Genomic DNA, 52,884 nt, shown 5'->3' with positions numbered 1-52,884 from the left:
CCCCCACCCACCGCAACCCGGCCCCGAGCCCCACTCCCCCCAGAGAAGCAAGCTCAGCCAACGACGGAGAACAACCGCCGCCGCGCCCCCAGCAACGCGACGGAGGCCAGCACCAGACCGACCCCCATGGTGACCAGCAGCGGGCTGGGGCTGCCCGGCAGCAGCCCGACCACCGACCGCGCCGCGGTGCCCAGGGCCAGGTAGAGACCGGCCCAGGCGGCCGCGCCGAGCGTCGCGCAGCCGAGAAATCGACGGTACGACATCCGCAGCCCTCCGGCGGCCAGTGGCAGCAGCGCGTTGAAGACGGGCAGGAACGGCGCGACGACCATCATCCGACCGCCGCCGCGGCGCAGGATGCCTTCCGCCGCGGTCCAGCGGGGCTCGCCGATCCAACCGCCAAGGCGGCTGTGTCGCAGCCGGTCGGAGTAGCGACGGCCGATCAGGAAGCTCAGCGACCAGCCGGCCAGGCAGCCGACCAGCACCGCGGCGAAGGTGGCCAGCCCGGTGCTCGGGCGGCCGACCCCGACGGCGGCGAGGATCGCGACGTCGCCGGGGATGAGGACACCCAGCAGGGGTACGGCGTCGAAGAGCATGACGAGCCCGAGCGCGCCCATCAGCAGCAGAACCGGTAGTTCTCCGATCTGGGCCACCCATTGCGTCATGCGTCGACGCTATGGCCGCCGCGCCACTTCGGACATCGGGTCGTAGCCCCCAGTGACCCCTGGTATCCCACTCGGGGTCGTCCCTGAGTCCGGGGTTTCCGCCTCAGGCGGGGCGCAGCACCTGCACGTGACGCAGCGACGAGTCGACGGAGGGTTCGGTGGTGGGCACCGGGTAGTCGGCCAGCACGGCCAGGCGGTCCGCCGGTAGGTGTCCGCGGCCGGGGTCGCCGACCAGCACGTCGGCGCCGGCGGCGGCGGTCCGTTGCAGGAAGGGCAGCATCCGGTCGGCCATCGCGCGGTCGTAGAAGACGTCCCCGGCGACCACCAGGTCGGCCTTCGGCTCGGTGCTGTCGAGCAGATCGTCCCCGGTGGCGTCGACGGCGACGTGGTTGGCCCGCGCGTTGAGGGTGACGGCGGCGACGGCGTACGGGTCGATGTCGTTGGCGATGACCTCCGCGGCGCCGGCCAGCGCGGCGGCGATGGCCACCAGCCCGGACCCGGCGGCGAGGTCGAGCACCCGGCGACCGGCGACCAGCTCGGGGTGGTCCAGCAGGTGGCGGGCCAGGGCCTGTCCGCCGGCCCAGGCGGACGCCCAGTACGGCGCCGGCAGCGCGTGCCCGGCGGTGGCCTCCATCCGGGCCCACCAGACGATCGCGTCCTCGGCCAGGTGCAGCCGCACCTCGGGGACGAAGGGGGTGGGCATCAGCCGGAGTCTGTCCAGACCGGAACCGGGCGTGCCGACCTCGCGTTCCAGCTCGGTCAGCGCGTCGGCTTCGGCACTTCTCATCGGCGCAAGCATGCCCCAGCGGCGGTTGGTCGGGGCGACTTTCACATGCCGCCGCGCAGAGTTCACCCGAGTTCGCTCGAAGACCTACGGCACTTCGGCCAGCGGATCGGGGTTTTGCCCGTTACTGTCGAACAGGTACGGGCGATCATCGGCCAGAGGCCGGGGGTCAGCCGCTTTGAACAGGGAGAGATGCATGGCAACCGGCACGGTTAAGTGGTTCAACTCGGAAAAGGGCTTCGGCTTCATCGAGCAGGACGGTGGAGGGCCGGACGTGTTCGTCCACTACTCCGCCATCGCGACGAGCGGCTACCGGGAGCTCAACGAGGGCCAGAAGGTCGAGTTCGAGGTGACCCAGGGGCAGAAGGGTCCGCAGGCGGACAACGTCCGCCCGATGTAGCTCCGTGCCGGTGACGGCGGCCGGTCTCCGGCCGCCGTCGCAGCGCACTCAAGACGACGCCGGGGCGGCGGGCAGGTCCCGCCGCCTCCGGATCGGCCCCACCAACAGAATCAACGGGGTGAGCGCCAACCAGGCGGTCATTCCGACAATTGCCGTCTGGACGCCGTACCGTGCGCCGATGGCACCGGCCAGCACGGCCGCCAGCGGAATCGTGCCGTAGTTGAGCAGGTGCATGCTCACCGTCACCCGGCCCAGCAGGTGGTGCGGCGTGTAGGTCTGCCGGAAGGCGCCCTTGACCACGTTGCCGATGGCCACCCCGAGGCCGATCAGCAGGCCACCGAGTGCCGGCCAGGCCAGCCCGATGCCGGGTGCGGCGAGTGGGATGAGCAGCGCGGGTGGGCCGGTGAGCGCCGCCGCGACCAGCAGCGCCCGCGCGGTGCCGCAGCGGCGGGCCACCGTGGTGGCGAACAGCGCGCCGATGATCCCACCGGCGCTCATCACGGCGATCAGGACGCCCACCAGGCCCGGTTCGAGACGCAACTCACGGACCAGGAAGACCACCAGCACGGCCTGGTAACCGGTCAGCCCGATGTTGCTGGCCGCGCCGAAGACCGTCAGCACCCGCAGGTACGGGTCTCGGGCGACGAAACGCAGCCCCTCAGCGATGTCACGGCGCAGTGACCGGGACTGGTCCACTCGGCGAATGCGCGGTTCGACGGTGCGGATCCGCAGCAGGCACACCGCGGAGACCAGGAAGCTGATCGCATCCAGCAGCAGAGCGGCGACCGCACCGATGAGCTGGGAGATCAGACCTGCGACGCCGGGGCCAACGACATAGCTCGCGGTCTGGGCGGCGTGCAGCTTCGCGTTGCCCTCCGGCAGTTGCTCGGGTCGCAGCAGCACCGGCAGGTACACCTGGTCGGCTGTCTCGAAGAAGACCCGGGCCACGCCGGCGCTGAGTGCCACCAGCAGCAGGTGCCAGACGGTGAGCCGGTCGAGTGCGGCGGCGAGCGGCACGCTGAGGAAGAGCAGCGCGCGGAGCAGGTCGCACGCCACCATCACGGGTCGGCGGGGCAGCCGGTCGACCCACGCGCCGGCCGGCAGGCCGATCAGCAGCCAGGGCAGCCAGGCCGCGGCGGTGAGTACCGCCACCTGGAAGGTGTCGGCGTCCAGGACGGCGACCGCGACCAGCGGAAGCGCGACAGTGGTGACGTTGCTGCCGATGCTGCTGACCGTCTGGCCGGTCCAGAGCAGCCGGAAGTCGCGGTGCCGCAGCAGCCCGCCGGTCTTCCGGACGTCAGTGGGGTCGCTGCGGGTGGCGGCGGTCACGGTCGCGCCGGCACGCCGTGGACGAACACGAAGACCGGTCTGCGGTCGGCGTCGTCGTCGGGCAGGTCCCGGTTGGCCCAGCGCGTGAGGACGGCGATCATCTCGCGGCTCAGCTCGGCCAGTTCCTCGGGCGTGAGGCGCAGCCAGTGGTCGGTGGAGAACGCAGCGTCGTTCCAGGTGGCCTGCTCGGCCTCGTCGGCGGCGTGCCATGCGCGGGCCAGGGCGACGTGCCGGTCGAGGTTGAGCGAGGTGGCGGCGTCGGCGACCGCGCGGGAGGCCGGGTCGGTGTCGAAGTCGGTGTTGGACCAGCGCAGCCCTCGGGTGACCAGGCGCCACCACCGTTCGCGCCGGTCCCGGGCCAACTCGGGCGCCTCGGTGACCAGGTCGGCGGCGGCGAGGACCTTGAGGTGGTGGCTGACATTCGCGGGGGCCTGGTCGGTGCGCTCGGCGAGCAGGCCGACGGTGGAGGGTCCGTGGACCTTGAGCACGTCCATCAACCGGCGGCGCAGCGGGTGGGACATGGCGGCCAGCACCCGGGAGTCGGTGATCTGGCGTACGTCGGAGCGTTCCATGATGCCATCGTCACATCCGCAACACCTGTTGCGCAATGACTATTGCTCAATATTCGTTGCGGAATGTTGCCGGGAGGGGCGGCCCGGCGTCCCGGGCCACCCCCCGCTCAGGCGACCAGCCGGCGGGCCAGCTCGTCGGCGACCTGCTTGGCCATGTTCGGCGGGATGGCCGCGGCGATCTTCTCCGGCGTCAGCGAGGCGAGCACGCCCGCCACGATCGCCGGCTCGTCGGTGAAGTCCCGGTTGGACAGCGCGGTCAGCGCCGTCTGCAACGCGCTGAGCTGGGCGCCGATCGACCGCAGCGTGGGGTGCGCCGAGGTGAAGTTCGGAACCGTGGCATCCTCACCCATCGCCATTCGGGTGTAGATCTGCCCGACCGGGTTGCGGCCGTCCAGCACTGTGAGGTTCTTGTGGACGGTGGCCAGCCAGTTGTGTTCTTCGGGGGTCATGTCGTCCTCCAGGAGTCCGATGGAGCTGAGGTAGCGGCGGAACAGGGGCCGCTGGTCGCGGCCCGCCTTGATGGCGTCGCGGAAGAAGCTGAAGTGGGTGTGCCAGCGGTGCGAGCTGTCGCCGCTGGTGCGCTTGCCGAGGCGGTCCCACCGCTTCACCGTGCTGCCGTCGGGGCTGTAGATGATCTCCCGGATGTCCCGGGTGTCGGCGGCGTTCGCGGCGCACTGCGCGACGCACCAGACCGAGAAGCTGGCCAGGGTGTTCGTCCGACCGCCGGAGCGGACGTCGAACTGGCCGACGTCCAGCGCCGCCGCGTCGAGGGTCAGCCCGGCCCGGTCACGGGGTGACTCGACCACCGAGTAGTCGTTGACGACCACCCGGTCCGATCCGCAGTGGTAGCCGCCCCGGTGGGCCGAGTCGCCGACGATGCCGACCTCACCCGGTTCCAGATCGTCTGGCCCGGGGGCGTTGTCGAGGTGAGTGAGAAGCAGGCTTCGGACGGCCAGAAGGTTAGCCGGGGCCCGAGTCATGAGGTCCCCCTTTCGAGAGGCGAGGACCGGGCACGACGTCACACCGCGTACGCGGTGCTGGGCTTCGAGCGAGCCCGGCCTACTGGTGCACGGCGCCGGGCGTTGACTCCACCATAGCCCGCGTTTTCGGCAAACGACCAGCTCAGAGGTGGTCTGTTCAGATTGGAGGTTGCGGTGGAGCAGAGTGGACGATCGGCAGCAACACCGCCGAGGGGTGATCCGGGTCGTGCAGAATCTGCCGCCAGCCGGCACGCAGCGTCACCGCCGTGCCGAGGGATTCCCCGGTCCCGGGGTTGCGGGCCCACCGTGGATGGGCGCCACCGGAGACCTGCACCCGCAGTCGGTGCCCGGCGGCGAACCGGTACGCGGTCGGCCACAGCGGCACCGGAACCCGCAGCGCCCCGGCGGAATCGGCCGGGAAGCGCCCGGGGGTGACCCGCACCAGACCGTCGCACACGTTCCACGAACGACCCTTGCGGTCCACGTCGCACAGCCGAACGAAGACGTCCAGGTAGGGCAGGTCGCTGCGGACGTGGATCTCGGCGCGGACCGGGCCGATCACCTCGACCGGGTCGGTCAGCGGGGCGCTGGTGTAGGTGAGCACGTCGGGGCGGGCCTCGACGGGCCGGTTGTCCACCGGGCCGGCCCGCTGGGCGACGAGCAGTGGCCCGCCCAGCGACGGGGTGGGGTCGGCCGGGTCGTAGCGGAACCGGTCCGGCGTCGACGCGACCGGTGGGCGCGCCGCCAGCTCGCCGTCGGGTTGCAGGTGCCAGGCGGTCTCGACCGCCGGTGGTGGCCAGTCCGGCAGGTCCCGCCACCCGCCGCCGGCGCCGCTGACGTACAGCCGGACGGGCGCCACCTCGGGCCGCGCCCGTCCGCCCGGTCGAGGCGTTTGCGGCAGGTGCTCGTCGAGCCACGCCAACCCCTCGCGCAGCGCGGCCACGAACAGTCCGGGGCTGCCGTGCGTCCACGGGCCGATCACCAGGCGCGACGGTGTGCCGCCGGCGCGCAGCACGGCGTGGTCGTCGAGCTGGGCGGGCAGGAAGATGTCGTGCCAGCCGGTGACCATCACCACCGGCGCCCGCACCTTCGCGACCTGGTCGGCGAAGACCCGGGTCCGCCAGTACGCGGCCTGCGGGGTGTGGTGGCGCAGCCACTCCTGGAAGAACGGGATTCTCACCCCGGTGGCCACCCGGTCGGCATCGGCCAGGGGGAGGTGCGCCAGCGCGGCGGCCAGCCGGGGCTGCCCGCGTTTGAGCTCCCACTGCCGGGCCAGCCACGGCACGGTCTGCGCGTGCAGCAGCTCCGCCCAGGTCAGCACGGTGTCCAGGGCGAAGGACTCGCCCGCGTACGTCGAGTCCCGGGTGGCCGAGGCGGTCACCACCGCGACCATCGCGCGCAGTTCCTCGCCGGCATCGGCGGCCAGCGCCCACTGCGCGAAGCCCTGGTAGCTGACCCCGAACATGCCGAGGTGACCGGACCACCAGGGTTGGCGACGCAGCCAGTCCAGGGTGTCCGCGCCGTCGTCGCGCTCGTGCACCAGTGGGGCGAACGTCCCACCGGACCCGCCGGTGCCCCGGCACGACTGGATCACCGCGTGTCGGCCCCGTGCGGCGAGCAGCCGACCGAGCAGCCGCAGCGGTCCGCCCCGCCCGTAGGGGGTGCGGATCAGCACGGTCGGCGCGCCGTGGTGGCCCGGGGCGTAGTGGTCGGTGCGCAGCACCACGCCGTCGCGGGTGCGCACCGGAAGGTCACGGGTGACCCGCACCGGGCCGGGGCGGGTCGGTGGCAGCCGCAGCGCGGCGCTGGCGAGGCGGGTGACGAGCCGGTCCGGCACGGTCAGCCCGTCGGGCGGCGGGGCGACTCGGGCCGGGCGGCGCGCACCGCGTCGCGGTGCGTCCGCAGGGACTCGCTCATCTCCGCCATGAAGCGGTGCACCACCGCCAGCTCGTCCTCGCTGAAGCGGTCCATCACCGTGTCGGTGCGCTCGCCCAGCGGCCGGAAGAACTCCCTGGCCAGGGTCATGCCCTGGTGGGCGTAGTGCAGCAGGACCTTGCGCCGGTCGACGGTGTCGCGGTCGCGGCGGATGTGGCCGGCCCGCTCCAGCCGGTCGATCAGGGCGGTCACCGAGCCGGAGGAGAGGTTGAGCTGCTCACCGAGGCGTCCGGGCGTGATCGGGTCACCCAGCAGCTCCGCGTCCATCACCGCGAGCAGGGCGTTCAGGTCGGTCGGGTTGAGGCCGTGCAGATTGGCGAAGGCGTGGCTCACCTGCTGGGCGTCCACCGCGTACCGCCGCAGGTTGTTGGTGATCTCCGCGACCAGCTGTTCGCGGCGCGTCTCGCGCCGCCGGTACATGCCCTGAGTCGCCACCGCGTGCCGCTTCTCCCCGTCGTCGTCTCTCGGGTTGCAGCATAGAACAGCCGCCGATAATCTCGATAGTCAAGATACTTGGCACTCGAAATAATTTGGGGTCAGCTGATGTCCGTCTTCACCAGAGTCGCCCGCGGCCGGTTGGCCGCCTGGCTCACCGTGGCCGCCGCGATCGTCGTCGGCGCGGCCGTCTTCGGGCTACCCCAGCCGGACAACCCGGCGCCGGTCTCCGCCAGCGGCCTCTCCGCCCAGTGGCAGTCGACCCAGGTGGAGCGACTGCAGGACCAACTCCCGTCCAGCGAGGTCCAGCCGGCCATCGCGGTGGTCAGCCGCGACGACGGGGGCGCGCTGACCGAGGCCGACCGGGGCGCCGTCACCGCCCGCGCCGGCGACCTGGGCCGCCTCGCGGTGGGCGGGCAGATCAGCCCACCGCAGGTCTCCCCGGACGGCACCGTGGCGCTGGTCGCCGTGCCGCTCAGCATCGCCGGCGGCCAGGACGAGGTCGTCGAACAGGTCGACCAGGTACGCGACGCGCTGGCGAACCTGCCCGACGGGCTGACCGTCGAGGTGACCGGTTCACCGGCGTTCACCGCCGACCTGTCCTCGGTGTTCGACGGCGCCGACATCACCCTGCTCGCGGTGACCGCCGCCGTGGTCGCGGTGCTGCTGCTGATCACCTACCGCAGCCCGTTCCTGTGGATCGTGCCGCTGGTCGTGGTCGCCGCGACCGAGCAGCTCACCCTGCGCGCGGTGGACGTCATCGTGCCGGGTGTCGGCATCAACCTCCAGCAGGGTCAGGTCACCGGCATCGCCAGCGTGCTGGTCTTCGGCGCCGCCACCGACTACGCGCTGCTGCTCATCGCCCGCTACCGGGAGGAGTTGCGCCGCGAGGAGGACCGGTTCAGGGCGATGCGCGCCGCGCTGCGCCGCACCGCGGAGCCCATCCTCGCCAGCGGCGGCACCGTCGTGCTCGGCGTCCTCACCCTGCTGCTCAGCGAACAGGAGACCAACCGGGCCTTGGCGGTGGCCTGCGCCACCGGTGTGGTCTTCGCCATGCTCTCGGCCCTCTTCGTGCTCCCCGCCGTGCTGGTGCTCTTCGGTCGCGGGCTGTTCTGGCCGTTCGTCCCCCGCGTCGGCGGCCCGGCGCGCGAGGGTCGGCTCTGGGGTCGGCTCGGCGCGGCCGTGGAGCGCCGCCCGGTGGTGGTCGCCACCCTGGCCACCGTGCTGCTCGGCGCGCTGGCGCTGGGTGGGCTCGGCATCCGTACCGGCCTGTCCGAGACCGAACAGTTCCGGGCCGAACCGGAGGCGGTGACCGGGGCGCAGACCCTGGCGAGGGCGTTCCCCGCCGGCAGCACCCAACCCGTCGCCGTGATCACCACCCCGGCGGCGGTGCGGGCGGTCACCGACGCCGCCAGCGCGGTACCCGGTGTCGCCTCGGCACGCCCCGGCGACGCGGGCGACGCTGTCGCCCAGGTCGACGTGGTCCTCGACGCCGAACCCGGCACCACCGCCTCGGACCGGGCGATCGAGGCGCTGCGCGAGGCCGTCGCCGCCGTTCCCGGCTCCGCGCCGCCGGCCACCGCCGGCGGCGACACCCCGTCCGGGGCGATCGTCGGTGGCTCCGTGGCCGCCACCTACGACTCCGACGAGGCCAACGATCGGGACCTGCGGCTCATCCTGCCGATCATCCTGCTGCTGGTCGGCGGTGTGCTCGTGCTCCTGCTGCGCGGTCTGCTCGCGCCGCTGCTGCTGGTACTCACCGTGATCGCGTCGTTCTTCGCCAGCCTGGGCGCGGCCTGGCTGCTCTTCGACCACGTGCTGGGCTTCCCCGCCCTGGACAGCGGGGTGCTGCTGCTCGCCTTCGTGTTCCTGGTGGCGCTCGGGGTGGACTACAACATCTTCCTGGTCACCCGGGCCCGGGAGGACGCCCGCAGCGCCGGCACCCGCGCCGGGATGCTCTCCGCCCTGCGGGTCACCGGCGGTGTGATCACCAGCGCCGGAGTGCTGCTCGCCGCGGTCTTCGCCGTGCTCGGCGTGCTGCCGCTGATCACCCTGACCCAGATCGGCATCATCGTCTGCATCGGCGTCCTGCTCGACACCCTGCTGGTCCGCACGGTCCTGGTGCCGGCGCTGGCGTTCCTGCTCGGCGACCGCTTCTGGTGGCCGGGTCGGATCACGAAGGACCCGGCGCAGGGCACCGTGCCGTCGCCCGAGCCGGTCGCCGCACACGACTGACCGAAGCGTCGGGGCCGTGCCGGAACCGGCACGGCCCCGACGCCGTCAGTACGTCAGGCAGACACACTCGTTCATCAACGCCCGCACGTTGCGCACGTACGACGGGTTGGGGATGGCCAGTGGCTTGCCCTCCTGCGCCACCGCACCGTGCCCGAAGTTGTAGGCGGCGATGACCGCGTTGAGCAGGCAGGAGTTCAGCTCGCTGGTGCACAGCGCCGGGTCGAGGCGGAAGTCGGACTCGAAGTACATGTCGCCGATGTACTTCGTCGCCCAGGCCAGATAGGTGGCGCCGAGGTAGGCGTTGTCCCGGTAGGCGTCGATCTTGTAGCTCTTCTCGAACCGCTGGTTCATCCAGCTCGCGGTGTCCGGCATCACCTGCATCAGCCCGACCCCACCGTCGCAGGCGTAGATGTTGGACTGCCAGCCGCTCTCCTGCCACGCGGTGGCCTTGAGCAGGGTGAGCGGGACCTTGATGTCCGGCGCCGAGACCGGCCAGTAGGTGCGGTTGGCCGCGTCGGTCAGCGCCGCCTTCACCTCGGACCGCGACGCCTGGGTGCCCTTGTAGGTCGGCTTGCAGGACGTCGGTGCCGGCTTCGGTGGCGCCGGCGGCACCTCGGTCTCGGTGGGCGGCTTCGCCACCGGACGCGGCTTCGGCGCCGTACGGGTCGGCTTCTTCGACGGCTTCGGGGTCGGGGTAGGGCTGCGACTCGGCGCGGCGCCCATCGACTCCACCGCGCTCACCGACGGGCTCGGCTCCGCGCTGACCTCGTCGGACGGGGCGTCGGTCGGCTCGTCGCTGACGGCGACCGGCGCGGCAAGGGACTCGGGGCTCTGCTCGTTGCCGGCACAGCCCACCAACGCGCTCAGCAACAGCCCGGCGAGCGCCGCGCCGACCAGCCGATGTGTCTGTCGAACCATCCCGTTGCCTCCCCCGGTGTGACCGTCGCCGCACCCTAACAAGGCTCGACCGGGCGGCGGTGCCCCTGCGACGGCGACCGGGGCTGGTCAACCGGCGGCGGTCGCTCCCCCACCGCCCGGTCCCGGGTCGCCCAAGCGACCACGAACACCACGGTCCAGAGCACCCCGAGCAGCACCGCCGCCGCGGCCCCGCTCGCCGTGTCCAGGCCGAGGTAGAGCCGCGCGCCGCCGATCCCCAGCACCCCGGCCGCAGCGGCCGTCCAGGCGGCCACGGCCACCGGCCACCGGGCGCTGCGCGACACCAGCCAGGCCAGGGTGCAGAAGCTCGCCGCGACCACGGCGCTCTGGGTCGACAGCGGAGCCACCTCCCCGCCGCCCGGGGCGCCCCCGTCCGGGCCGGTCAGCTCGGCCACCACGGCCAGCACCACCAGCGGCACGAACGCGCCGACAGTGCCGACCACGCTGAGCAGATCCGCCCGCCAGAGCCGGTTGCGCCACGCCAGTCCCGCCGCCACCAGCGCCACCAAGAGGATCAGCACCGACCCGCGCACCACCGACACCACGATCAGCGTGGCCTCGGCGGCGTCCGGGGTACGTCGGGCGGCGAACCACCCGGCGATGGCGCCATCCAGTGCGGCAAGCCCGGAGTTGCGGACCGCCACCGCGAGCAGACCGGCGATGGCGAGCCCGGCGGCGAAGAGCAGCAGCAGGCCGGCAGCCAGATTGAGCAGCAGTGTCCAGGCCGGGCCGATCCGCATCGCCACCAGGAAGAACAGCACCCCGTAGCGGGCGGTGAGCCACCGCACCGGGGGCAACCCGCCCGCCCGGGACAGCAGCGCACGCACCGGATCGGGGTTACGACCCAGCCACCGGCCGACGAGCACCACGCCCAGCAGACCGGCCAGCAGCAGGAACGCCACCCCGGTGGCCCGGCCGAGCAGCCGGGAGACCGTGTCGTACGACTCACCGGCGAGATGGCCGAGCAGCACCGAGCCACCCACCCAGGTCACCACCCCGGCCAGGTTCCACAGGACGAACCGCCGGTACGGCATGCCGGCCGCACCTGCCAGCCGAGGCACCAGGGTGCGGGCGAAAGCCACCCACCGGGCGGCGAACACCCCCCGCCCACCGAGGCGGGCGAGCATGGCGTCGGCGCGGGCCCACCGGCCGGGTCCGACCCGGTGCCCCAGTCCGGCGCGCAGTCGGGGGCCGTACCGCCGTCCGGCGCGAAAGGCCAGCCCATCGCCGAGGACCGCCGCGACGATCATCGCGAGCAACGCCGGCCCGAGCCGCAAGGTACCGTTGTAGGTGAGGAAGCCGACCAGCAGCAGGGTAGCCTCACCCGGCACGAGCAGGCCGAAGATCACCGCGGTCTCGCCCGCCACGATCAGCGCGGCGACCAGGTAGATCCACAGGGTGGGCAGACCCTGCACCCAGGTCAGCAGGTCGTGCACTCAGGCCCCCGGGACACGGGAGTCAGCATGCCAGCCGGGGGAACCACCGGCACAGCGGTTTCACCATAGATCAGGGGCACCTGGGGGTGACCCCGACGCAGCCTGCGCGAGCGCAGGCGGAAGGATAGAGGGTATGCAGCTTCGCACCGACCTCCGCAACGTCGCCATCATCGCTCACGTCGACCACGGCAAGACCACCCTGGTCGATGCCATGTTGCGGCAGGCCGGCGCGTACGGCGCACGCGGCGAGAACACCGAGCGGGTGATGGACTCCGGGGACCTGGAGCGGGAAAAGGGCATCACGATCCTGGCCAAGAACACCGGCGTGCGGTACCTGCCGGCGGACGGCTCCGACCCGGTCACCATCAACATCATCGACACCCCCGGCCACGCCGACTTCGGTGGCGAGGTGGAGCGCGGCCTGACCATGGTCGACGGTGTGGTGCTGCTCGTCGACGCCAGCGAGGGCCCGCTGCCGCAGACCCGTTTCGTGCTGCGCAAGGCCCTGCGGGCCCGGATGCCGATCATCCTCGTGATCAACAAGGTGGACCGTCCGGACGCCCGGATCAAGGAGGTCGTGGACGACACCTACGAGCTCTTCCTCGATCTGGACGCCGACGAGGAGCAGATCGACTTCCCGATCGTCTACGCGTGCGCCCGCGACGGCATCGCCTCGCTGACCCAGCCGGCCGACGGCTCGGTGCCCGACGACAGCGACTCCCTGGAGCCGCTGTTCCGCACCCTGCTGGACACCATCCCGGCTCCCGCGTACGAGGACGGCGCCCCGCTGCAGGCGCACGTCACCAACCTCGACGCGTCGCCCTTCCTCGGCCGACTCGCGCTGTGCCGGGTCCGCCAGGGCACCATCAGCAAGGGCCAGACGGTGGCCTGGTGCCGCACCGACGGCAGCACCCAGCGGGTCCGCATCTCCGAGATGCTGATGACCGAGGGCCTGGAGCGCAAGCCGGCCGAGACCGCCGGGCCGGGTGACATCATCGCCGTCGCCGGCATCCCGGAGATCATGATCGGTGAGACCCTGGCCGACGTCGAGAACCCGGTCGCGCTGCCGCTGATCACCGTCGACGAGCCGGCCATCTCGATGACCATCGGCACCAACACCTCGCCGCTGGTCGGCCGGGTCAAGGGCTCCAAGGTCACCGCCCGGATGGTCAAGGACCGCCTGGACAAGGAACTGATCGGCAACGTGTCGCTGCGGGTGCTGCCCACCGAGCGACCGGACGCCTGGGAGGTGCAGGGCCGCGGCGAGCTGGCGCTGGCCATCCTGGTCGAGCAGATGCGCCGGGAGAGCTACGAGCTGACCGTCGGCAAGCCGCAGGTGGTCACCAAGGAGATCGACGGCAAGACCTGCGAGCCGGTCGAGCGCCTGACCATCGACGCCCCGGAGGAATACCTCGGCGCGATCACCCAGCTCCTCGCCGCCCGCAAGGGCCGGATGGAGCAGCTGGTCAACCACGGCACCGGCTGGATCCGGATGGAGTGGCTGGTTCCGGCGCGCGGCCTGATCGGCTTCCGCACCGAGTTCCTCACCGACACCCGGGGCACCGGCATCCTGCACCACGTCTTCGAGTCCTACGAGCCGTGGTTCGGCGAGCTGCGTACCCGCAACAACGGTTCGCTCGTCGCCGACCGGGCCGGCGCCGTCACCGCCTTCGCGATGATCAACCTGCAGGAGCGCGGCCAGCTGTTCGTCGAGCCCACCACCGAGGTGTACGAGGGCATGATCGTCGGGGAGAACTCCCGCTCCGACGACATGGACGTCAACATCACCAAGGAGAAGAAGCTCACCAACATGCGGGCGTCCACCTCCGACGAGACGGAGAAGCTGATCCCGCCGCGCAAGCTCTCCCTGGAGCAGGCCCTGGAGTTCTGCCGCGAGGACGAGTGCGTCGAGGTCACCCCGACCGCCGTGCGCATCCGCAAGGTGGTGCTCGACCAGCAGCAGCGGGGCCGCGCCGCCGCCCGCCGCAAGCACGCCAGCTGACCCACCCGCACCCGACACCGGGCGTGTCGGCCGCTTGCGGCCGGCGCGCCCGGTGCTTTTTCCCCCGACGGGTACGCGAGTCCGCCCACCCGTGATCCGCTACGGTCACCGGCATGACCTGGGATGATCTCGACGCCCACCTGGACCGGGTGCCCGGCACCGTCTCCGCGTACGTGGGGCGCCTCGACGCCCCGCCGAGCTGGACCCGCCACGCGAACGCCGCCCACTACGCCGCGAGCACCATGAAGGTGGCGGTGCTCGCCGCACTGCACCGGGCCGCCGAAGCCGGCACCCTGGACCTGGACGCCCCGGTCCCGGTCGTCAACGACTTCGACTCCGCCCAGCCCGGCGCACCCCGGTTCGCCTGCGCCCAGCCCTACGACAACGACGACGCGGTCTGGGACCGCATCGGCGCCACCGCGTCGCTGCGCTGGCTGGCCGACCGGATGATCGTGCGCTCCAGCAACCTCGCCACCAACCTCGTGCTCGGGCACGTCGGGCTGCCCGCGGTCGCCGAGGTCTGGGCGCTCGCCGGCGCCCGCACCAGCGTCACCGGACGCGGCATCGAGGACTTCGCCGCCCGCGACGCCGGCATCACCAACACGGTCACCGCCGCCGACCTGGCCGCCCTGCTCGGCGCGCTGGCCACCGGCGCCACCACCCCCGGCCCACTCGCCTCCCCGGCCGCGTGCGCCACCATGCTGGACGTCCTGCTCGCCCAGGAACACCGCGAGGACCTCGCCGCCGGCCTGCCCGAGGGCACCCGCATCGCGCACAAGAACGGTTGGGTACGCGGCGTCCGCCACGGCGCCGGCGTGGTCCTGCCCGACGACGCACCGCCGTACGTGATCGCCGTCTGCACCACCACCGACCTGGCCGACGGCGACGACCAGGTGGAGGATGACGCCTGCCTGCTGCTCGCCCACATCTCGGCGCAGGTCTGGGCCGAGCGCCACCACCTCTGACCCGGCACCCACCGCGCCGGCACCGACACCCGCCGACTGCGGCTAGGCTGCTCGCACCCCCCACCCCGGAGCCGCCGATGCCCCGCAGTCGCACCGCGCTGATCGCCTTCCTCGTCGTGACGGCAGCGAACCTGCTGGCCAACGCCACCGGCGGCGGCACAGCCCTCCTGCTCACCAAGCCGCTGCTGATGCCGCTGCTGGCCGCGTACCTGTGGCGGGCCAGCGCCGAACGCGGAGCCCGACCGGACCGGCTGCTGCTCGCCGCGTTGGCCTTCGCCACCGGCGGCGACATCGCCCTCATGATCGACGGCACCGGCTGGTTCGTCGCCGGCATGGCCTGCTTCCTCGGCACGCACCTCTGCTACCTCGCGGCCTTCACCAGCCACGGTGCCGCGACCGCGCTGCGCCGGCCGCCGCTGGTCGCCGTCCCCCTGGTGTACGCGCTGCTGACCGTCGTCGCCCTGGCCTGGATGTGGGCGGGCCTGACCGACGTCGGGCTGGCCGTACCGGTGGCCGGGTACGCGATCGCGCTGGCCGCCATGGCCACCACCGCCACCACCCAGGGTTGGCGGGTCGGTCTCGGCGCCGCGCTCTTCCTCGGCTCCGACCTGCTGATCGCCGCCGGGGTGGCCGAGGTGGCCCAACCACCCGGCGCGCCGGTGCTGATCATGGCGAGCTACGCCGCCGGCCAGGCACTGATCGTCACCGGTTGGGTCGCCCGCGCCAGCACACCGCCCGGCTCAGCTGTCACTCCAGCAGCTGCGCCCGCAGCGCGGTGAGGTCGGAGTCGGTGAGCCCCAACCCGTCACGCAGGTACGCGTCGAACGAGCCGTGCACCCGACGCACCTCGGCGTAACCGGCGTCGAGGTACTCGGCGCGGACCTCCAGCACGGGCAGCACCGCGTCCACGTCCAGCTCGGGGTTCCGCCGCCGCATCGCCTCGACGATCACCGCCCGCAGGCTGTCGGTCAGCTCGTTGTTGCGCAGGTAGTCGGCACGGATCGCCGCCTCGTCCACCCCGAGCGCCGTCAACAGGACGACGGTGAGCCAACCGGTGCGGTCCTTGCCCGCCGAGCAGTGGTAGACCAGCGGCAGGTTCTCCGGTCGCGCCGCCAGGCGTACCGCCTCGGCGAAACCGACCCGCGCCGACTCACCCGTGACGAACCAGCGGTAGATCGCCGCCATCGCCCCGGCCGTGCCCTGCCGGGCCAGCTCCGCGTACGCGTTCAGGTCGTGGCCGAGCAGCACCGCCGAGACGTACGTGAAGACCGGGTGCTCCGCATCGTGCACCGGCAGCCGCACCACCCGTGGCTCACCGGCGAGCCGGTCCGCCGGGGCGACCGAGATCTCCGTGGTGTCGCGCAGATCCAGCACGCACGCCGGCCCCAGCTTCGCCAGCACCGGCAGGTCCTCGTCGGTGAGCCGACCCAGCGCCGGAGTGCGGATCAACTGGCCGACCCGAACCCGCCGCCCGTCCGCGCCGACGAGGCCGCCCAGGTCACGCGCGTTCGGCGCACCCACCAACTCCCAGCCCTGCCCGGTCATCCGGTCTCCCCTCCCGCCGTGAACCTGCATATAGAGTGCCCCACATGACGATCTCGGCGGTACGCACCCACCGGGTTTCCGCCCCCTTACACACCCCGTTCGTCACCGCCCTGCGCCGTACCACCACAGTGGACACGCTGGTCGTCGAACTCGTCGACAGCGACGGCCGGTCCGGCTTCGGCGAGGCGCCCCAGGTCTGGCAGGTCACCGGCGCGTCGGTTGCCGGCGCACAGGCGTGCGTCCGCGAGTTGCTCGGCCCACAGCTGATCGGCAGTGACCCGGACGACCTGGTGACCCGGTGCGCCGAGGTGCAGCGCGCGGTGGTCGGCAACGAGGCGGCGAAGGCCGCTGTCGACGTCGCCCTGCACGACCTCGCCGCGCGGCGGCTGGGCGTACCCCTGGTGCGGTTGCTCGGGGGCACCTCGCTGCGGGTCCCGACGGACGTGACGCTGGCGGCGGGCGACGCGGTGGACCTGGCGGCCGCGGCGCGGCAGCGACAGGGTGACGGCTTCGGTGTGCTCAAGCTGAAGGTCGGCACCGACGCGGCCGGTGACCTGGACCGGGTGCGGGCGGTACGGGCGGCCGTCGGCCCCAGCATCCGGATCCGGTTGGACGCCAACCAGGGCTGGACGCCCCGGGAGGCGGTCCGGGTGATCCGCGGCATCGAGGACGCGGGGCTCGACGTGGAGCTGGTCGAGCAGCCGGTGGTCCGCTGGGACCTGGATGGGCTGGCCTGGGTCAGTGACCGGGTGTCCGTGCCGATCCTGGCCGACGAGGCGGTGTTCGGGGTCCGTGACCTGGTGGAGGTGATCCGCCGCCGCGCCGCCGACCTGGTCAACGTCAAGCTGGCCAAGTGCGGTGGGTTGCACCCGGCGCGCACCCTGCTCGAGCTGGCCACCGCGCACGGTCTCGGCACGGTGGTGGGCTCGATGATGGAGAGCCAGGTCGGCATCGGGGCGGCGGCGAGCCTGGTGGCCGCGTACGGCACCACAGCGGTCGCCGACCTGGACGCCGCCTGGTGGCTGGCCTGGTCACCGGTGCAGGGTGGCATTCGCTACGACGGCGCGAGCGTGGTGCTGCCGGACGCCCCTGGCCTGGGCATCTCCGGCCTGACTGAAGCAAAAGTGCAGCATCGCGGTTGATGGTGGTCGGTTTCTTTCATAGGGTTTCCCCGGGACAGCCGACGCGATCTGGGAGTTGACGTGCAGCTGCAACCGGGCCGCGAGGCCCTCGTCCGGGTCGCCGTGGCGACGCTGTGGACCTCCCCCGAGGCGGTCCGCCCGGTCGACCGCCCCGCGCTGACCGCTGGCGCCGACATCCTGACCTGGGTCTCCGGACTCGACACCGACCAGCAGGTGGGCGACTGCGTGCTGAGCCAACTCCTGCTCGGCGAGCGGGTCCTCGTCAGCGAGCTGCGCCCGGACGGCTGGGCGCGGGTCGTCGCCGTCGAACAACCAGCGGCCAAGCTGGACCCCCGCGGCTACCCGGGCTGGCTCCCCACCGACCAACTGACCACAGTCGACCCAGCCCACACCGGCACCGGTGACCCACTGGTGGTGGACGCCACCGTCACCGGGCTGCACACCGCCCCGAACGGGCCGGTGGCGCTGCCCGGCGTCGTCGTCGGCACCCGCCTCGTCCCGGCCGGCCCCGTGCGCGACGACTGGCGGCCGGTGCACGTCCCCGGCCGGTCCACGCCGCTCTGGCTGCCCGACGAGCACCTGGTCGCGGCGTCGGCCGCGCCGCCGAACGCCGAGCAGGCGCTCGCGGTGGCACAGCGACTGCTGGACGTGGTCTACATCTGGGGCGGCCTGTCCGCGCACGGCATCGACTGCTCAGGGCTGGTGCATCTGGCCTGGCGGCGGTTCGGGGTGCTGCTGCCCCGCGACGCCGACGACCAGGCCGCCGCCACCACCCCGGTGCCGCTGGGCGCGGAACGCCCCGGCGACCTCTACTTCTTCGCCCGACCCGGCCGCAAGATCCACCACATCGGCATCGTCACCGCGACGCCCGGCGACGGCGGGCAACGCCGGATGCTGCACGCCTGCTACCGGCGGCGGCGGGTCATCGAGGAACCCCTACCGGAAGACCGGACCGCGACGCTGGTGGGCGCGCACCGGGTCTAGAGCGTGTTTCGACCGGCCGGGCGCGGACCCGCGCCCGGCCGGTGACCGGTCAGCGTCGGGCGTCGGCCAACTCGCGACGCCGGTCCCGCGAGGACTTGATCAGGCTGGCGGCGGTGGCGACACCCAGGGTGCCGATGATGACCAGCAGTGACAACCAGATCGGGATGTGCGGCGCCCAGCCGACGTGCTCACCACCGTTGATGAACGGCAGGTTGTTGTCGGCCAACGCCTCCAGCACCAGCTTGACCCCGATGAAGCCGAGCACGACGGCCAGGCCGTAGCTCAGGTAGATCAGCCGGTCGAGCAGGCCACCGAGCAGGAAGTAGAGCTGACGAAGGCCCATCAGCGCGAAGACGTTGGCGGTGAAGACCAGGTACGGCTCCTGGGTGATGCCGAAGATCGCCGGGATCGAATCCAGTGCGAAGATCAGGTCGGTGGTGCCGATCGCGATCATCACGATCAGCATCGGGGTGAACAGCCGCCGGCCGTCCACGCGGGTGGTGAGCTTCGCGCTGTCGTAGTCCTTCGAGATCGGCAGCGCCTTACGGCTCCACCGGATCAGCACGTTCTCGGAGAACTCGTCCTCGTCCGGCTCACCCTGCCGGGCCAGGTTCACCGCCGTGTAGATCAGGAACGCGCCGAAGATGTAGAAGACCCAGGAGAACTGCGAGATCAGCGCGGCACCCGCGGCGATGAACCCGCCCCGCATCACCAGCGCCAGCACGATGCCGACGAGCAGCACCTTCTGCTGGTACTGCCGGGGCACCCCGAAGCGGGCCATGATGATCACGAAGACGAAGAGGTTGTCCACCGAGAGGCTGTACTCGGTGAGCCAACCGGTGTAGAACTGGCCGGCCGCGCTGGCACCGGAGGTCAGCCAGAGACCCGCTCCGAAGATCAGGGCGAGCCCCACATAGAAGGCGACCCAGAGGCTCGACTCCCGCACACTCGGCTCGTGCGGGCGCCGACCGATGATCAACAGGTCGACGAGCAGGACCGCAGTCAGTGCGACAAGCGTCCCCGCCCACACCAATCCGGACACGTCCAACGTTCATTCCTCCGGCAGACACGCGGCGTCGGGCACACCGTACGCCCCCACGGGGGCCGGTGTGCCGCTGTCGCTCACTCTGGTGACTGTCGGAGGTCTCTTCCGCCGCCGCCCGGGAAGGGCGGCGACCTACGGGGCCGGGTCGGTCGCCGTGGAACCCGGCGATCGACCGTGCTGACGACTCCGTTGCGGGGGAATACTCCCCTCCTCGGTGACCATTGTTGCCCACCACTGCCCGTGATCACACCCCGGGCAGCCGGTGGCTCCGAACACCCTGTTCGACGCCACACCGTCTATGGCTTCCTAGGAGGCTAGTGCAGGTCGGGTGCGGCGATCGGGTCGGCGAGGGACCAGCCCGCGGCGAGCAGGTCGTCGCAGGCCCGCACCGCCCGGGCCAACCGCTCGGCGGGCGACCCGGTCAGCTCCACCACCGGCACCCCGCACCCCGCCAGCTCGGCCCGGAACCGCTCGGTCATCCACTCCCGCAGGTGCTCGCCGTCGCGCAGCCCGTCATCGGTGAACGGCACCCCCCGGTGATCAGTCAGCAGATACAGCGCCGGCCGACGGGCCGCCGCCCGCACCTGCTCCGACGCGCTGCCCAGGTAACGCTCCTCCCACACCGCCGTCGCCCGCGCGTCGGTGTCGCAGACCAGCAGCGGCCCGCTCGTCCGGGCCGCCGCGTCCTCGGCCGCCTGCTGCGCGCGGACCACGGCGCGGAAGTCGTCCCGGTCCCACGTGACGTCGAAGACCGTCGCCGTCGGCGTCCGCTCCCGCAACCGGGCCAGCTTGTGGGCGGTCAACTCCCTGCCGTACTCCGGCACCCAGGACGTGCCGTAGTGCGCCGCCAGCGCCGCCGCCATCGTCGTGGTGCCGGTCGACTCGGCCCCGACCACCACCACCCGCCGGACGAACCACGCCCGCACCGGCGCGCTCAACCACCGCCAGTGACGCGCCGGATCCGCGCGCACGGCCGTCCCGGACACCGGCACGGTCCGCCGGTCCGGATCCACCGACACGGGTACGGCGTCGAACCGGCGCGCCAACTCGGCGCCGTACGCCTCGGAGGAGAAGACCGCGTCCACCGGCCCCGGCCCGACGGCCTCGCGGAACACCGCGCAGTGCGCGTCCCAGACGGCCGGATCGGCGTAGTCCACCGGGTGGTCGTCATACCGGCCGACGAACCGGACCCACGGCGTGTCGGCATGCGCCTCCCGCAGCCAGTCCAGGCGCAGCGGCAACGGGATGGACTCCCGACGCGAGGGTGCCACCACGACGGTGACCTCGGCGCAACGGGCGGCGGCCGCGGCGATCAGCGCGTGGTGCCCGGCGTGCGGTGGATAGAACTTGCCCACCACCATCCCGTGCCCGAACTCCGGGGCGGCCGGGTGCCCCGGCGAGCGTGGCGCTGGTGCCCGGCCGGACGTCTCGGCGCTCACGCGGCGACGGGGGCCGGACCGGGCGGGACCGCGCTCGGCCGGTCGACCCGACGCAGGTCGGCGCGCCAGGCCCGCAACCCGAGCACGCACAGGGCGAGGAAGACCAGGTAGAGGACGGCGGTCAGGTGCAGCCCCTTGTACGCGTACAACGGGATGTAGATCAGGTCGGCGGCGATCCAGAGCCACCAGCTCTCCACCCGCTTGCGGGTCTGCCCGTACGTGGCCAGCAGGGACAGCGCCGTGGTCAACGCGTCCGGCAGCGGCACCGTCGAGTCGGTGGCCCGGTCCACCAGCACCCAGAGCACGCCGGTGAGCAGCACCCCGGCGGCGGCCAGCGCCAACCACTCCCGTCGTCCCGTCCGGCTCACCGTGAGCCGGGTGCGCCGCTCGCCACCGACCAGCCAGTGCCACCAGCCGTAACAGCCGAGCGCGACGTAGACGACCTGGAGCCCCGCGTCGGCGTACAGGCCTGCGGTCCAGAACAACAGCATGAGCAGGAGCACGTTGGCGATGCCGATCGGCCAGTTGGCGATCTTCTGCCGGGCCACCAGCCACACGTTGAGCACACCGGTCGCGAACCCCAGCAGCTCCGCCCAGGTGGTGCCCGTACCGGCCACCCGAAAGGCGGTGCCGGTGAGCCAGTCAATGATCACCAGGCCACCCTAGGGGCGTCGCCGACGCCGGAACAGACCCCGCGACAGCACCGGCAACGACCATCGTGGGAGGCTGTCCGACATGGTGCTTGAGGTCGCGTTGATCGACGTACTGCCCGGACACGAGGACGCGTTCGCCGCCGCGTACGCCGAGGGGCACCCGGTGCTCGCCGGGGCGACCGGCTGCCGGTCCGTGCGGATGACCCGGGGAATCGAGTCGCCGACCCGCTTCGTGCTGCTCGTCGAATGGGACTCGGTCGAGGCCCACGAGGAGAACTTCCGGGCCACCGAACGGTTCGAGCGGTGGCGGGCGCTGATCGGCCCCCACTTCGCGGGACCGCCGGTGGTCGAGCACTTCCTCGACGTGCCGGCCTGAGCCTGCCTGTCGTACCCCGTGGTTATCGTGCCGGACGCACGCGCCGGCCGCCGGTCCCGACGGGCTCGGGGGCGCCGGGCCCGGTGGCCGCGCGGCGCCGCGCCGTCGGCGGTTACTCGCCGACGCGGCGGGCCAGCACGGTGACGGTCTCCTCCGGCGACAGCGCCGCGGCCAGCAACGCCTCGGTCATCCGCTGGTAGCGGTCGACGTCGAGCGCGGTGGCCAACCGGACGTCGGTGGTCAGCGCCTCGAGCATCACCGTCCGCGGGTCCGCCGGGTCGGGGAAGGCGTAGCAGGAATACGGTGTCAGCGGATGCAGGCCGCCACCGGCGACCCCGCGCGGCAGCAGTCGCACCGTGACGTGGGACAGCCCGGTCACCGCGACCAGATGCCGCAGCTGCTCCCGCCAGACCGCCACCGGCAGGTCACCCTGGTCGCAGACGGCCTCGGCGAGCACCGCCGTGTAGCGCGGCGGATAGGCCCGCCGCAGCACCTCCTGCCGTAGCGCCCGAGCCCGCACCTCGGCGTCCACATCGACCTCCGGCGTGAGCTGGGCGCTGGCCGTGACCAGCACCCGGGCGTACGCGGGCGTCTGCAGCAGCCCCGGCACCACCGACGGCTGGTACTCGACGATGTCGGCGGCACCCGCCTCCAACTCGGCGTAGGTGCGCTGCCGTTCGCTCATCTCGCCCAGCGTCTTCCACCAGCCCCGACTGGTCGCCGCGTCCCGGGCGATGACGATCAGCGCCTCCCGGGCGGGCGTCGGCACCTTGTAGACGTCCAGCAGATCGAGCACGTCGGCAAGGTCCGGGCGACTCTGGCCCAGCTCGATGCGGGACAGCTTTGACGTCGAGGCCCAACCCAACCGGTCGCAGACCTGCTCCAGGGTCAGCGACTCGCGCCGACGAAGCTGGCGCAGTTCTGCGCCGAGACGTGCACGTCGAATAACAGGACTTGTTGGCAGCGGCATCCCGGCCTCCCCACCGAGGGAGACTACGCAGGACGATCACCCAGTGCAATAGTTCGCTCGCACACCGCAATCGGGGCATTCGATGCCGCCGCCCGGCCGGGCCCGCCCACCCGCATCGTTTCCACAGGTCAGCGGCGGTTCACGGTCGAGGGGGTGGGTGCCCTGCGGGCTGCGGGCCGGCTCGGCGGGGGTTCAGGGCCGGTACGTGCCAAACGACCAGACGGTGCCGGCCAGGTCGCGCGCCGCGTAGTCACGGGAGCCGTAGTCGGTGTCGAACGGCTCACGGATGATCTCGGCGCCGGCCGCCCGGGCCCGCGCGCAGTGCGCGTCGACGTCCGGCACCGCCACGTAGACCGACCAGTCGTCGTCCGCCGGGCGGGGCGCGGCGTCGGTCCGCCCACCCAGCATGATCATGCCGGTGTCGAGGATCAGCTCGGCGTGCGCGACGGTGCCATCGGGTGCCTCGTGCACGGCGTGCACCTGGAAACCGAAGGCGGTGCCGAGCCAGTCGATCGCGGCGCGGGGATCGGGGTAACGGAGGATCGGATAGATGGTTCGCATGACCCGATTCTGCGTCCGGCGGCGCGAATCCGGATTGGACGAATGCGACCTCGGCGGGTCGCCGCCGCGAGCAGGGGGTCAGTCGAGCGTCGTCACCGGGCGGCGAGCAGCGCGGCCGGCGTCGCCCCCGCGAACTGGTGGAAGTCCCGGATCAGGTGGGACTGGTCGTAGTAACCGCAGGCCGCCGCCACCGCGGCCCAGTCGACGGCCCGGCCGCTCGACGCGATCTCGGTCGACACGGTGTGCGCCTGTTGGAAACGCAGCAGCCGGGCGGCCATCTTGGGTGGCAGCCCGACGTCCTGCCGGAACCGGAACGCGAGGTGCCGCCGACTCCAGCCCAGCTCGTCGGCGAGCTCACCGACGCTCCCCCGCCCACCGCTGGCGACGAGCCACCGCCACGCCCAGGCGAGCCGCGGGTCCACCGGCGGGGACGCCGTCAGTCGGGCGGTGAGCACCCGGTCGAGCAGGGCGAACCGCTCCGGCCAGCCCGGGGCCTCGGCGAGCCGGTCGCGCAGCCGATCCAGCCAGTGGCCCGGGAGCTGCTCCACGCCGACGGCCCGGTTGGTCAGCTCGCCCAGCGGCAGGCCGAGGAGCCGCCGGGCGGTCAACGGGGCGAGCAGCAACTCGACACCCTCCCCCACGCCCACCGTGCGCGTGGTGCACCAACCGTCGAAGGTGCCGGCCACGAACGAGTCGACGGTGGTGACGCCGCGCTCGGCGCTGCGCGGGTCGGTCACGTCCAGCGGAGCACCCCAACCCAGGATCAGCACCACGAAGACGCCCGCCGACTCCCGGCGGACCAGTGGCACGTCAGCGCGTTCCCGGTAGCCCACGTACCGGTCGACGAACGGACGCAGCGTCGCCTCGGGCAGCCCGAGGACCATCTCGCCAACCGGCGTCACCGCCGTCAACAGAGCCCGCCCTTCGCGTTGCCCCGGTCGGCCGGGCCCAGGCGTAACGCTGGGCGTGGCCGACCGGGGAGACCGTCACCTCACGCCGGCGGCGTCCATGCCGCGCAGCTCCTTCTTCAGGTCGGAGACCTCGTCGCGGATCCGGGCCGCCAACTCGAACTGCAGCTCGCGGGCGGCGGCCAACATCTGGTCGTTGAGCTCCTGGATGAGCTGGGCGAGGTCGGCGCGGGCCATCCCCTCCCGGGAGGTGGTGGCGGCAGCGGAGCGGCTCCGGCTGCGGGTCTCCTTGACCGGCGCCTTGCCTCGGGAGAGCTGCCGCACCGCACCCCCGACCCGGGAGTTCTCGGTGTCCTCCGCCTCGCGGTAGATGTCGTCCAGGATGTCGTGGATCTTCTTGCGCAGCGGCTCCGGGCTGATGCCGTGCGCCTCGTTGTGCGCGATCTGCTTGGCCCGCCGCCGATCGGTCTCGTCGATCGCCGCCGCCATCGACGGGGTGATCTTGTCGGCGTACATGTGCACCTGACCGGAGACGTTACGGGCGGCTCGACCGATGGTCTGGATCAGCGACCGGCCGCTGCGCAGGAAGCCCTCCTTGTCAGCGTCGAGAATCGCCACCAGCGACACCTCGGGCAGGTCCAGACCCTCGCGGAGCAGGTTGATGCCGACCAGCACGTCGTAGTCGCCCTTGCGCAGCTCACGCAGCAGCTCCACCCGGCGCAGCGTGTCCACCTCCGAGTGCAGGTAGCGCACCCGGATGCCGTTCTCCAGCAGGTAGTCGGACAGGTCCTCGGCCATCTTCTTGGTCAGCGTGGTGACAAGCACCCGCTCGTCCCGGTCGGTCCGCAGCTTGATCTCGTGCATCAGGTCGTCGATCTGGCCCTTGGTCGGCTTGATCACGACCTCCGGGTCGACCAGGCCGGTCGGTCGGATCACCTGCTCGACGAACTCGCCCTGGGCCTGCTCCATCTCCCAGGTGCCGGGGGTCGCGGAGAGGAAGACCATCTGCCCGACCCGCTCCAGGAACTCGTCGAAGCGCAACGGCCGGTTGTCGGCCGCGCTGGGCAGCCGGAAGCCGTGGTCGATGAGCATCCGCTTGCGCGAGGCGTCGCCCTCGTACATGCCGCCGATCTGCGGGATGGTCACGTGCGACTCGTCGACCACGGTGAGGAAGTCGTCGGGGAAGTAGTCGAGCAGGCAGTGCGGCGGACTGCCGGGCAGCCGCCCGTCCATGTGCATCGAGTAGTTCTCGATGCCGGAGCAGAAACCCACCTGCCGCATCATCTCGATGTCGTAGGTGGTGCGCATCCGCAGCCGCTGCGCCTCCAGCAGCTTGCCCTGCCGCTCCAGCTCGGCCAGCCGCTCGGCCAGCTCGACCTCGATGTCGCGGATCGCCCGCTCCATCCGCTCCGGGCCCGCCGCGTAGTGCGTGGCCGGGAAGATCACCAACTGGTCGACCTCGCGGACCACGTCACCGGTCAACGGGTTGAGGTAGTAGAGCTTCTCCACCTCGTCACCGAAGAGCTCGATGCGCACGGCCAGCTCCTCGTACGCCGGGATGATCTCCAGGGTGTCACCGCGGACCCGGAAGGTGCCGCGCTGGAAGGCCATGTCGTTGCGGGTGTACTGGATGTCGACCAGCCGGCGCAGCAACTGGTCGCGGTCGAGATCCTGGCCGACCTGCACCTTCACCGCCCGGTCGAGGTATTCCTCCGGGGTGCCCAGCCCGTAGATCGCCGAGACGGTCGCCACCACGATCACGTCGCGGCGGGTGAGCAGCGACATCGTCGCCGAGTGCCGCAGCCGCTCCACCTCCTCGTTGATCGAGGAGTCCTTCTCGATGTAGGTGTCGGTCTGCGGGATGTAGGCCTCGGGCTGGTAGTAGTCGTAGTACGACACGAAGTATTCGACGGCGTTGTGCGGCAGCAGCTCGCTGAACTCCTTGGCCAACTGCGCACAGAGCGTCTTGTTCGGGGCGAGCACCAGGGTGGGGCGTTGCAGCCGCTCGATCAGCCACGCCGTGGTGGCACTCTTGCCGGTGCCCGTCGCGCCGAGCAGCACGGTGTTGCGGTCGCCGCGCCGAACCCGACGCTCAAGATCGTCGATCGCGGTCGGTTGGTCGCCGGCCGGCTGGAACTCACTGACGACCTGGAAGCGGCTGTCGAGCCGGGGAATGTCGAGCGCCATGCCGTCAACGGTACGCCGCAGGTCCGACATGTTCGGCCGTCACGCCAGGTACGTGATCGGCTTCAATATTCCCATTGTGTGGCCCATGTCACCGGGACTACCCTCTTCCTGTAGGCCGCTCGCGGCGGCCGACCGGGCCGGTGGCCAGGCCAACATCACGGCCGGTCGCCCCCGGCACTGCGGTCGCAGCACCCGGCTCGTCCGGCGTGCGCACCCGTGTGGTCGCGCTCGAGGCGCAGACCGGCCGCCGCGAGCGCCCCTGCTCGTCACCTCGGTGCCACCCCGGCCGTTTCATCTCCGTGGACACCTCCCCGACCCCGGCGCCCGACACCGCCCACGCGACCCCGTCGCGGCCGGGCGACCCGAGCACCGGCAACGCCCCGGGCAGCGGCGACGGCGGCTCAGCCAGCGGCGCGTCCACGACAGCCCGCACCACCGGCGGCGCCCGCCGGGCCACCGCCCGCCGCCCGAGCGCCAGCGGCCGGGCCGCCGCCGCACGGACCCGCGCGGAGGACCACGAGACCACCGGCCCCGACCTCACGGACACCACCGACACCACCGACACCACCGGCCCGGCCACGGCCGGACGTCGTCGGCGTACCGTGCTGCTGTTGCTCGGCCTGACGGCGGTGACGTCCGCGACCGCCCTGGTGCTCGGGTTGTTGAGCTGGGCACCCGACCCGCCCGAGCCAGCCCGGCCGCTGACCGTGTCGGAGAGCGATCGACTGGCCGCCGTACGGGTCACCAACCTGCGGGACCTGCGCGCCGGCGTACGCGTGACGGCCGGCACCGACGCCGCCCGCGTCGAACTGGTGGGCTGGGTGGACTGGTCCCGGTCGCTGCTCTACCTCGACGTGGGCGGCCCGGGTGCCGGCGCCGAACGCGGGCTGCTGCAGAAGAGCGGGCCGGTGCTGGTGATCAGGCCCGACCCGGCGGCGGTGCCCACTCCCGCCGCACCACCACTGATGCCACCGGCGGATCGGTGGCGGCTGCACCGACTGACCCCCGGGGCGCACCTGGCACCGGTGCTCGACCTGCTCCTCGATCTCGCCGCCGATCGCCCCGACCCGACCCGGACGGCACCGTCCAGCGAGGCGCGCTGGATCGCCCGGGACACCGCGCCGGCCGGCCCCCTGGACGTCATACAGGCGCCACTGGCCACCGGCGCGCCGGCCGCCAGCACGGCGCCCGGCACCCCCCGCGCCGCGACACCGACCCCGGACGGACAGACCCGGTACTGGCTCGACCAGGACGCCCGGCTGCACAAGCTGGTGACCCGCCTGCCCGGCACCGGCCCGGTCACTGTGGTGTTCAACCGGGAGGACCGGCCGACACTACGACCGGTGGACGCCCTCGGCGGCCGACCCGGTCTGCCCCGCGTGCTGACCGACGCCGAACAGCGTCGGCTCGACCGGCTGCCCGCCCGGCTCCGCGCCCAGGGCGGTGCCACGCTCACGCTGACCGCGCCGGTCGGCACTGACACGAACCTGCGGGGCGCCGGTTGGGTGAGCTGGACCGCGCGGACCGCGTACCTCGCCGTCGCCGACCTTGGCGTACCGGATCGCCGGACCCTGCTGCGACGCGACGCCGCCGGTCTGGCCCGGGCCGACCTGCCGGCGGTCGCCGCCGGCGGCGGCACCGCGGAGGCGCCGGCCCGGCCGCCGCTGCCGCCCCCGGCCGGGGCCTGGCGGGTCACCCGACCCGGCGGGGACGACCTGAGCGTGCTTGTCGACGCCGCGGTGACCGCCGGGTCGGTCGGGCACCGGGGCGCGGCCGTACGCATACGCGACGATGTCACCGCCGGACGGACCGTGGACGTCATCGAGGCGGGCCCGGCCGGCGCGCGGCTGCGCTACTGGATCGACCGCGGGGACGGGTCGCTGCGCCGACTCGAGTTGCGGACCGACGTCGGCGCGTGGGCACACCTGGACCTCCAACCCGCCGTCGTGCCCCGGCTGGCCGCCAACCCCCGGCCTGCCAACCCCCGACCGGCAGCTCCCCGGTCCTCGGCCCCTCGGCCCGGCACCCGCTGACCGGCGCCCTCAGGCCCGCCAGCCGGTTTGCGTGGCCCACTGCTCGGCCCGCAGGTACTCCTCGTCGAACCACGGGTTCCGGGCCGTGCCGGAATCGCCGGCCTCCGGCGCCGACGCGACCAGGTCCCGCTTGAGCAGCAGGTACGCGGCCCGCTGATCCGGGTCGGCACGCAGGTGGTCGCGCATCAGCAACGCGTACCGCCAGCCCGGTGAATCCGCCACCCGCACGTGCAGACGAACAGGGCGGGCCGGGTCCGCACTGCCGTGCAGCCGCTTCTCCCAACGCCCCCTGCCGGCCGGGCGCGGGTCGTCCCACCACTGCCCCGGCACCCGCGGGAACCCGGCGCTCGCCAGCCGGTCGGCCAACGGCCCGTCGGCGTCGGCGAGACTCGCGACCGCCACCTGCACGTCGATGACGTTCTGCGCGGCGAGGCCGGGCACCGCCGTCGCGCCGATGTGGTCGATGCGCAGGGCGGCCGAGCCGAGCGCGTGCTGGATCCGGGCGGCCAGCCGCTCGTACTGCTCCGACCAGCTCGCGTCGGCGCCGACCGACGCCGCCGGGTCCGGCGGGACCACCCGCCGCTGGCGCAGGTTGTCCTCGTAGGGCACCAGCCGTTGCCGCCAGAGCACGTCGACGGCGTCGTGCAGCGCCGCCAGACTGCCGTCATTGGTCAGCACCACGTCGGCCACCGCCCGCCGGCGGGCGTCGTCGGCCTGGGCGGCGATCCGCCGCTCGGCCTCCGCACGACTCATCCCCCGGTCGCGCGCCAGCCGCTCCAGTCGGGTCGGCACGGCCGTCTGCACCACGACCATCAGGTGGTACGTCGGCGCGAGACCCACCTCGACCAGCAGCGGCACGTCGTTGACGACGATCGCGTCGGGTGCCGCCGCGGCGGTCAGCTCCGCGGTGCGGGCCCGGACCCGGGGGTGGGTGATCGCCTCCAGCCGACGCCGGGCGGCCTCGTCGGCGAACACCACCGCTCCCAGGGCGGCCCGGTCCAGCGCGCCGTCGGTGTCCAGCACCGCGTCGGAGAAGGCGGCGACGATCTCGGCCAGCCCGTCCGTACCCGGCGCCACCACCTCCCGGGCCACCCGGTCGGCGTCAATCAGCACCGCGCCCCGCTCGACGAGCCGCGCGGCCACCGCGCTCTTGCCGGACCCGATCCCGCCGGTCAACCCCACCCTCAGCACCCGAACAGTCAACCGGATCCACAAGCCCGCCGCCAAACCCGCCCGCCACCCGGCGACCCGCCGACCGCTCCGACCGGCGCAGCTCGTGTGCGGCAGGTACGGCGAGGGCCCCGCCCCCAGCGATCCGGAGATCGCGGGGACGGGGCCCGTCGTCGTTCAGCGGGTCACTTACCGCCGGCGAGCTTCTCCCGCAGTGCGGCGAGCGCCTCGTCGGTGGCCAGCGTGCCGGCCGGCTCCTCGGCCTGCCGGCTCGGGGCCGGGCTGGACGAGGAGGTGGTGCCACCCCCGCCACCGGCAGCGGCCGGGACGACCGGAGTCGGGTTGGCAGCGGCCTCGGCGTCGGCGGCCCGAGAGGTCTGCACCTGCTTGGTGTGGGCCTCCCAGCGCAGACGAGCCTCGGCGTACTGGTTCTCCCAGGTCTCGCGCTGCTTGTCGTACCCCTCGAGCCACTCGCCCGTCTCCGGGTCGAAGCCCTCCGGGTAGATGTAGTTGCCCTCGGTGTCGTACGTCGCGGCCATGCCGTAGAGGGTCGGGTCGAAGTGCTCCTCGCCCTCGACGAAGCCCTCGTTGGCCTGCTTGAGCGACAGCGAGATCCGGCGACGCTCCAGGTCGATGTCGATGACCTTGACCATGACCTCGGAGCCGACCTGGACGACCTGCTCCGGGATCTCCACGTGGCGCTCGGCCAGCTCGGAGATGTGGACCAGGCCCTCGATGCCGTCGTCCACGCGGACGAACGCACCGAACGGAACCAGCTTGGTGACCTTACCCGGCACGATCTGCTGGATCGCGTGGGTGCGGGCGAACTGCCGCCACGGGTCCTCCTGGGTCGCCTTCAGCGACAGCGAGACGCGCTCGCGGTCCAGGTCGACGTCCAGGACCTCGACCTCGACCTCCTGGCCCACCTCGACGACCTCGGACGGGTGGTCGATGTGCTTCCAGGACAGCTCGGAGACGTGCACCAGACCGTCGACGCCGCCCAGGTCCACGAAGGCGCCGAAGTTGACGATCGAGGACACGACGCCCTTGCGGACCTGGCCCTTCTGCAGCTTGTTGAGGAACTCGGTGCGCACCTCGGACTGCGTCTGCTCCAGCCAGGCCCGGCGGGACAGGACCACGTTGTTGCGGTTCTTGTCCAGCTCGATGATCTTGGCCTCGAGCTCCCGCCCGACGTACGGCTGCAGGTCGCGCACGCGACGCATCTCGACCAGGGACGCGGGCAGGAAGCCGCGCAGCCCGATGTCGAGGATGAGGCCGCCCTTGACCACCTCGATGACCGAACCGCGGACGACGCCGTCCTCGTCCTTGATCTTCTCGATCGTGCCCCAGGCCCGCTCGTACTGCGCCCGCTTCTTGGAGAGGATCAGACGACCCTCCTTGTCCTCCTTCTGGAGGACCAGGGCCTCGATGTGGTCGCCAACCGTCACAACCTCGGCCGGGTCCACGTCGTGCTTGATCGACAACTCCCGAGAGGGGATGACACCCTCGGTCTTGTAGCCGATGTCGAGCAGGACCTCGTCCCGATCGACCTTGACGACGGTGCCTTCGACAATGTCGCCGTCGTTGAAGTACTTGATGGTCTCGTCGATCGCGGCGAGGAAAGCCTCCTCGGAACCGAGATCGTCGTGGGTGACCCGGGTGGCGCTCGAGGGGGCCTCGATGCTGCTCGTCATGTGGGCGGTTGCTCCGGTCGGTGGGTTGTCACAGCAGGCTGGTGTGTCGCAGTGACCTGTTCGCGCCAGCGGATCCGTCGCCGGGCACACCGAACGATCGCCTAGTGAGATCATGATGTGGCTCCGTCGACCGCGCACCTGCTCCCTGCCGAGGCAACGCGATCCGCGAGCGCATCGTCTAGCCTACCGTGCGCATTACCACAGCGTGCAAGCCCTCCCGGGTTCTCTCCACACGATGACCTGCGAAAGCCGAACAATCGCCCGGAAAACACCCCTGCTGTCTCCTGCGTCACAGCAGCCCCGTGCGCCTCGTCGCCGCCGCGCCTGATCGACTCGGGTCGCCGGGTCGGCGCGCGCCACCGCCGCCGACGGCGAGCCGGTCACCGAGATCTCCGACGCGCCGTCGTACCCAATCGAGCGGGTGAGGCCTAGCGTGGGCGCGTGGATGACGACAGCCGGGTTACCCGGCGCCGGGTGGGTGACGCCGAGGCGCGGCGCGCCAACCGCGGCTGGTGGGACACCGACGCCGACGACTACCAGGCCGAACACGGCGCGTTCCTCGGCGACGTGGACTTCGTCTGGTGTCCCGAGGGCCTGCGCGAGGCCGACGCGCGGCTGCTCGGCGACGTGTCGGGGCGACGGGTGCTGGAGGTGGGCGCCGGCGCCGCGGCCGCCGCCCGCTGGCTCGCCACCCAGGGCGCCCGGCCGGTCGCCTTCGACCTGTCCGCCGGCATGTTGCGGCACGCCGCCACGGCCGCCGACCGCACCGGGGTACGCGTACCGCTGGTGCAGGCCGACGCGCTCGCCCTGCCGTTCGCCGACCAGTCGTTCGACGTCGCCTGCACCGCGTTCGGCGCGATCCCGTTCGTGGACGACTCGGCGGCACTGCTCGCCGAGGTGCACCGGGTGCTGCGCCCGGGCGGCCGGTGGGTGTTCTCGGTGACCCACCCGATGCGGTGGATCTTCCTCGACGACCCCGGCGAGGGCGGGCTGACGGCGGTGCACTCGTACTTCGACCGCTCCCCCTACGTGGAGCAGGACGAGAACGGGGTGGCCACCTACGTCGAGCAGCACCGCACCCTCGGCGACCGGATCCGGGAACTGGTGGGCGCCGGGTTCCGGCTGCTCGACCTGGTGGAGCCGGAGTGGCCCGAGGGACACGAGGAGATCTGGGGGCAGTGGAGCCCGCTGCGCGGACGGCTCTTCCCCGGCACCGCCATCTTCGTCACCGAGAAGCCGGCCGGGTGAGCGGGTCGCACCCGCGGTCCGACCTGCGATCCATCGATCGCCGGTAGGCTCGACTCCATGAGCGCCGAGCCCATCCCGACACCACCTGGCCCCTGGTGTCCGGATCCGATGCGGCAGCAGCGTGCCGACTACACGCTGGAGGACCTGCTCGCCCTGCCGGACGACGCCCCCCGCGTCGAACTCGTCGACGGAGTTATCCAGGTGACACCCTCCCCCACCCTGGGCCATCAGGACATCTGCAGCCTGCTGTGGCTGTGGCTGCGCTCGCACGCCCCGGCGAACCTTCGTGCTGCCCAAGCAGTCGGTGTCGCGCTCAGCCGCAACACGAGCCGGCAGCCGGACGTGCTGCTCTGCCGTGCCGAGATCCCGTCCAACCGGTCCACACTGCGGCCGGCGGACGTCGTGCTCGCCGTGGAGATCGTGTCGCCCGGCACGCGACGGATCGACAGGTTCGCGAAGCCCGGGGAGTATGCCGCCGCCGGCATCCCGTTCTACTGGCGGATCGAGCAGGACCCGGTGCACGTCTACGCGTACCGGATCGGCGACCGGGTGGGGCCGGGCGGTGAGCGGCAGTACGAGCTGGTCGCCGACGGCGCCGACGTGATCGAGCTGGCCGAGCCGTTCGACATCAAGCTGCCGGTCGCCGAGATCACCCCGTAGTCGTTTCGCCCCGACCGGGTCGGGTAGCCGAGAGCCATGGCCGAACAGAGATTCCACCAGGGCGACCGTGTCTCCTGGTCGGCCCATGGCAGCCGCGCGTACGGCGTGGTGCGGGGCACGATCACCGAGCGGACGCGGATTCGCGGGCGGGCGGTGAACGCGGCCCCCGACGATCCGCAGTACCGGGTCCGCAGTGACGGCACGGGCCGCGACGTGGCCCACCGACCGGAGGCGCTGCGCCATGAGCAGAAGTGACGACGGCCGGGACACCTACCGGGAGTTCACCGAAGCGGTGAACATGAAGCCCGGCGAGCTGTCCACGTGGCTGGAGACGGACGAGTCGAAGCAGGTTGGCTGGCACAAGGGCGGTCACGCCGGTGGAGGCGAGTCCGTCGGGCACGAGTCCGGCCGAAAGATCATCAACCTGCTCCGTCGCAAACGTGGCGACCTGTCCGACGGCGACTACAAGCACATGCGCAAGGTGGTCGGTTACGTACGCCGACACATGGCGCAGCGACCCTCCGGCGACGTCCGCGACACCAGGTGGCGCTGGTCTCTCATGAACTGGGGCCACGACCCGCTGAAGTAGACGGACCGCTCCCGCGGGCCAACCACAAGGTCCGCACACGACATTGCCGCAAGTGCGGTGTCCGCCGTACGGGCACCACGGTCCCGCCGACCGCCCCGTCGACTGCCAAGATCGCGCTCGATCCATGATGTAGGGGCCTCCCCGCCACCGCACACCACTACATCCTGGTTCGAGCACGATCTTGGCTGTCGTGGGCGTCCCGAACCCCGGCTCCCGGTCTCCCGCGGCCGCATTCGTCGTCGGAATCCGAGATGCGGGCGCGGGGCGCGGGGCGCGCGAGAACGGACCATGCGAGGCGGACGAGCGGTGCGGGCGGGGGCAGGCGCCCGGGGGCGCTCCGCGTGATCTATCCGGTGCCCACCCACGCCCAGTGCCGCGACCAGGGCAACCCGGTCAGGGGTTCCGGGGCAGCCCGACCCACGCAGGGATCAAGCCTGACCGCCCGGAGTGGGTCGGGCTGCCCCGGAACCCCCACACCGCAACCACCCAGACCGCAACCACCCGCAAGAACCAACCAGACGATCAGTGATCAGCGCTGTTCCAGTCCCGGCCCAGGCCGACCGACACCTCCAGCGGCACCGACAGCGGGTACGCCTCGCCCATCTCCCGCCGGACCAGTGCCTCCAAGGCCTCCCGCTCACCCGGCGCGACCTCGAAGACCAGCTCGTCGTGCACCTGCAGGAGCATCCGTGAGCGCAGCCCGGCCTCGCGGATCGCGGTGTCGACGTGCAGCATCGCCACCTTGATGATGTCGGCTGCGGAGCCCTGGATGGGGGCGTTGAGCGCCATCCGCTCGGCGATGTCACGCCGCTGCCGGTTGTCGCTGACCAGGTCGGGCAGGTAGCGGCGCCGGCCCAGGATGGTGGAGGTGTAGCCGTCCTGGCGGGCCCGGGCGACCACCTGCTGGAGGTAGTCGCGCACCCCGCCGAAGCCGGCGAAGTAGTTCTCCATCAACCCGCGCGCCTCTTCGGTGCTGATGCTGAGCTGTTGGGACAGGCCGAAGGCGCTGAGCCCGTACGCCAGGCCGTAGTTCATGGCCTTGATCTTGCGGCGCTGGTCGGGGGTGACAGCGTCGAGCGGAACCCCGAAGACCGACGAGGCGGTGGCGGCGTGGAAGTCGGCGCCGGAGTTGAACGCGTCGATCAGCGCGTCGTCCGAGCTGAGGTGCGCCATGATGCGCATCTCGATCTGGCTGTAGTCGGCGGTGAGCAGACTCTCGTAGCCCTCCCCCACCACGAAGGCCCGGCGGATGCGGCGGCCCTCCTCGGTGCGGATCGGGATGTTCTGCAGGTTGGGCTCGGTGGAGGAGAGCCGGCCGGTGGCCGCCACTGTCTGGTTGAAGGTGGTGTGGATCCGGCCGTCGTCGGAGACCGACTTGAGCAGACCGTCGACTGTCGACTTGAGCTTGGCCACGTCCCGGTGGCGCAGCAGGTGGGCCAGCACCGGGTGCGGCTGCTGCGCGTAGAGCCACTGCAGGGCGTCGGCGTCGGTGGTGTAACCCGTCTTGATCTTCTTGGTCTTGGGCAGGCCCAGCTCGGTGAAGAGGATCTCCTGCAACTGCTTGGGCGAGCCGAGGTTGAACTCCCGGCCCACCGCCTCGTACGCGCCCTGCGCGGCGGCCTTCACCTCGGCGGCGAAGTGGGCCTCCAGCTCGGAGAGGTAGTCGGTGTCGGCGGCGATGCCGGTGCTCTCCATGGTGGCCAGCACCCGCATCAACGGCAGCTCCACGCCCGCCATGAGCCGGGCGGACTGCTCGCCGTCGCGGGACAGCTCGGCGTCGATCGCGTCGGCCAGGTCGAGGGTGGCACGGGCCTGGAGCATCAGGTTCTGCTCAACGACCCCTTCGTCACCGAGCCCGTCGAGGGTGAGCTGGCCGGACTCCGGGACGTCCACCCGCAGCTCCCGGTGCAGGTAGCGCAGCGCCAGGTCGGTCAGGTCGTAGGACCGCTGGTCGGGCCGGGCCAGGTACGCGGCGATCTGGGTGTCCCGGACGATGCCGGTGAGCTGCCAGCCGTGCGCGGCGCAGGCCAGCACTGCCGGCTTGCTGTCGTGCAGGACCTTGGGGCGCTGCGCGTCGGCCAACCAGCCGGCCAGGGCGGCCTCGTCGGTCGGGTCGAGCTGCGCCGGGTCGACCCAGGCCGCCGCGCCGCCGGCGGTGGCCAGCGCGAGACCGGTGATCGAGGCGGTGTGCCGGCGATTGGGGCCGGTGTCGAGTTTGACCGCCAACCCGACCGGGGTGCCGGTCGGGACGTGCGTGCTCAGCCACCCGGCCAGCGCGCCGGGCTCGGTGAGCACCTCACCGGCCAGGTCGAAGCCGGACTCGGCCTCCGGCTCGACCGCCTCCAGGTACTGGTAGAGGCGGTCGCGCAGGATGCGGAACTCCAGGGTGTCGAAGACCTGGTGCACCGCCTCGCGGTCCCAACCCGTCCAGCGGGTGTCCTCGGGGAGCAGCGGCAGCTCCAGGTCGGAGACGAGTCGGTTGATCTCGTAGTTGCGGATCACGTCGGCGAGCCGCTCTCGCAGGCTGTCGCCGGCCTTGCCCTTGATCTCGTCGGCCCGGGCGATCACGCCCTCCACCCCGCCGTACGTGGTGATCCACTTGGCGGCGGTCTTCGGGCCGACGCCCGGGATGCCGGGCAGGTTGTCGCTGGTCTCGCCGACCAGCGCGGCGAGATCCCGGTACTGCTGAGGCGGAACACCATACTTCGCCTCGATCGCGGCCGGGTCCATCCGGGCCAGGTCGGAGACGCCCTTGCGCGGGTAGAGGACGGTGATCTGGTCGTCGACCAGTTGGAACGCGTCGCGGTCACCGCTGCTGATGAGCACCGACATGCCCTGGTCGCGGGCCTGGCAGGCGAGCGTGGCGATCACGTCGTCGGCCTCGAAGCCCTCCTTCTCGACCACCGGGATCTGCAGCGCGGCCAGGACCTCCTTGACCAGGCTGACCTGGCCCTTGAAGTCGGTCGGGGTCTCGCTGCGGCCGGCCTTGTACTCCGCGTACTTGTCGGTGCGGAAGGACCGGCGGGAGACGTCGAAGGCCACCACGATGTGGGTGGGCTGCTCGTCGCGCAACACGTTGATCAGCATCGAGGTGAAGCCGTACACCGCGTTGGTCGGCTGACCCGTCGTGGTGGAGAAGTTTTCCACGGGCAGGGCGAAGAAGGCCCGGTATGCCATGGAATGTCCGTCGACGAGAAGCAGGCGCGGTGTCGTAGCTGTCACGGCAGCGACTCTAGTCCGTCGCACCGACATCCCCGACCTTCGGCACGGGGTGCCGCAACGACTGCCGATCCGAACGCCGACGGCCGGTCACCCCGCGAGGGGATGACCGGCCGCCGGCTCGGGTGGCTCAGGCCACGCCGAGGTACGCCTCCTTGACCGACGGGTCGTGCAGCAGGTCCTGACCGGACCCCTCCTTCACGATCCGACCGGTCTCCAGCACGTAACCGCGGTGTGCCCGCGACAGCGCCTGCTGGGCGTTCTGCTCCACCAGCAGGATCGTGGTGCCCTGCTGGTTGATCTCGGTGATGATGTCGAAGATCTGCCGGATCACCAGCGGGGCCAGCCCCATCGACGGCTCGTCGAGCAGCAGCAGCTTCGGTCGGCTCATCAGCGCCCGGCCGACAGCGAGCATCTGCTGCTCACCGCCGGAGAGGGTGCCACCGGCCTGCTTGCGGCGCTCGGCCAGTCGCGGGAAGAGGGTCAGCACCCGGTCCAGGTCGGCGGCGATGCCGGCGGAGTCCCGCCGGGTGTACGCCCCCATGTCCAGGTTCTCCATGACCGTCATACCCGGGAAGATCTGCCGTCCCTCCGGCGACTGGCACAGCCCCCGGACCACCCGCAGGTCGGCCCGGAGCTTGCTGATGTCCTCGCCGTTGAACGTGATCTTCCCGGCGGCCAGCGACCGGGTCCCGGAGATGGCCCGCATGGTGGTGGTCTTGCCGGCGCCGTTCGCGCCGATCAGGGCCACCACCTCACCCTCGTTCACGGTGAGGCTGATCCCGTGCAGCGCCTCGATCCGACCGTACGCGACGGCGACGTTCTCCAGCTCAAGCAGCGTCATCGGCGGGCTCCCCCAGGTACGCGGCGATCACCTTCGGATCGCGGCTGACCTCCGCGGGCGCACCCTCGGCGATCTTGCGGCCGAACTCCAGCACCACGATCCGGTCGGTGACACCCATGACCAGCCGCATGTCGTGCTCGATGAGCAGCACGGTCAGGCCCATGTCCCGGATCTTGCGGATCAGGGTGAGGAGTTCCTCCTTCTCCGCCGGGTTGAAGCCGGCGGCCGGCTCGTCCAGGCAGATCAGCTTCGGCTCGGTGGCCAGCGCGCGGGCGATCTCCAACCGACGCTGGTAGCCGTACGGCAGGTTGCGCGCCTCGTCGTTGGCCCGGTCGGCGATGCCGACGAACCGCAGCAACTCCAGCGCCTTGGCCTCGGCCGCCCGCTCCTCCAGGATGTGCCGGGACAACCCGAACGTCTTGGCGAACGTGCGACGCGTCTCCTGCCACGTCCGCTGGATGCCCGCCTCGGCGGTCACCTGCGGCAACTCGTGCGGCTTCGGCTTCTTCCGGGGCACCCGGAAGAGCGCTCCGGGCACGCTGGTCTTGTGCCGGGAGTCGGTGCCGACCATGACGTTCTCCAGTGCTGTCATCTCCGGGAAGAGACGGATGTTCTGGAACGTACGGGAGATGCCCAACTGGCTGATCTGATGCGGCTTGCGGCCGGTCACCTTCTGGCCGCGGAACCGGACCGCACCGGAGGTCGGCTTGTAGACCCCGGTCATCACGTTGAAGCTGGTGGTCTTGCCGGCGCCGTTCGGCCCGATGAGGCCGAGGATCTCGCCCTCGTAGATCTGGAAATTGATCTTGTCAAGGGCGACCACACCACCGAAGCGCAGCGTGACGTCGTCGACTTCGAGCAGTACCGACCGGGGCCCCGGCTGGGCCGGGATCTTCGGCGCGGACGTGCTGGTGGTCTGGTCAGACATGAGCGGGCGCCTCCTCTGCCTCCGCCGCGCGATCCTTCAACTCGCGGGCTCGCCGCCGGCTCGGGATCAGACCCTGCGGACGCAGGATCATCACCAGCACCATGGCCAGACCGAAGACCAGCCACCGGTAGTCGGCGAAGTCCCGGAACCGTTCCGGCAGGTACGCCAGCAGCACCGCGCCGAGCGAGACACCGAGCATGTTGCCGGAACCGCCGACCACGACCATCGCGACGAAGAGGATCGAGAGGTTCGCGTTGAACTGGGTCGGGTCGATGAACGCGTTACGGCTGCCGAAGAGGAAGCCGGACAGGCCACCGAGCGCCGCGCCCATGGCGAACGCCCACAGCTTGAACTTGAACGGGTACACGCCCATCACGGCGGCGGCGTCCTCGTCCTCGCGGACCGCGAGCCAGGCGCGACCGACCCGGCTGTGCTCCAGCCGACGAACCAGGATCACCATCAGCAGGACGAAGGTGATCGCCAGCCAGTACCAGGGCTTCGCGTCGATCAGACCGAAGACCTTGTTGTCCGCCGACGGCGGACCCTCCGGACCCGGAATTGCCGAGATACCGACCGGACCGTTGGTGACCCCGGTGGCGTTGCGGGCCACGATGCGGATGATCTCACCGAAGCCGAGCGTGACGATGGCCAGGTAGTCACCGCGCAACCGAAGCGTCGGCCAACCCAGCAGCACACCGGAGATCATCGTCAGCACGATCGCGAGCAGGAGGCAGATCCCCCAGGTCACCGCCCAGGTCGGCGGCAGGTCGAACTCCTGCTGGATCCACTTGACGACCGGCGAGTTCACCGAACCGAACAGCGCCACGCTGTAGGCGCCGATCGCGAAGAATCCGATGTAGCCGAGGTCGAGCAGGCCGGCGAGGCCGACCACCACGTTCAGGCCGATCGCGACCAGGACGTAGATGGCGCAGACGAAGAGCACGCCCGCCCAGTTGTTGCCGCCGGCGATCGAGTCGGTGCGGAGGTTGTTCAGACCGGGGATCATCAGACCACCGGGCAGCTTGCCCAGGTACGGCAGGGTGTAGACGAAGACGAGCAGGGCGGCCACGCCGATGGCCTTTTGCCACTTCGGCAGGGCCCCCCAACGGTCGCCGATCGAGGTCAGGAAACCGACCCGGCGGCGATCTGCGGAGCGAATCTTGTCGATCATGCGCGGGCCCTCCCGAGCGACTCACCCAACAGGCCGGTGGGCCGGAACATCAGCACCACGATCAGCACCACGAAGGCGATGACGTCCTCCCAGTTGGACGCGAAGAGCGTCGCGCCGTAGACCTCGACGATGCCGAGGAAGAGGCCACCGAGCAGCGCACCGCGCAGGTTGCCGATGCCGCCGAGCACCGCGGCGGTGAACGCCTTCAGACCGAGCACGAAGCCGATGCTGTTCTGGGTGAAGCCGAACCGCATGCTCCACAGCAGCGCGGCGGCACCGGCCATGATGCCACCGAGCACGAAGATCAGCATGATCACGCGCTCCTGGTTGACGCCCATCAGCGCGGCGGTCTCCGGGTTCTGGGCCACCGCACGCACACCCCGGCCGTAGCGGGTGCGGTTGATGAACCAGTCCAGCAGCGCCATCATCGCCACGGCCGCGACGAAGACGATCAGCTGGATGTTCGTGATCGCGGTGTTGCCGATGGTGAACAGGGTCTCCTGCTGGATGATCGTCGGCATACCGATGATCTGCCGGGGCCGGCCGAACACATCCGGCAACGCGCCACCGAGCAGCTTCGGCAGCACCTGCCCGAAGAGCTCCACGAAGACCAGTGACAGACCGATCGCGGTGATCAGGAAGATCAGCGGCGGCGCGTTCTTGCGCCGCAGGGGCCGGTACGCGACCCGCTCGAGCGCCAGGGCTGTGCCGCCGGAGGCGACCGCCGCGACGATCAGACCGAGCACCAGGAAGAGGATCGCCTGGCCGATGGGCGGGTTATTTTGCACGCCGAGTTGGTTCCACAGGATCAGCACCGCGAAGGTACCGACCATGAACACTTCGGAGTGCGCGAAGTTGATCAGGCGAAGGACGCCGTAGACGAGGGTGTAGCCAAGGGCGATCAGGGCATAGATGGCGCCCTTGGACAGGCCATCGACCGTGTGCTGGCCGAGATGGCCGATCAGTTCATCGAAATGCACCGGGGGTCTCCTTGAATCGAGTGCGGCCGGGGTGAGACACCCCGGCCGCACTCCATTGCGTGGGGCGTCAGCTGAGCTTGAGCTCCTGCAGCGCCTCGATGGCCTCGCCCTTGATCTGGTAGGCCCAGATGACGACCTTGGTCGGGTCAACGTCACCCTTGGCGTCGAACTTGATGTACTTCGACACACCCTGCTTGTCGTACGACTTCACGAACGCCAGGATGTCCGCCCGGGTCTTCTTGCCAGCCTTGAAGGCGTCCAGGTAGATGGTGGCGCCGTCGAAGCCCTCAGCACCGTAGGAGCCCGGCGGGATGCCGAACTTCTTCTGGTAGTCAGCGGAGAAGGTGCCGCCGGCCTTGTCGGCCGGGAGGCACGGGCAGGTGATGATCGCGCCCTCGGCGCCACCGGAGGCACCCTTCGGGAACGCGGTGTCGTAGAGACCGTCCGGGCCGACGAACTTGGCCTGGACACCGGCGGCACGCATCTGCTTCACCAGCGGAGCGGCCTCACGGGTGTAGCCGCCGTAGAAGACGAAGTCCGCCTGAGCGGCCTTGATCTTGGAAACGGTGGCGTCGAACTGCGTCTGCCGCTCCTGGATCTTGTCCTTGTTGACGACCAGCGGGCCGAGCTGCTTGCCCAGCTCGTCGGTGATGCCGGCGCCGTAGGCGCTGGCGTCGTCGACCATGAAGACCTTCTGCGCGTTCTGGGTCTTCAGGTAGCTCGCCACCGCGCCGGCCTGCGTGCCGTCGTTGCCGACCACGCGGTAGAAGGACGTGTTGCCCTTCTGGGTCAGGTCGGTCCGGGTCGCGGACGGGCTGACCATCGCCAGGCCCGCGGCCTGGTAGATCGGCATCGTCGCGTCCGACTCACCGGAGAAGTGACCACCGATGACACCGAGGAACGAGTTGTCCCCAGCGATCTGGTTCGCGAACGGGGTCGCCACCGCGGGGTCACCCTGGGTGTCGAACTCCTGCATGGTGACCTTGCAGTCCGGGTTCGCCGTGTTGAACTGCTCCACGGCGAGCTTCGCGCCGTTCAGCGACGGGATCACCAGACCCGCGTTGTCACCCGTGAACGCGCCGAAGATCGCGATCTTGCCACCGCAGTCGCCCGACGCGGTCCCACCGTCGCCGCCACCGGAATCCTGGCAACCAGCCGCGACCACCAGGGTCGCGGCGAGCGCTACGGTGCCCAGCGCCCGTACATAGCTTCGCCTCACGGCTTCCTGACCTCCTCGAGATGCGGACGCGGCTGACCCGAAGCGACGGCGACAGCAGCAGACCCGCAATTCCACCCACCCCGCAGGGACGCCCCCTGCGTTACGGCTCGTGATGGCGGAGCGTACCGACACGACATACCGTCCCGGAAGGCCTGAAGGCGGGGTCTGCGAAACCGTTACGAAGACGTGGGCAATCATGTCGATGTCCGTAACAGGTGAATCCGCCGGACGGTCCTTAAAACCACGCCCGGTCGACGTCCAGCAGCGCCCACCCCGCCCGCGCGAACCCGACGAAAAGCCGACTGACCTGCGCAAACGCCCGCTCGGGTCAGCTGCCGGGGTGAACCCTCACCGCACCGGCGGCGATCAGGCGCCCAGGCCGGTCGCCGACCACAGCCCGGCCCGGGTGCCGTCGTCCGCCGCCAACCACCACCGGTCACCCACCGCCATCAGCGTCACGTCCCGGTCAACGCCCGCCGGCACATCGAGGGGCATCGTCGCCTCCCGCCACGAACCACCCCGGTCGGTCGACACCCACACCGAGTGCCGTGCCCCATCCGTCACCGCCGCGAACAGACTGCCGCCGGACGACACCAGCGAGCCCACCCCCGGCACCCCGGCCCCACCCCGCCGCCCGAACGCGCCGCCAGCCACCCAGCCCGACGCCTCCTGCCGCCACGCGCCGAACGTCCCCCCGCGCAGCCCGACCGCCACCGGCACGCCGTCGACCAGCACCACCCGCTGCAACTCCTCGTACTCCGGCCCACCCGGCAGCACCGTGCGCCGCCACGACCGCCCGTCCGGCGACGACCACACCGCCGGGTCACGATCGATCCGGCCAGCCGGCAACAGGCCACCCACCGCCAGCCACCCCGACGACGTCGCCACCGCGTCGAACGCCCAGGTCACCCCCGCCGCGTCACTGGCCAGCTCCGGTGCACCCTCGACCAGCGCGAACTCCGCCGCGGCAGGCGACGCCACCCAGGACGCCGCACCCGCCGACCGGTTACCGACGATCAACCAACCCGGCGGGCCGGCCGTCAGCCGGGACACGTTCACCGCCGTCGGCCCGCCGTACGTCTCGAACGGCGCCTGCACCTCGACCAGAGTGCCGTCGGCCAACTGCCGCCACGTGCTCACCCGCGGGTAACCGTGCGCACCGCCGACCTTCGCGCCGATCAACGCCACCTGCCCGTCCCGGCAGGCCGCCGACAGGAACACGTTCTGCCGGCCGTAGAAGGAATCCGGACGCACCGGCAGCACGCTCCACGTCGTACCGTCCACGCTGGTCCAGGCCGCCGGGCGGGTGCCACCGTCGGCGTCCACGACACCACCGACCACGAACCACCGGCCCGCGCACGACGCCGCGTCCCGCACCAGCGGACGACCCTCGCCACCCGGCGGCGCCGGCAACGTCAGCGGCTGCCAACCCGGCCGCAGCGGCGGCGCCGGGGCCGTCGTCGACCCCGCGCCGCTCGGCGCGGCCGGCCCGTCGCACCCGGCGAGCAGCAGCGCGAAGAGGCCGAACACCGCGATCACCCGTCGGACGGACACCCGTCGATGCTAACCAGCAGAGCCCGCACACGGTGGCCCGGCGTCGCCCCGGACCGCTCAGACGGTCGGCTGCTGCGACACCTCGCCACCGGCGGTCTCCGCGAGGATTCGCTCGGCGACCTCTTTCATGGTCATCCGGTGGTCCATGGCCGTGCGCTGGATCCACTTGAACGCCTGCGGCTCGGTCATCCCGTAGGTGGTCATCAGCGCGCCCTTGGCCCGCTCCACCGACTTACGGATCTCCAGGCGGTCGGTCAGGTTCGCGACCTCCGCCTCCAGGGCCGCGACCTCCGAGTAACGCGACAGCGCGATCTCCACCGCCGGGACCAGGTCGCTCTTCTGGAAGGGCTTCACCAGGTACGCCATCGCGCCCGCCGCCCGCGCCCGCTCCACCAGATCACGCTGGCTGAACGCGGTCAGAATGATCACCGGAGCGATCCGGGCGCCGGCGATGCGCTCGGCGGCGGCCAGCCCGTCCATGATCGGCATCTTGATGTCCAGGATGACGAGATCGGGCTTCAGCTCCTCGGCGAGGCGAACGGCTGTCTCACCGTCGCCGGCCTCCCCCACCACCTCGTAACCCTCTTCGACCAGCATCTCGGCGAGGTCCAGCCGGATCAGCGCCTCGTCCTCGGCGATCAGTACGCGCCTGCGCTCGGCATCCGTCGGCGTCTCAGCCACCAGCCCTACCCCCACCATCGATCACTGCACGGCTACCACCCATGCTCCCGCATGAGAGTAGTCGGGTACAGTAGGCGCCACCCGCCGGGATGGTGGAACGGCATACACGGAAGTCTCAAACACTTCTGCCCGAAAGGGCTTGCGGGTTCGAATCCCGCTCCCGGCACTCTTGTCATACGCCTGTTCGACGATGTGGACGTGCATCCACCGCAGATGCGGGCACAGGCCCGCGCGCTCCGCGTTCGCGGACACAGCATTCATTCCGTAGCTCGGAAGCTGTCGTTGCCGTACGCAACCGTCTGGCACTGGTGCGTCGATCGACCCGAACCGGTGCGGCGTGGCACGGAACTGCGCTGCTTCCGATGTCGGCCGGATGTCGACAATCCGACCGACCCCGGGGCCTACGCCTACCTGCTCGGTCTCTACCTGGGCGACGGCCACCTGGTCACGACGGCGCGTGTTCCGGTGTTACGCATCTACTGTTCCGATGCCTGGCCCGGGCTGATCGAGGCGTGCGACGTGGCCATGCGAGCCGTGTTGGCCTCCAGGGTGCAACGGATCCAGAAGCAGGGTTGCGTGGGCGTGCAGAGTTACGGCCTCCACTGGCCCTGCCTGCTCCCGCAGCACGGTCCCGGCAAGAAGCACGAGCGACCGATCGTCCTCGCCGACTGGCAACGGCCGATCATCGAACAGCACCCCGGCGACTTTCTGAGAGGGCTGTTCCACTCCGACGGCTGCCGGGTCGCCAACCGGGTGACCGTGCGCGGCAAGGCGTACGTCTACCCGCGCTACATGTTCGTCAACGAGTCGGCCGACATCATGGGGCTCTGCCAGTGGGGCCTCGACCTGCTGGGCATCGCCTGGCGGATGAACCGGCGCAACTCGCTGTCGGTGGCCCGGCGCGCCGCGGTCGTCACCCTGGACCGCCACGTCGGTCCGAAGTCTTGACCGGTCAGGCGATCGTGTCGAGGGCGTGGGCGAGGTCGGCGCGCAGGTCCTCGGGGTCTTCCAGACCGACCGAGAGGCGCAGCAGGGCGGCGGCGGGTTTGGCGTCGCCCTCGACCGGCCGGTGGGTGAGCGAGGCCGGGTGCTGGATGAGGGTGTCCACGCCGCCGAGCGAGACCGCGTGGGTGATGAGCCGGCAGGCACCGGCGACGGTCGCGGCGGCGGGCGCCCCGCCGCGTACCTCGAAGGCGAGCAGGCTGCCGGGTCCGGCCATCTGCCGGCCGACCAGCGCCGCCGGGTCGTGCACCGAGGGGTGGTGCACCCGGTGTACGGCGGGGTGGTCGGCGAGCCAGCCGGCGAGTTTCTCGGCGGTGGCCTGTTGGGCGCGGACCCGCAACGGCAGGGTCTGCAGGCCACGGTGCAGCAGGTAGCCGCCGAGGGGGTGCAGGATCGCGCCGGTGACCGCGCGGACCTGGCGTAGGCGCACGGCCCAGGTGTCGTCGCAGGCGACGACGCCGGCGAGGACGTCGCCGTGCCCGCCGATGCTCTTGGTGGCGCTGTGCAGGACGAGGGTGGCGCCGTGGCGGGCGGGCTGTTGCAGCACGGGGGTGGCGACGGTGTTGTCCACCAGCAGTGGGATGTCGCCGGCCGCGGCGGCGAGGGCGGCGATGTCGACCAGGTCGAGGGTGGGGTTGGCGGGTGTCTCGACGATAATCAGTGCGGTGTCCGGGCGGATGGCGGCGGCGACCTCGTCGGGGTGGGCCCAGGTGACTGTGGTGCCGAGCAGGCCGGTGGCGAGGATGTGGTCGGTGCCGCCGTAGAGGGGTCGGACGGCGACGACGTGCCGGCGGTCGTCGCGGGCGGCGGCGAGCAGGGTGGCGGTGAGGGCGGCCATTCCGCTGGCGAAGGCGACGGCCTGGGCGGTGCCCTCCAGTTCGGCGAGGGCGCTCTCGAAGCGGGCGACGGTGGGGTTCCAGAGCCGTTGGTAGACGGCGCCACCTTCGGCGGGGAGGGTGCCGCCGGTGGCGAGCTGCTCGTAGGCGTTGCCGCCGTCGTCGACCGAGGGCAGTGGGTTGGTGGTGGACAGGTCGATGGGCGGTACGTGCACGCCGAGGGTGCGGAGGTCGTCGCGGCCGGCGTGCACGGCCCGGGTGTCCATCGGTGTCATGGCGGTAGCGTCGAACATCTGATGCTATGACGGCAATAGTTCGGAAAACTATTCTGTGAAAAGCTCTTGTTTCGGCAGAGAATTCGGCAAAGGATGCGGGGATGCCCCCCGAGCCGAATGATGTGCGGCCGTACCCGGCCCTGGACGAGGTGGATCGCGCGATCCTGACCGAGCTGGCGGCGGACGGCCGGCTGCCGAACAACGCGCTCGCCGAGCGGGTGGGGGTGGCGCCGTCGACGTGCCTGACGCGCACCCGGGCGTTACGCGAGCGCGGTGCGATCCGTGGTTTCCACGCCGAGGTGGATCCGGCGGCGCTCGGCCTGCCGTTGCAGGCGTTGGTGTCGGTGCGGTTGACAGCGCACGAGCGGGCGGCGGTGGACGCGTTCCGGGCCCGGTCGGTGCGGCTGCCCGGGGTGGTGTCGGTGTTCCACGTGGCCGGTGCGGAGGACTACGTGCTGCACGTGCGGGCGGCGTCCGGCGACGCGTTGCGCGACTTCGTCCTGGACCACCTGGCGGTCGACCCGGTGGTGCAGCACACCCAGACCAGTCTCATCTTCGAGCAGGCCCGCGGGATGGGTTGAGCGGCGGGTGAGCTGGCCGACGAAAACCCGGATGTCGGAACAAAGCCGGTCGGTGCCGGGTTGGCTGACCTTGTGATCACCGTACCGTTGTCTGTTCTTGATCTTGCCCCGGTCGCCAAGGGCGCCACCGCTGGCGCGGCCCTGCAGGCCACCACCGAGTTGGCCCGCCGCACCGAGGAGTTGGGCTACCACCGGTTCTGGGTGGCCGAGCACCACAACATGCCGGCGATCGCCAGCTCCGCGCCCGCGGTGCTGCTGGCGCACCTGGCGGCGAACACCTCGACCATCCGGCTGGGCTCGGGTGGGGTGATGTTGCCCAACCACGCGCCGCTGGTGGTGGCCGAGCAGTTCGGCACCCTGGAGGCGCTGCACCCCGGTCGGATCGACCTGGGCATCGGCCGGGCGCCGGGCACCGACCAGATGACCGCGTTGGCGTTGCGGCGCACCATGGAGGGCCTGTCGGCGGAGCACTTCCCCCGGGAGCTTGCGGACCTGATGAACTATTTCAGCGGGGAGAAGCCGGGGCAGATCGTCGCCACCCCGGGTCGCGGTGAGCAGCCGGCCGTGTGGCTGCTGGGCTCCAGCGGTTTCAGCGCCCAGCTCGCCGGCCTGCTCGGCCTGCCGTTCTCCTTCGCACACCACTTCAGCTCGGCGAACACCCTGCCGGCGTTGGCCCTGTACCGGCAGCACTTCCGGCCGTCGCAGTGGCTGGACAAGCCGTACGCGATGGTGGCGGTCAACGCGGTGTGCGCGGACACCGACGAGCGGGCCGAATGGCTGGCCGGGCCGAGCGCCCTGTCGTTCCTGAAGTTGCGCTCCGGGCGGCCGGAGCCGCTGTCGACGCCCGACGAGGCGGCGGCCTACCCGTACACGGAGATCGAGCGGGAGTTCGTGCTGCAACGCCGCGACGGTCAGGCGATGGGCTCGCCGGAGACGGTACGTCGGCAGCTGACCGAGTTGCAGGAGCGCACCGGCGCGGACGAGCTGATGCTGACCACGCTGGTTTACGACGTGCAGGACCGGGTGCGGTCGTACGAGCTGATCGCCGAGCAGGTGGCGGGTGGTCTGCGCCAGCGGGCGTGAAACACGATCTTCACGTCAGCGTCACCCCGCCGACCCGGACGGTGCCTAATGTTGGTGCCGGTGGTGGTACGGCATTCCCGGTCGGGACGGGTTGGGAATGCCGCGGTGTGGCGCACCGGGCCGGAGCTGAGCGGATTCCGCGGCTGCGGCCCGGTGCCTGCCACCCTAGGCGACCCCGGTCGGGACCGCCAGAGCTCGCATCACCGTAGGTGGATGTCCGGCGTCGGTGGGGTGCCCATTCCGTTGCCGATGAAGAACCCCGGGTGCGGCGGTTGGTTGTAGGCGGTGTTCTGCCACGCGATGGCCACCCGGTACTGCGGGTCGTGCATCAGGGTGTAGATCCGGGTGCTGGTCGGGGTGGGTGTGCTGTAGATGCGCAACGCCCGGCTGTCGGTGGTCCGCCAGATCACCTCCTCGCGCCAGTCGCCCAGGATGTCGCCGGAGAGTGCCGGGGTGGCCTTGGTGCCGTTGTTGGACGCCACCCCGCTGCCGTCGAGCAGCCGGGTCTCGCCGCCGGTGCCGTACTTGTCGATCCTCGTGCCGTCCAGCAGTTCCCGCACCGGGTCACCGTCCCACCAGGCGAGGAAGTTCGCCGAGGACGGCTTGCGGCCGACGTTCTGCCCCCTGGTGTTGGCCAGTCCGGCGACCGCTGACGACCACGACTCCGCGCCAGGACTGCCCGCCCAGATGTCCGCGGAGACACCCCGGCCGTTGTCGCCGGACGCCGGCGTGGACCAGAGGACCTGACCGGTACGGGCGTCGGCGAAGTAGGAACTGGGCTTGCTGCCGTCCTCGTCGACCTTGAACACCTCCAGTCCGGCGCGGCCCGGGTCGAGGTCCCCGACGTGCAGCGCGTCGCCGTGGCCGTTGCCGGTGGAGTGCAGCAGCCGGCCGTTGTCGTCGATGGTGGCGGCCCCGTACACGATCTCCTGGCGGCCGTCGGCGTCGACGTCGGCGACGGAGAGTTGGTGGTTGCCCTGACCGGCGGCGGCGCCGTTGCCGGAGGAGTTCGAGTCGAACGTCCAGCGCTTGGTCAGCGTGCCGTTGCGGAAGTCCCAGGCCGCGATCACCGCGCGGGTGTAGTAACCCCGGGCCATGATCAGCGAGGGGCGCTGCCCGTCCAGGTACGCGGTGCCGGCCAGGAACCGGTCCACCCGGTTGCCGTACGAGTCACCCCAGGACGACACGGTGCCGCGCGGCGGGTCGTAGTTCACGGTGGAGGCGATCGCGCCGGTCTGCCCGTTGAACATGGTCAGGTACTCCGGGCCGGACAGCACGTAGCCGCTGGAGTTGCGGTAGTCCGCCGACGACGAGCCGATGAGCTGACCGGTGCCGGAGCGGGTGCCGTCGGCGGTCTTCATGGCCACCTCGGCGCGGCCGTCGCCGTCGTAGTCGTACACCTGGAACTGGGTGTAGTGGGCGCCGGCCCGGATGTTGCGGCCCAGGTCGATGCGCCACAACCGGGTGCCGGTGAGTGTGTACGCGTCGACGTAGACGTTGCCGGTGTAGCCGGACTGGGAGTTGTCCTTGGCGTTCGACGGCTCCCACTTGAGCACGATCTCGTAGCTGCCGTCGCCGTTGAGGTCACCGACGGAGGCGTCGCTGGCGCTGTAGGTGTAGCTCTCCCCGCTCGGGGTGCTGCCCCCGGCCGGGACCTGCAACGGCACGTCCAGGTAGCCCGCGCCGAACTGCAACGCCGGTGCCGACGCCGCCTGCTCGGCGCCGCCCACCACGGCCCGCACCGTGTACGTCGACCCGGCCGCCGCGCCGCTGTCGAGGTAGTTGGTGGCGCCGGTGATGGGGCTGGCGTTGACCCTGGTGGAGCCCCGGTAGAGGTTGAACGCCACCCCGGAGGTCTCGGTGCCGAGAAGCCGCCAGGAGACCAGGTTGCCGCCGCCGGAGCGGACGCTGATCAACCCTCGGTCCAGGTTCTCCATCTGCACCACCCCGGCCGCCGGCGGGGGCGTGGTCGGGGGTGGCGTGGTGGGTGGCGGGGTGGTCGGGGGCGGGGTTGTCGGCTCGCCGGTGGGTGGGGCGCCGGTGCAGGTGGTGCCGTTGAGCGCGAAGCTGCCCGGCACCGGGTTGCTGCCGGTCCAGGAACCGTTGAAACCGAACGAGGTGCTGCCGTTGGTGGCGATGGCGGCGTTGTGGTCGACGTTGCGGGCGGTGACCTGGGCACCGGACTGGGTGACCGTGGCGTTCCACGCCTGGGTGACCTGCTGGCCCGCCGGGTACGACCAGGTGACGGCCCACCCGCTGACCGGGTCACCGAGGTTGGTGACGGTGACGTTGGCGCCGAAGCCGCCCTGCCACTGGTTGGTGATTTGATAGTCGACCCGGCAGCCGACGGCGGCGGCCGAGGCGACGACCGTGCCGAGGGTGCCGGCCACGACGGTGGCCGCCGTGGTGGCGGCGAGCAGGATCAGCCGATGTCTGGACGGGTGCATGCACTGCCTCCGGGATCCGGTGGTGATCGCTGCGGCACACCGGCCCTGCCCGGGGAAGCACGGTGGACCAACCCCACCGCGACGGCGGCGGACGGCGATCTGATCGGGGGTGAAACGCCCTGGAACTCACGGATCCGACTCACCGCGATCGTAGGGCAAGCGCTTTCCGACACGCAACATCGACGCCTGTCGCTCGCTCTGGATTGAGCTTCCGGTCTTGCCCGGACGATCGATGCCTGGTCAACTCGTGCCGGTGAACCCTCACCACATGGACCCCGCCGAATTCCGTCGCGCCGGGCACGCCGTCGTCGACTGGATCGCCGACTACTGGGCGACAGTGGAGCAACGACCGGTCACACCGACCGCTCCCCCGGGCACCGTGGCCGCCGCCCTGCCCGGCGCCCCGCCCACCACCGGCGGCGAACCGGTCGAGGCGGTCCTCGCCGACCTGGACTCGATCGTCGTACCGGGGCTGACCCACTGGCAGCACCCGAGCTTCTTCGGCTACTTCCCGGCCAACACCTCCGGGCCGAGCGTGCTCGGCGACCTGGTCAGCGCCGGGCTCGGCGTCCAGGGCATGCTCTGGGCCACCAGCCCGGCCTGCACCGAACTGGAGACGGTGATGATGGACTGGCTGGCCCACCTGATGGACCTGCCACAACGGTTCCACTCGGCCGGCACCGGCGGTGGGGTCATCCAGGACTCGGCCTCGTCGGCGACGCTGGTGGCCACCCTGGCCGCGCTGCACCGGGCCAGCGACGGCCGGTGGCGTCACGCCGGCATCGACCGGCGCTACCGCGCCTACACCTCCGTGCACGGGCACTCGTCCATCGAGAAGGCCGCACGGCTCGCCGGACTGGGCGACGACGGCGTCCGGTCGATCGCCGTGGACCCGGACACCCAGGCGATGCTGCCGGGCGAGCTCCGGACCGCGATCGAGGCCGACCTTGCCGCCGGTGACGTACCGGCCATCGTGGTGGCGACCATCGGCACCACCTCCACCACCGCCATCGACCCGCTGCCCGAGATCGGAACCATCTGCGCCGAGTACGGCATCTGGCTGCACGTGGACGCCGCGTACGCGGGCGCCGCCGCCGTCTGCCCCGAGCTGCGGTGGTCGCACGCCGGCCTGGAGTACGCCGACTCCTACTGCTTCGACCCGCACAAGTGGCTGCTCACCGGCTTCGACTGCGACGCGTTCTGGGTGGCCGACCGGGCGGCGCTGATCGAGGCGCTGACCGTACTGCCGGAATTCCTGCGCAACGCGGCCTCCGAGTCCGGTGCGGTGATCGACTACCGGGACTGGCAGGTGCCGCTGGGCCGACGGTTCCGAGCCCTCAAGCTGTGGTTCGTGCTGCGCTGGTACGGCGTCGAGGGGCTGCGGGCGCACATCCGCTCCGGGGTGGCGCTGGCCGAGCGGTTCGCCGAGCGGGTCCGCGCCGACGACCGGTTCGAGGTGGCCGCCGCGCACCCGTTCTCACTGGTCTGCTTCCGGCTGCGCGCCGACGACGACACCAACGCGGCGTTGCTGGCCTCGGCGAACGCCACCGGACAGGTGCACCTGACGCACACCCGGGTTGCCGGCCGGTACACGCTGCGGCTGGCGGTCGGCGCACCGCAGACCACCGAGGCGCACATCGACGCGGCCTGGGCCCTGCTCTCCAGGACCGCCGACACACTGCCCACCCCCTAACCCCACGCCGCACCGCCGATCCACGCCCCTCCCCCGACCTTGCGCGGTTCTCGACGACGAGCAGCGACCGACCGGGGCGGGGTTCGGGGCGCCCACCCCCGCAAGGTCACGCTCGATCCTGGATGTAGTGGCCACGAAACCCCCGGATGCCACTACATCCAGGATCTTGCGCGATCTTGGGGCGCGGGGGGCGCGGGGGCGGGGCGGCGGGCGGCAGGGCGGGGCGGCACGGGGTCAGCGTGCGGGGGGGCGTAGCGGTGCGGCGAGGCCGGGCAGGACGGCGGGGCCGAGGTGCGGAGGGCCGGGGACGCGGACGGCGGGGGGTCAGCGTGCGGTGGGGGTACCCGTCGCGGCGAGATCGGCCGGGACCTCGCCGGCAGCGGCGGCGCGGGACGTCGCGGCACCAGCGGCAGACTCCCCGGCGGGAGCGGGCGCGGCTTCGGCGTGGGCGGGGCGGGTGCGGCGCAGGGCGCGCACGGCCGGCTCCAGGGCGGCC

General features: G+C 71.5%; 45 protein-coding genes, 1 tRNA gene and 1 pseudogene. 18 read left to right on the top strand and 29 right to left on the bottom strand.

What is annotated here, in order from left to right; genetic code table 11:
• Positions 1–53: 53 nt before the first annotated feature.
• Entirely contained in the window at positions 54–662 is a 609-nt protein-coding gene (locus KBX26_RS30135) for a DedA family protein (RefSeq protein WP_030338025.1), read from the bottom strand.
• Between the two features lie 103 nt (positions 663–765).
• Positions 766–1,449: a 50S ribosomal protein L11 methyltransferase gene (locus tag KBX26_RS30130; protein WP_036412762.1), complete on the bottom strand. Its 684-nt coding sequence runs from the start codon at positions 1,447–1,449 to the stop codon at positions 766–768.
• Positions 1,450–1,642: 193 nt separating this feature from the next.
• On the opposite strand from KBX26_RS30130, the gene KBX26_RS30125 reads away from it, so the two are divergent.
• Positions 1,643–1,846, top strand: coding sequence for a cold-shock protein (locus KBX26_RS30125; protein ID WP_007072071.1), 204 nt, complete (start codon positions 1,643–1,645; stop codon positions 1,844–1,846).
• A gap of 48 nt (positions 1,847–1,894) precedes the next feature.
• Here KBX26_RS30125 and KBX26_RS30120 read toward each other — a convergent pair whose 3' ends face one another.
• The 5 genes from KBX26_RS30120 to KBX26_RS30100 form a co-directional block, all read right to left on the bottom strand.
• Positions 1,895–3,175, bottom strand: coding sequence for an MFS transporter (locus KBX26_RS30120; RefSeq protein WP_030338023.1), 1,281 nt, complete (start codon positions 3,173–3,175; stop codon positions 1,895–1,897).
• Positions 3,172–3,747 (bottom strand): helix-turn-helix transcriptional regulator, encoded by a 576-nt coding sequence (locus KBX26_RS30115; RefSeq protein ID WP_030338022.1) that lies wholly within the window; start codon positions 3,745–3,747, stop codon positions 3,172–3,174. The genes KBX26_RS30120 and KBX26_RS30115 overlap by 4 nt, the downstream gene beginning before the upstream one ends.
• 107 nt (positions 3,748–3,854) lie before the next feature.
• The gene (locus KBX26_RS30110) at positions 3,855–4,727 is read right to left on the bottom strand and encodes a hypothetical protein (RefSeq protein ID WP_030338021.1); all 873 of its coding nucleotides are present in this window, start codon (positions 4,725–4,727) and stop codon (positions 3,855–3,857) included.
• Between the two features lie 157 nt (positions 4,728–4,884).
• On the bottom strand, positions 4,885–6,564 hold the full coding sequence (locus KBX26_RS30105; protein ID WP_210866954.1) for a CocE/NonD family hydrolase: 1,680 nt from the start codon (positions 6,562–6,564) through the stop codon (positions 4,885–4,887).
• A gap of 2 nt (positions 6,565–6,566) precedes the next feature.
• Positions 6,567–7,082, bottom strand: coding sequence for a MarR family winged helix-turn-helix transcriptional regulator (locus tag KBX26_RS30100; RefSeq protein WP_030338019.1), 516 nt, complete (start codon positions 7,080–7,082; stop codon positions 6,567–6,569).
• Between the two features lie 123 nt (positions 7,083–7,205).
• On the opposite strand from KBX26_RS30100, the gene KBX26_RS30095 reads away from it, so the two are divergent.
• Complete coding sequence (locus KBX26_RS30095) at positions 7,206–9,332, top strand: efflux RND transporter permease subunit (RefSeq protein ID WP_210866953.1); 2,127 nt, start codon at positions 7,206–7,208, stop codon at positions 9,330–9,332.
• A gap of 45 nt (positions 9,333–9,377) precedes the next feature.
• Here KBX26_RS30095 and KBX26_RS30090 read toward each other — a convergent pair whose 3' ends face one another.
• Together KBX26_RS30090 and KBX26_RS30085 are read right to left on the bottom strand one after the other, a co-directional pair.
• On the bottom strand, positions 9,378–10,250 hold the full coding sequence (locus KBX26_RS30090; protein ID WP_210866952.1) for a lytic transglycosylase domain-containing protein: 873 nt from the start codon (positions 10,248–10,250) through the stop codon (positions 9,378–9,380).
• A gap of 35 nt (positions 10,251–10,285) precedes the next feature.
• Positions 10,286–11,704 carry a DedA family protein gene (locus KBX26_RS30085; protein ID WP_210866951.1) on the bottom strand — a complete coding sequence of 473 codons (1,419 nt, stop codon included), beginning with the start codon at positions 11,702–11,704 and terminating at the stop codon, positions 10,286–10,288.
• Positions 11,705–11,837: 133 nt separating this feature from the next.
• Between KBX26_RS30085 and typA the strand changes: the two genes are divergently transcribed.
• From typA to KBX26_RS30070, 3 genes are all read left to right on the top strand, one after another.
• On the top strand, positions 11,838–13,706 hold the full coding sequence (typA, locus tag KBX26_RS30080) for a translational GTPase TypA (protein ID WP_210866950.1): 1,869 nt from the start codon (positions 11,838–11,840) through the stop codon (positions 13,704–13,706).
• Between the two features lie 113 nt (positions 13,707–13,819).
• Positions 13,820–14,671: a serine hydrolase gene (locus KBX26_RS30075; protein WP_210866949.1), complete on the top strand. Its 852-nt coding sequence runs from the start codon at positions 13,820–13,822 to the stop codon at positions 14,669–14,671.
• A 77-nt stretch (positions 14,672–14,748) separates the two neighbouring features.
• On the top strand, positions 14,749–15,450 hold the full coding sequence (locus KBX26_RS30070; RefSeq protein ID WP_210866948.1) for a lysoplasmalogenase: 702 nt from the start codon (positions 14,749–14,751) through the stop codon (positions 15,448–15,450).
• Here KBX26_RS30070 and KBX26_RS30065 read toward each other — a convergent pair.
• On the bottom strand, positions 15,419–16,216 hold the full coding sequence (locus KBX26_RS30065) for a tyrosine-protein phosphatase (RefSeq protein ID WP_030338012.1): 798 nt from the start codon (positions 16,214–16,216) through the stop codon (positions 15,419–15,421). The genes KBX26_RS30070 and KBX26_RS30065 overlap by 32 nt on opposite strands.
• Before the next feature lie 44 nt (positions 16,217–16,260).
• Between KBX26_RS30065 and KBX26_RS30060 the strand changes: the two genes are divergently transcribed.
• Complete coding sequence (locus KBX26_RS30060; protein WP_030338011.1) at positions 16,261–17,358, top strand: mandelate racemase/muconate lactonizing enzyme family protein; 1,098 nt, start codon at positions 16,261–16,263, stop codon at positions 17,356–17,358.
• Positions 17,359–17,418: 60 nt separating this feature from the next.
• The gene (locus KBX26_RS30055) at positions 17,419–18,342 is read left to right on the top strand and encodes an NlpC/P60 family protein (protein ID WP_030338010.1); all 924 of its coding nucleotides are present in this window, start codon (positions 17,419–17,421) and stop codon (positions 18,340–18,342) included.
• A gap of 49 nt (positions 18,343–18,391) precedes the next feature.
• Here the strand turns inward: KBX26_RS30055 and KBX26_RS30050 are convergent, their stop codons facing one another.
• The 3 genes from KBX26_RS30050 to pnuC all read right to left on the bottom strand — a co-directional run bounded on the left by KBX26_RS30050 (position 18,392) and on the right by pnuC (position 21,479).
• Positions 18,392–19,390, bottom strand: a complete 999-nt coding sequence (locus tag KBX26_RS30050; RefSeq protein ID WP_030338009.1) for a TerC family protein — start codon at positions 19,388–19,390, stop codon at positions 18,392–18,394.
• Positions 19,391–19,701: 311 nt separating this feature from the next.
• Positions 19,702–20,826, bottom strand: coding sequence for an AAA family ATPase (locus tag KBX26_RS30045; protein WP_307857941.1), 1,125 nt, complete (start codon positions 20,824–20,826; stop codon positions 19,702–19,704).
• Positions 20,823–21,479: a nicotinamide riboside transporter PnuC gene (gene pnuC / locus KBX26_RS30040; RefSeq protein WP_210866947.1), complete on the bottom strand. Its 657-nt coding sequence runs from the start codon at positions 21,477–21,479 to the stop codon at positions 20,823–20,825. Before pnuC ends, KBX26_RS30045 begins: the two co-directional genes overlap by 4 nt.
• Before the next feature lie 82 nt (positions 21,480–21,561).
• On the opposite strand from pnuC, the gene KBX26_RS30035 reads away from it, so the two are divergent.
• Positions 21,562–21,855, top strand: a complete 294-nt coding sequence (locus KBX26_RS30035) for an antibiotic biosynthesis monooxygenase (protein WP_124770950.1) — start codon at positions 21,562–21,564, stop codon at positions 21,853–21,855.
• Positions 21,856–21,967: 112 nt separating this feature from the next.
• Here KBX26_RS30035 and KBX26_RS30030 read toward each other — a convergent pair whose 3' ends face one another.
• The 4 genes from KBX26_RS30030 to uvrB all read right to left on the bottom strand — a co-directional run bounded on the left by KBX26_RS30030 (position 21,968) and on the right by uvrB (position 26,481).
• Positions 21,968–22,825 (bottom strand): helix-turn-helix transcriptional regulator, encoded by an 858-nt coding sequence (locus tag KBX26_RS30030; RefSeq protein ID WP_030338005.1) that lies wholly within the window; start codon positions 22,823–22,825, stop codon positions 21,968–21,970.
• A 192-nt stretch (positions 22,826–23,017) separates the two neighbouring features.
• Positions 23,018–23,386: a VOC family protein gene (locus KBX26_RS30025; RefSeq protein ID WP_210866946.1), complete on the bottom strand. Its 369-nt coding sequence runs from the start codon at positions 23,384–23,386 to the stop codon at positions 23,018–23,020.
• Positions 23,387–23,478: 92 nt separating this feature from the next.
• A complete protein-coding gene (locus KBX26_RS30020; RefSeq protein WP_307857940.1) occupies positions 23,479–24,288 on the bottom strand; it encodes an AraC family transcriptional regulator in 810 nt (269 codons plus the stop codon).
• Between the two features lie 84 nt (positions 24,289–24,372).
• A complete protein-coding gene (gene uvrB / locus KBX26_RS30015; protein WP_030338002.1) occupies positions 24,373–26,481 on the bottom strand; it encodes an excinuclease ABC subunit UvrB in 2,109 nt (702 codons plus the stop codon).
• Between the two features lie 299 nt (positions 26,482–26,780).
• Between uvrB and KBX26_RS30010 the strand changes: the two genes are divergently transcribed.
• Entirely contained in the window at positions 26,781–28,514 is a 1,734-nt protein-coding gene (locus KBX26_RS30010; protein ID WP_210866945.1) for a hypothetical protein, read from the top strand.
• A 9-nt stretch (positions 28,515–28,523) separates the two neighbouring features.
• Here KBX26_RS30010 and coaE read toward each other — a convergent pair whose 3' ends face one another.
• Together coaE and rpsA are read right to left on the bottom strand one after the other, a co-directional pair.
• Positions 28,524–29,705 (bottom strand): dephospho-CoA kinase, encoded by a 1,182-nt coding sequence (gene coaE, locus KBX26_RS30005; protein WP_210866944.1) that lies wholly within the window; start codon positions 29,703–29,705, stop codon positions 28,524–28,526.
• Between the two features lie 164 nt (positions 29,706–29,869).
• A complete protein-coding gene (gene rpsA / locus KBX26_RS30000; RefSeq protein ID WP_030337999.1) occupies positions 29,870–31,378 on the bottom strand; it encodes a 30S ribosomal protein S1 in 1,509 nt (502 codons plus the stop codon).
• A gap of 441 nt (positions 31,379–31,819) precedes the next feature.
• On the opposite strand from rpsA, the gene KBX26_RS29995 reads away from it, so the two are divergent.
• The 4 genes and pseudogenes from KBX26_RS29995 to KBX26_RS29980 form a co-directional block, all read left to right on the top strand.
• Positions 31,820–32,626, top strand: coding sequence for a class I SAM-dependent methyltransferase (locus KBX26_RS29995; RefSeq protein ID WP_030337998.1), 807 nt, complete (start codon positions 31,820–31,822; stop codon positions 32,624–32,626).
• 57 nt (positions 32,627–32,683) lie between these two features.
• Positions 32,684–33,286 carry a Uma2 family endonuclease gene (locus tag KBX26_RS29990; protein WP_247675100.1) on the top strand — a complete coding sequence of 201 codons (603 nt, stop codon included), beginning with the start codon at positions 32,684–32,686 and terminating at the stop codon, positions 33,284–33,286.
• A gap of 36 nt (positions 33,287–33,322) precedes the next feature.
• Positions 33,323–33,541 carry a DUF2945 domain-containing protein gene (locus tag KBX26_RS29985; RefSeq protein ID WP_030337996.1) on the top strand — a complete coding sequence of 73 codons (219 nt, stop codon included), beginning with the start codon at positions 33,323–33,325 and terminating at the stop codon, positions 33,539–33,541.
• Positions 33,528–33,872: pseudogene (locus KBX26_RS29980) on the top strand (DUF3140 domain-containing protein); the annotation flags it as partial. The gene KBX26_RS29985 and the pseudogene KBX26_RS29980, both read left to right, overlap by 14 nt.
• A 525-nt stretch (positions 33,873–34,397) precedes the next feature.
• On the opposite strand, the gene polA reads toward KBX26_RS29980, so the two are convergent.
• From polA to KBX26_RS29940, 8 genes are all read right to left on the bottom strand, one after another.
• Positions 34,398–37,097: a DNA polymerase I gene (polA, locus tag KBX26_RS29975; protein ID WP_210866943.1), complete on the bottom strand. Its 2,700-nt coding sequence runs from the start codon at positions 37,095–37,097 to the stop codon at positions 34,398–34,400.
• Positions 37,098–37,224: 127 nt separating this feature from the next.
• The gene (locus tag KBX26_RS29970; RefSeq protein ID WP_030334337.1) at positions 37,225–37,938 is read right to left on the bottom strand and encodes an ABC transporter ATP-binding protein; all 714 of its coding nucleotides are present in this window, start codon (positions 37,936–37,938) and stop codon (positions 37,225–37,227) included.
• Positions 37,925–38,866: an ABC transporter ATP-binding protein gene (locus KBX26_RS29965; protein WP_036411954.1), complete on the bottom strand. Its 942-nt coding sequence runs from the start codon at positions 38,864–38,866 to the stop codon at positions 37,925–37,927. The genes KBX26_RS29970 and KBX26_RS29965 overlap by 14 nt, the downstream gene beginning before the upstream one ends.
• Entirely contained in the window at positions 38,859–40,037 is a 1,179-nt protein-coding gene (locus tag KBX26_RS29960) for a branched-chain amino acid ABC transporter permease (RefSeq protein ID WP_030334340.1), read from the bottom strand. The genes KBX26_RS29965 and KBX26_RS29960 overlap by 8 nt, the downstream gene beginning before the upstream one ends.
• Positions 40,034–41,017, bottom strand: a complete 984-nt coding sequence (locus KBX26_RS29955) for a branched-chain amino acid ABC transporter permease (protein ID WP_030334342.1) — start codon at positions 41,015–41,017, stop codon at positions 40,034–40,036. Before KBX26_RS29955 ends, KBX26_RS29960 begins: the two co-directional genes overlap by 4 nt.
• Before the next feature lie 67 nt (positions 41,018–41,084).
• Positions 41,085–42,236: a branched-chain amino acid ABC transporter substrate-binding protein gene (locus KBX26_RS29950; protein ID WP_030334344.1), complete on the bottom strand. Its 1,152-nt coding sequence runs from the start codon at positions 42,234–42,236 to the stop codon at positions 41,085–41,087.
• Between the two features lie 366 nt (positions 42,237–42,602).
• Positions 42,603–43,790 (bottom strand): hypothetical protein, encoded by a 1,188-nt coding sequence (locus KBX26_RS29945; protein WP_210866942.1) that lies wholly within the window; start codon positions 43,788–43,790, stop codon positions 42,603–42,605.
• A 57-nt stretch (positions 43,791–43,847) separates the two neighbouring features.
• The gene (locus KBX26_RS29940; RefSeq protein WP_030334352.1) at positions 43,848–44,471 is read right to left on the bottom strand and encodes an ANTAR domain-containing response regulator; all 624 of its coding nucleotides are present in this window, start codon (positions 44,469–44,471) and stop codon (positions 43,848–43,850) included.
• A gap of 83 nt (positions 44,472–44,554) precedes the next feature.
• Between KBX26_RS29940 and KBX26_RS29935 the strand changes: the two genes are divergently transcribed.
• Positions 44,555–44,637 (top strand) — tRNA-Leu (locus KBX26_RS29935).
• A 116-nt stretch (positions 44,638–44,753) separates the two neighbouring features.
• Complete coding sequence (locus tag KBX26_RS29930) at positions 44,754–45,419, top strand: transcriptional regulator (RefSeq protein WP_247675102.1); 666 nt, start codon at positions 44,754–44,756, stop codon at positions 45,417–45,419.
• 4 nt (positions 45,420–45,423) lie between these two features.
• Here KBX26_RS29930 and KBX26_RS29925 read toward each other — a convergent pair whose 3' ends face one another.
• A complete protein-coding gene (locus KBX26_RS29925; protein WP_210866941.1) occupies positions 45,424–46,602 on the bottom strand; it encodes a PLP-dependent aspartate aminotransferase family protein in 1,179 nt (392 codons plus the stop codon).
• 83 nt (positions 46,603–46,685) lie between these two features.
• On the opposite strand from KBX26_RS29925, the gene KBX26_RS29920 reads away from it, so the two are divergent.
• On the top strand, positions 46,686–47,165 hold the full coding sequence (locus KBX26_RS29920) for an Lrp/AsnC family transcriptional regulator (protein WP_030334356.1): 480 nt from the start codon (positions 46,686–46,688) through the stop codon (positions 47,163–47,165).
• Positions 47,166–47,225: 60 nt separating this feature from the next.
• Positions 47,226–48,248 (top strand): LLM class flavin-dependent oxidoreductase, encoded by a 1,023-nt coding sequence (locus tag KBX26_RS29915; RefSeq protein ID WP_036411957.1) that lies wholly within the window; start codon positions 47,226–47,228, stop codon positions 48,246–48,248.
• A 200-nt stretch (positions 48,249–48,448) separates the two neighbouring features.
• On the opposite strand, the gene KBX26_RS29910 is transcribed toward KBX26_RS29915, so the two are convergent.
• Positions 48,449–50,695 (bottom strand): cellulose binding domain-containing protein, encoded by a 2,247-nt coding sequence (locus tag KBX26_RS29910; protein WP_210866940.1) that lies wholly within the window; start codon positions 50,693–50,695, stop codon positions 48,449–48,451.
• Between the two features lie 268 nt (positions 50,696–50,963).
• Between KBX26_RS29910 and KBX26_RS29905 the strand changes: the two genes are divergently transcribed.
• Complete coding sequence (locus KBX26_RS29905) at positions 50,964–52,388, top strand: pyridoxal-dependent decarboxylase (RefSeq protein ID WP_210866939.1); 1,425 nt, start codon at positions 50,964–50,966, stop codon at positions 52,386–52,388.
• Positions 52,389–52,884: the final 496 nt, after the last annotated feature.

The sequence above is a fragment of the Micromonospora sp. C97 genome, from assembly GCF_018070385.1.
Lineage (GTDB): Bacteria > Actinomycetota > Actinomycetes > Mycobacteriales > Micromonosporaceae > Micromonospora > Micromonospora parva.
This window is presented reverse-complemented; position numbering and strand designations above follow the sequence as displayed.

Coding starts and splice junctions, on each gene's coding strand:
- KBX26_RS30060 (WP_030338011.1), top strand. CDS start 16,261: ATGACGATCTCGGCGGTACGCACCCACCGGGTTTCCGCCCCCTTACAC.
- KBX26_RS30125 (WP_007072071.1), top strand. CDS start 1,643: ATGGCAACCGGCACGGTTAAGTGGTTCAACTCGGAAAAGGGCTTCGGC.
- KBX26_RS29965 (WP_036411954.1), bottom strand. CDS start 38,866: ATGTCTGACCAGACCACCAGCACGTCCGCGCCGAAGATCCCGGCCCAG.
- KBX26_RS29960 (WP_030334340.1), bottom strand. CDS start 40,037: ATGATCGACAAGATTCGCTCCGCAGATCGCCGCCGGGTCGGTTTCCTG.
- typA (WP_210866950.1), top strand. CDS start 11,838: ATGCAGCTTCGCACCGACCTCCGCAACGTCGCCATCATCGCTCACGTC.
- KBX26_RS29910 (WP_210866940.1), bottom strand. CDS start 50,695: ATGCACCCGTCCAGACATCGGCTGATCCTGCTCGCCGCCACCACGGCG.
- KBX26_RS30110 (WP_030338021.1), bottom strand. CDS start 4,727: ATGACTCGGGCCCCGGCTAACCTTCTGGCCGTCCGAAGCCTGCTTCTC.
- KBX26_RS29905 (WP_210866939.1), top strand. CDS start 50,964: ATGGACCCCGCCGAATTCCGTCGCGCCGGGCACGCCGTCGTCGACTGG.
- uvrB (WP_030338002.1), bottom strand. CDS start 26,481: ATGGCGCTCGACATTCCCCGGCTCGACAGCCGCTTCCAGGTCGTCAGT.
- KBX26_RS30070 (WP_210866948.1), top strand. CDS start 14,749: ATGCCCCGCAGTCGCACCGCGCTGATCGCCTTCCTCGTCGTGACGGCA.
- KBX26_RS30035 (WP_124770950.1), top strand. CDS start 21,562: ATGGTGCTTGAGGTCGCGTTGATCGACGTACTGCCCGGACACGAGGAC.
- KBX26_RS30100 (WP_030338019.1), bottom strand. CDS start 7,082: ATGTACCGGCGGCGCGAGACGCGCCGCGAACAGCTGGTCGCGGAGATC.
- KBX26_RS29920 (WP_030334356.1), top strand. CDS start 46,686: ATGCCCCCCGAGCCGAATGATGTGCGGCCGTACCCGGCCCTGGACGAG.
- KBX26_RS30115 (WP_030338022.1), bottom strand. CDS start 3,747: ATGGAACGCTCCGACGTACGCCAGATCACCGACTCCCGGGTGCTGGCC.
- KBX26_RS29925 (WP_210866941.1), bottom strand. CDS start 46,602: ATGTTCGACGCTACCGCCATGACACCGATGGACACCCGGGCCGTGCAC.
- KBX26_RS29990 (WP_247675100.1), top strand. CDS start 32,684: ATGAGCGCCGAGCCCATCCCGACACCACCTGGCCCCTGGTGTCCGGAT.
- KBX26_RS30075 (WP_210866949.1), top strand. CDS start 13,820: ATGACCTGGGATGATCTCGACGCCCACCTGGACCGGGTGCCCGGCACC.
- rpsA (WP_030337999.1), bottom strand. CDS start 31,378: ATGACGAGCAGCATCGAGGCCCCCTCGAGCGCCACCCGGGTCACCCAC.
- KBX26_RS29985 (WP_030337996.1), top strand. CDS start 33,323: ATGGCCGAACAGAGATTCCACCAGGGCGACCGTGTCTCCTGGTCGGCC.
- KBX26_RS30130 (WP_036412762.1), bottom strand. CDS start 1,449: ATGAGAAGTGCCGAAGCCGACGCGCTGACCGAGCTGGAACGCGAGGTC.
- KBX26_RS30030 (WP_030338005.1), bottom strand. CDS start 22,825: ATGCCGCTGCCAACAAGTCCTGTTATTCGACGTGCACGTCTCGGCGCA.
- KBX26_RS30090 (WP_210866952.1), bottom strand. CDS start 10,250: ATGGTTCGACAGACACATCGGCTGGTCGGCGCGGCGCTCGCCGGGCTG.
- KBX26_RS30095 (WP_210866953.1), top strand. CDS start 7,206: ATGTCCGTCTTCACCAGAGTCGCCCGCGGCCGGTTGGCCGCCTGGCTC.
- KBX26_RS29970 (WP_030334337.1), bottom strand. CDS start 37,938: ATGACGCTGCTTGAGCTGGAGAACGTCGCCGTCGCGTACGGTCGGATC.
- KBX26_RS30135 (WP_030338025.1), bottom strand. CDS start 662: ATGACGCAATGGGTGGCCCAGATCGGAGAACTACCGGTTCTGCTGCTG.
- KBX26_RS30025 (WP_210866946.1), bottom strand. CDS start 23,386: ATGCGAACCATCTATCCGATCCTCCGTTACCCCGATCCCCGCGCCGCG.
- KBX26_RS30065 (WP_030338012.1), bottom strand. CDS start 16,216: ATGACCGGGCAGGGCTGGGAGTTGGTGGGTGCGCCGAACGCGCGTGAC.